The 57,671-nt window shown below is 41.4% G+C and carries 42 protein-coding genes, 7 tRNA genes and 1 other RNA gene (2 of these 50 running past the window's edge); 15 read left to right on the forward strand and 35 right to left on the reverse strand.

The window, feature by feature from the left end; all coding sequences use genetic code 11:
- Positions 1 to 307 carry the 5' portion of a hypothetical protein gene (locus tag AOG26_RS00455; RefSeq protein ID WP_160316760.1) on the reverse strand. The gene continues 260 nt to the left of window position 1, outside the view, so 307 of the gene's 567 nt are visible here — the first part of the coding sequence; the start codon lies at positions 305 to 307; its stop codon lies off the left edge, out of view.
- 346 nt (positions 308 to 653) lie between these two features.
- On the opposite strand from AOG26_RS00455, the gene AOG26_RS00460 reads away from it, so the two are divergent.
- Complete coding sequence (locus AOG26_RS00460) at positions 654 to 1,127, forward strand: YqhA family protein (RefSeq protein WP_054560737.1); 474 nt, start codon at positions 654 to 656, stop codon at positions 1,125 to 1,127.
- 179 nt (positions 1,128 to 1,306) lie between these two features.
- Here AOG26_RS00460 and AOG26_RS00465 read toward each other — a convergent pair whose 3' ends face one another.
- Together AOG26_RS00465 and AOG26_RS00470 are read right to left on the reverse strand one after the other, a co-directional pair.
- Entirely contained in the window at positions 1,307 to 2,461 is a 1,155-nt protein-coding gene (locus AOG26_RS00465; protein ID WP_054560738.1) for an iron-containing alcohol dehydrogenase, read from the reverse strand.
- Between the two features lie 43 nt (positions 2,462 to 2,504).
- Positions 2,505 to 3,338 (reverse strand): type 1 glutamine amidotransferase domain-containing protein, encoded by an 834-nt coding sequence (locus AOG26_RS00470; protein WP_054560739.1) that lies wholly within the window; start codon positions 3,336 to 3,338, stop codon positions 2,505 to 2,507.
- Between the two features lie 106 nt (positions 3,339 to 3,444).
- On the opposite strand from AOG26_RS00470, the gene AOG26_RS00475 reads away from it, so the two are divergent.
- A complete protein-coding gene (locus AOG26_RS00475; protein ID WP_054560740.1) occupies positions 3,445 to 4,344 on the forward strand; it encodes a LysR family transcriptional regulator in 900 nt (299 codons plus the stop codon).
- Here the strand turns inward: AOG26_RS00475 and AOG26_RS00480 are convergent.
- Positions 4,325 to 4,861 carry a cysteine hydrolase family protein gene (locus AOG26_RS00480; protein WP_054560741.1) on the reverse strand — a complete coding sequence of 179 codons (537 nt, stop codon included), beginning with the start codon at positions 4,859 to 4,861 and terminating at the stop codon, positions 4,325 to 4,327. The genes AOG26_RS00475 and AOG26_RS00480 overlap by 20 nt on opposite strands.
- A gap of 119 nt (positions 4,862 to 4,980) precedes the next feature.
- Here AOG26_RS00480 and AOG26_RS00485 point away from each other — a divergent pair, with 119 nt between their 5' ends.
- The gene (locus AOG26_RS00485; RefSeq protein ID WP_054560742.1) at positions 4,981 to 5,928 is read left to right on the forward strand and encodes a GlxA family transcriptional regulator; all 948 of its coding nucleotides are present in this window, start codon (positions 4,981 to 4,983) and stop codon (positions 5,926 to 5,928) included.
- Between the two features lie 43 nt (positions 5,929 to 5,971).
- Positions 5,972 to 6,280: a hypothetical protein gene (locus AOG26_RS00490; RefSeq protein WP_054560743.1), complete on the forward strand. Its 309-nt coding sequence runs from the start codon at positions 5,972 to 5,974 to the stop codon at positions 6,278 to 6,280.
- Between the two features lie 396 nt (positions 6,281 to 6,676).
- Here the strand turns inward: AOG26_RS00490 and AOG26_RS00495 are convergent, their stop codons facing one another.
- The 6 genes from AOG26_RS00495 to AOG26_RS00520 form a co-directional block, all read right to left on the reverse strand.
- The gene (locus AOG26_RS00495; protein WP_054560744.1) at positions 6,677 to 8,215 is read right to left on the reverse strand and encodes a glutamate synthase-related protein; all 1,539 of its coding nucleotides are present in this window, start codon (positions 8,213 to 8,215) and stop codon (positions 6,677 to 6,679) included.
- 757 nt (positions 8,216 to 8,972) lie between these two features.
- Positions 8,973 to 9,557 carry an acyl carrier protein phosphodiesterase gene (locus AOG26_RS00500; RefSeq protein WP_054560745.1) on the reverse strand — a complete coding sequence of 195 codons (585 nt, stop codon included), beginning with the start codon at positions 9,555 to 9,557 and terminating at the stop codon, positions 8,973 to 8,975.
- Positions 9,558 to 9,951: 394 nt separating this feature from the next.
- Entirely contained in the window at positions 9,952 to 10,674 is a 723-nt protein-coding gene (locus tag AOG26_RS00505; protein WP_054560746.1) for a hypothetical protein, read from the reverse strand.
- Positions 10,675 to 10,769: 95 nt separating this feature from the next.
- Positions 10,770 to 11,516, reverse strand: a complete 747-nt coding sequence (locus tag AOG26_RS00510) for a CPBP family glutamic-type intramembrane protease (protein ID WP_054560747.1) — start codon at positions 11,514 to 11,516, stop codon at positions 10,770 to 10,772.
- A gap of 379 nt (positions 11,517 to 11,895) precedes the next feature.
- Positions 11,896 to 12,978 carry a DUF4785 domain-containing protein gene (locus AOG26_RS00515; protein ID WP_054560748.1) on the reverse strand — a complete coding sequence of 361 codons (1,083 nt, stop codon included), beginning with the start codon at positions 12,976 to 12,978 and terminating at the stop codon, positions 11,896 to 11,898.
- A 9-nt stretch (positions 12,979 to 12,987) separates the two neighbouring features.
- A complete protein-coding gene (locus AOG26_RS00520; RefSeq protein ID WP_054560749.1) occupies positions 12,988 to 13,854 on the reverse strand; it encodes a hypothetical protein in 867 nt (288 codons plus the stop codon).
- A 563-nt stretch (positions 13,855 to 14,417) separates the two neighbouring features.
- Here AOG26_RS00520 and AOG26_RS00525 point away from each other — a divergent pair.
- Positions 14,418 to 15,107 (forward strand): alpha/beta fold hydrolase, encoded by a 690-nt coding sequence (locus AOG26_RS00525; protein ID WP_054560750.1) that lies wholly within the window; start codon positions 14,418 to 14,420, stop codon positions 15,105 to 15,107.
- Positions 15,108 to 15,574: 467 nt separating this feature from the next.
- Here the strand turns inward: AOG26_RS00525 and AOG26_RS00530 are convergent, their stop codons facing one another.
- Both AOG26_RS00530 and AOG26_RS00535 read right to left on the reverse strand, forming a co-directional pair.
- Complete coding sequence (locus AOG26_RS00530) at positions 15,575 to 17,332, reverse strand: HEAT repeat domain-containing protein (protein ID WP_054560751.1); 1,758 nt, start codon at positions 17,330 to 17,332, stop codon at positions 15,575 to 15,577.
- An 18-nt stretch (positions 17,333 to 17,350) separates the two neighbouring features.
- The gene (locus tag AOG26_RS00535) at positions 17,351 to 19,219 is read right to left on the reverse strand and encodes a hypothetical protein (protein ID WP_054560752.1); all 1,869 of its coding nucleotides are present in this window, start codon (positions 19,217 to 19,219) and stop codon (positions 17,351 to 17,353) included.
- Positions 19,220 to 19,841: 622 nt separating this feature from the next.
- Here AOG26_RS00535 and AOG26_RS21040 point away from each other — a divergent pair.
- Positions 19,842 to 19,979: a helix-turn-helix domain-containing transcriptional regulator gene (locus AOG26_RS21040; protein ID WP_327077785.1), complete on the forward strand. Its 138-nt coding sequence runs from the start codon at positions 19,842 to 19,844 to the stop codon at positions 19,977 to 19,979.
- A 180-nt stretch (positions 19,980 to 20,159) separates the two neighbouring features.
- Here AOG26_RS21040 and AOG26_RS00540 read toward each other — a convergent pair whose 3' ends face one another.
- From AOG26_RS00540 to AOG26_RS00560, 5 genes are all read right to left on the reverse strand, one after another.
- Positions 20,160 to 23,672, reverse strand: a complete 3,513-nt coding sequence (locus tag AOG26_RS00540; RefSeq protein WP_054560753.1) for a S8 family serine peptidase — start codon at positions 23,670 to 23,672, stop codon at positions 20,160 to 20,162.
- A gap of 737 nt (positions 23,673 to 24,409) precedes the next feature.
- Complete coding sequence (gene gcvP, locus AOG26_RS00545; protein WP_054560754.1) at positions 24,410 to 27,301, reverse strand: aminomethyl-transferring glycine dehydrogenase; 2,892 nt, start codon at positions 27,299 to 27,301, stop codon at positions 24,410 to 24,412.
- Between the two features lie 164 nt (positions 27,302 to 27,465).
- Positions 27,466 to 27,855 (reverse strand): glycine cleavage system protein GcvH, encoded by a 390-nt coding sequence (gcvH, locus tag AOG26_RS00550; protein WP_054551324.1) that lies wholly within the window; start codon positions 27,853 to 27,855, stop codon positions 27,466 to 27,468.
- A 51-nt stretch (positions 27,856 to 27,906) separates the two neighbouring features.
- Positions 27,907 to 28,989 carry a glycine cleavage system aminomethyltransferase GcvT gene (gcvT, locus tag AOG26_RS00555; RefSeq protein ID WP_054560755.1) on the reverse strand — a complete coding sequence of 361 codons (1,083 nt, stop codon included), beginning with the start codon at positions 28,987 to 28,989 and terminating at the stop codon, positions 27,907 to 27,909.
- A 180-nt stretch (positions 28,990 to 29,169) separates the two neighbouring features.
- A complete protein-coding gene (locus AOG26_RS00560) occupies positions 29,170 to 29,769 on the reverse strand; it encodes a hypothetical protein (protein WP_054560756.1) in 600 nt (199 codons plus the stop codon).
- 124 nt (positions 29,770 to 29,893) lie between these two features.
- Here AOG26_RS00560 and AOG26_RS00565 point away from each other — a divergent pair, with 124 nt between their 5' ends.
- Both AOG26_RS00565 and AOG26_RS00570 read left to right on the forward strand, forming a co-directional pair.
- The gene (locus AOG26_RS00565; protein WP_054560757.1) at positions 29,894 to 30,739 is read left to right on the forward strand and encodes a LysR family transcriptional regulator; all 846 of its coding nucleotides are present in this window, start codon (positions 29,894 to 29,896) and stop codon (positions 30,737 to 30,739) included.
- A gap of 552 nt (positions 30,740 to 31,291) precedes the next feature.
- Entirely contained in the window at positions 31,292 to 33,442 is a 2,151-nt protein-coding gene (locus AOG26_RS00570; RefSeq protein WP_054560758.1) for a TonB-dependent receptor family protein, read from the forward strand.
- Between the two features lie 556 nt (positions 33,443 to 33,998).
- On the opposite strand, the gene nagP is transcribed toward AOG26_RS00570, so the two are convergent.
- The 5 genes from nagP to AOG26_RS00595 all read right to left on the reverse strand — a co-directional run bounded on the left by nagP (position 33,999) and on the right by AOG26_RS00595 (position 39,774).
- A complete protein-coding gene (gene nagP / locus AOG26_RS00575) occupies positions 33,999 to 35,303 on the reverse strand; it encodes an N-acetylglucosamine MFS transporter NagP (RefSeq protein WP_054560759.1) in 1,305 nt (434 codons plus the stop codon).
- Positions 35,304 to 35,511: 208 nt separating this feature from the next.
- Positions 35,512 to 36,678, reverse strand: a complete 1,167-nt coding sequence (locus AOG26_RS00580) for an FAD-dependent monooxygenase (RefSeq protein ID WP_054560760.1) — start codon at positions 36,676 to 36,678, stop codon at positions 35,512 to 35,514.
- Complete coding sequence (gene ubiH, locus AOG26_RS00585) at positions 36,675 to 37,856, reverse strand: 2-octaprenyl-6-methoxyphenyl hydroxylase (RefSeq protein ID WP_054560761.1); 1,182 nt, start codon at positions 37,854 to 37,856, stop codon at positions 36,675 to 36,677. The genes AOG26_RS00580 and ubiH overlap by 4 nt, the downstream gene beginning before the upstream one ends.
- Positions 37,857 to 37,864: 8 nt before the next feature.
- Positions 37,865 to 39,190: a Xaa-Pro aminopeptidase gene (gene pepP / locus AOG26_RS00590; RefSeq protein ID WP_054560762.1), complete on the reverse strand. Its 1,326-nt coding sequence runs from the start codon at positions 39,188 to 39,190 to the stop codon at positions 37,865 to 37,867.
- A 20-nt stretch (positions 39,191 to 39,210) separates the two neighbouring features.
- Positions 39,211 to 39,774, reverse strand: coding sequence for a UPF0149 family protein (locus AOG26_RS00595; RefSeq protein ID WP_054560763.1), 564 nt, complete (start codon positions 39,772 to 39,774; stop codon positions 39,211 to 39,213).
- 194 nt (positions 39,775 to 39,968) lie between these two features.
- On the opposite strand from AOG26_RS00595, the gene ssrS reads away from it, so the two are divergent.
- Positions 39,969 to 40,152, forward strand: a non-coding RNA gene (ssrS, locus tag AOG26_RS20410) — 6S RNA.
- A gap of 704 nt (positions 40,153 to 40,856) precedes the next feature.
- On the opposite strand, the gene AOG26_RS00600 is transcribed toward ssrS, so the two are convergent.
- The 10 genes from AOG26_RS00600 to AOG26_RS00645 all read right to left on the reverse strand — a co-directional run bounded on the left by AOG26_RS00600 (position 40,857) and on the right by AOG26_RS00645 (position 47,921).
- Positions 40,857 to 43,937 (reverse strand): efflux RND transporter permease subunit, encoded by a 3,081-nt coding sequence (locus tag AOG26_RS00600; RefSeq protein WP_054560764.1) that lies wholly within the window; start codon positions 43,935 to 43,937, stop codon positions 40,857 to 40,859.
- On the reverse strand, positions 43,937 to 45,175 hold the full coding sequence (locus AOG26_RS00605; protein WP_054560765.1) for an efflux RND transporter periplasmic adaptor subunit: 1,239 nt from the start codon (positions 45,173 to 45,175) through the stop codon (positions 43,937 to 43,939). The genes AOG26_RS00600 and AOG26_RS00605 overlap by 1 nt, the downstream gene beginning before the upstream one ends.
- 2 nt (positions 45,176 to 45,177) lie before the next feature.
- The gene (locus AOG26_RS00610; RefSeq protein ID WP_054560766.1) at positions 45,178 to 46,584 is read right to left on the reverse strand and encodes an efflux transporter outer membrane subunit; all 1,407 of its coding nucleotides are present in this window, start codon (positions 46,582 to 46,584) and stop codon (positions 45,178 to 45,180) included.
- Between the two features lie 488 nt (positions 46,585 to 47,072).
- Positions 47,073 to 47,148: transfer RNA gene (locus AOG26_RS00615), tRNA-Phe, on the reverse strand.
- 8 nt (positions 47,149 to 47,156) lie between these two features.
- Positions 47,157 to 47,232 (reverse strand) — tRNA-Thr (locus tag AOG26_RS00620).
- 51 nt (positions 47,233 to 47,283) lie between these two features.
- Positions 47,284 to 47,359 (reverse strand) — tRNA-Phe (locus tag AOG26_RS00625).
- A 105-nt stretch (positions 47,360 to 47,464) separates the two neighbouring features.
- A tRNA-Thr gene (locus AOG26_RS00630) sits at positions 47,465 to 47,540 on the reverse strand.
- 57 nt (positions 47,541 to 47,597) lie between these two features.
- Positions 47,598 to 47,673: transfer RNA gene (locus tag AOG26_RS00635), tRNA-Phe, on the reverse strand.
- Between the two features lie 26 nt (positions 47,674 to 47,699).
- Positions 47,700 to 47,775, reverse strand: a tRNA-Thr gene (locus AOG26_RS00640).
- A gap of 70 nt (positions 47,776 to 47,845) precedes the next feature.
- A tRNA-Phe gene (locus AOG26_RS00645) sits at positions 47,846 to 47,921 on the reverse strand.
- 263 nt (positions 47,922 to 48,184) lie between these two features.
- On the opposite strand from AOG26_RS00645, the gene AOG26_RS00650 reads away from it, so the two are divergent.
- Entirely contained in the window at positions 48,185 to 50,950 is a 2,766-nt protein-coding gene (locus AOG26_RS00650) for a hybrid sensor histidine kinase/response regulator (protein WP_054560767.1), read from the forward strand.
- Between the two features lie 40 nt (positions 50,951 to 50,990).
- Here AOG26_RS00650 and AOG26_RS00655 read toward each other — a convergent pair whose 3' ends face one another.
- Both AOG26_RS00655 and mutY read right to left on the reverse strand, forming a co-directional pair.
- Positions 50,991 to 51,263: an oxidative damage protection protein gene (locus AOG26_RS00655; RefSeq protein WP_036970432.1), complete on the reverse strand. Its 273-nt coding sequence runs from the start codon at positions 51,261 to 51,263 to the stop codon at positions 50,991 to 50,993.
- 15 nt (positions 51,264 to 51,278) lie between these two features.
- Complete coding sequence (gene mutY, locus AOG26_RS00660; protein ID WP_442960157.1) at positions 51,279 to 52,355, reverse strand: A/G-specific adenine glycosylase; 1,077 nt, start codon at positions 52,353 to 52,355, stop codon at positions 51,279 to 51,281.
- Positions 52,356 to 52,573: 218 nt separating this feature from the next.
- Here mutY and trmB point away from each other — a divergent pair, with 218 nt between their 5' ends.
- The 5 genes from trmB (at position 52,574) to arcA (ending at position 57,429) form a co-directional block, all read left to right on the forward strand.
- Positions 52,574 to 53,299, forward strand: a complete 726-nt coding sequence (trmB, locus tag AOG26_RS00665) for a tRNA (guanosine(46)-N7)-methyltransferase TrmB (RefSeq protein ID WP_054560769.1) — start codon at positions 52,574 to 52,576, stop codon at positions 53,297 to 53,299.
- Between the two features lie 17 nt (positions 53,300 to 53,316).
- Entirely contained in the window at positions 53,317 to 54,345 is a 1,029-nt protein-coding gene (rsmC, locus tag AOG26_RS00670) for a 16S rRNA (guanine(1207)-N(2))-methyltransferase RsmC (protein WP_054560770.1), read from the forward strand.
- A 118-nt stretch (positions 54,346 to 54,463) separates the two neighbouring features.
- Positions 54,464 to 56,086: an ATP-binding protein gene (locus AOG26_RS00675; RefSeq protein WP_054560771.1), complete on the forward strand. Its 1,623-nt coding sequence runs from the start codon at positions 54,464 to 54,466 to the stop codon at positions 56,084 to 56,086.
- On the forward strand, positions 56,086 to 56,607 hold the full coding sequence (locus AOG26_RS00680; RefSeq protein ID WP_054560772.1) for a YfiR family protein: 522 nt from the start codon (positions 56,086 to 56,088) through the stop codon (positions 56,605 to 56,607). The genes AOG26_RS00675 and AOG26_RS00680 overlap by 1 nt, the downstream gene beginning before the upstream one ends.
- 105 nt (positions 56,608 to 56,712) lie before the next feature.
- Entirely contained in the window at positions 56,713 to 57,429 is a 717-nt protein-coding gene (gene arcA / locus AOG26_RS00685) for a two-component system response regulator ArcA (protein WP_054551295.1), read from the forward strand.
- 6 nt (positions 57,430 to 57,435) lie between these two features.
- Here the strand turns inward: arcA and arcB are convergent, their stop codons facing one another.
- Positions 57,436 to 57,671, reverse strand: the final stretch of a protein-coding gene (gene arcB, locus AOG26_RS00690) for an aerobic respiration two-component sensor histidine kinase ArcB (RefSeq protein WP_054560773.1). 2,092 nt of this gene lie beyond the right edge of the window; 236 of the gene's 2,328 nt are visible here — the last part of the coding sequence; its start codon lies off the right edge, out of view; the stop codon is at positions 57,436 to 57,438.

Below are 57,671 nucleotides of genomic sequence, written 5' to 3' on the forward strand. Positions count from 1 at the left end.
ACTTTCGTTTGCGTTTTAGATCCATCGTGTAGTGAAACAAAACCTCTGCGATTTCGTTTTTAGCAATGGTGAGAGTGTGATTTTGGTGCTCTTTAAAAGTCAATTTATCAATTTTGAGCTCATCCTTGCTTATGCTCATTGCCCATTTAGAACCAAAGCCATACTTCTTGTAAGTCATGATGCGCTTGGTAATAAACACGACCAAAAAACTTGTAAGACAAACTAAAAAAGCCAGCCATGGGTTAAAAGCATCTACTAAATAAAAACTAGATAGCGAAATTGCGCATACCATAAGCGCAAAAAACACTTCGGCCCACCCAGATAACGTCGCTAAGCCTGGGAGAGATTCTAGTTCTGTTATTGACTCTTCAGTTAGTGACGATTTTCCTTTAAAGGCAGCATATCGAAACCATTTTTTATCGTTTAAATCCAGTTCGAGTGAGTGCTTAGCCATCGAGCCCATAAAAATCCCTTTTGTATTAATGCTTAATAGAAGCAACCTTTTTGTTCCTTAAACTTATACACAACCAGAGCTCGCACGTAAATACTTAAAGAACTAATAAGTTAAGCCCCCTTAGCTAATGAACGTGCTGTATTTAATCAAAAACCAGCTAAGCTTCGTATAACAGAGAAATTTATATATGTGAGCTGATATGGAGCGCCTTTTTCAAAATAGCCGGTTTTTAGTCATCATCGCGATTATCACTACAGCAATTTCGTCATTACTTGTTTATATAACCTGTGTGAACATCGTTTTTAATGTTGTTAAAACGACTCTTATATCATTGCCTGACTCTGCTAAGGGAGGGAAAGAGATGATAGTCGAGCTTTTAAAAATTCTCGACTTATTACTGATTGGCATTACTCTTCAAGTTATTACCATCAGCCTGTACCGGCTATTCATTTCGCCTGCAACCACAAAGAGTAGCCAGTTTTTGGCCGCCTTTCATATCGAAGATTTTCATGACTTAAAAATTACCTTAGTGCAGGTAACATCTGTGATTTTGGTGATTCTGTTTTTAGAACACGCCGTTGAGTTTGGCGGCACAATAGAAACTCTCTACCTTGGTATTTCTATTGCGATTGTTGTTGCAGCTTCGACCTTTGCATGGCGCTCAATGAAATAGTGAACACTCACCTTCATTAGTTTATTTATTGGGGTAACGTAGTTGATATTGCTCTTTCATCGCGGCATTAAACCGCTCAAGTAAACCGCTCTTTTGGCTATCTTTAGCCAGTTCTAGCAAATCGATTTTCAAGCACTAAAAAGGCGTAACACTTCATGTTACGCCTTTAAATCTAAGCCCTAAAGTGCAAGCGCTAATATTTGCTTAACTTTCGCTAAATCAATATCACCGTGTTCACCTAGCGTAGTTAACTCATTCTTTTCTAAGTTTTTAACAACCGCATCGATTGCTTGTTCATCAAGGTCATAATCAGCAAGGCGCGTTTTCACAGCCATTGCTTCGAAGAAGTCTTGCACTGCTTTAATCGTTTTATCAATTTGCTCAGCTTCATCGTTATAATTAAAACCAAACACTCGTTCACCAAGCTGTTGTATTTTAATAGACTTCTGCTCTTTTTGAACATGCATTAGCGCAGGTAAAACAATCGCTAGTGTTTGTGCGTGATCAAGGTTATAAAGGGCTGTTAATTCATGACCAATCATATGCGTAGACCAATCTTGCGGTACACCCTGACCAATCAAGCCATTCAGTGCCATTGTAGCCGACCACATAACATTGGCTCTTACATCATAGTTTTGCGGTTCATTTAGTGCTTTAGGTCCTTCGCTGATCAAGGTTTGTAAAATACCTTCTGCAAAGCGGTCTTGTAATGGCGCGTTTACTGGGTAAGTTAAGTACTGCTCAATAACGTGTACAAACGCATCTACAACACCATTACTTACTTGGCGCTCTGGTAACGAAAAAGTATATTCAGGATCAAGTACTGCAAAAACAGGTTGCACACTCGGTGATGAAAAAGCACGTTTTTGCGACGTCTCTTTTTTAGTAACCACTGAGTTACCGTTACTCTCAGAGCCAGTTGCAGGTAAAGTTAAAACTGCACCAATAGGAAGCGGGTTACTAAACTCAGCACCTTTAACAAGGATATCCCACGGCTCACCTGCAAAGTTATAAGCTGCTGCAACAAACTTAGCGCCATCAATAACGCTGCCACCGCCAACAGCTAGAATAAAGTTAACATTCTGCTCTTTAGCAGTTGCCACAGCTTGCATCAGCGTTTCGTATGTTGGGTTAGGTTCAACACCACCAAACTCAATCACGTCAACATCGGCTAATGCACTCATTGCTTGGTCGTATACGCCATTTTTCTTTATTGAGCCACCACCAAAAAGTAATAGTACTTTAGCGTTTTCTGGTAAACGTGACGTGATCTCACTCATTTGACCTTTACCAAACAAAATTTCGGTTTGATTTTTATAAATAAAGTTCAACATTTAAATGCCCCTTAAATTAGGTTTAAATTGCTAATTAGCTAATTTACTTAGCTAACATTTCTAAAAGCTTTTCTGCTAATAATTTATCTGAAAACGGGTTTTGCCCCGTAATGAGTTCGCGGTCAACAACCACGTTTGGCTGCCACTCACTAGCGAATGCCATATTTCCACCGGCGTTTTCCATTGCCATAGCGGGATAAAACTTAAGCTTTTTACCTTCTAAACTGCTTTCAAAAACACGCTCTTCAGGGTCTGAAAAAATAGTCATTTTATAGCCATCATAAATCCAGTTATTGGCCGATGCCTTTTCGCCATCTTTTATCGCTTGATAATAAGAATTTGGCTGAACTTGTGCCGACAACAACGTAATTGGGCCATGGCAAATTGCCGCTGTTGGTTTACCTTGCTTATTAAAGTGACGCAAAATTTCACCCACTTCTGGGTTGTTTGCTAAATCAATTAAAGGCGCATGGCCGCCTGGGATAAACACAGCCTCATATTGGCTTAAGTCACCCGCTAAAATTTCGCTTAAACTTGCGGTATCTTTGATATCTGGTAGTGATGCTACAAAACGCTGAATGCTCTGCATTTTAGCTTCATTACCATCAAAGTAGTCGGTACTCACTGATTTTTTATCTACTTGAGGCGCATTACCTTTGGGTGTTGCAAGTACAAGCTCATAACCCGCATCGACTAATGCTTTCGCAGGCACACCAAACTCATTTAGGTAGTAGCCTGTTTCGATGCTCTGGCCGTCAGCTAAGTCCATGGTTGTTTCACTTGATAAAATAACCAATACTTCGCCTTCACCCGCCACTGCAAACATCGACGTAGTTGATGCAGCAACAAGCGTTAGTCGCTGTAATATCTTTTTCATAACTCATCCTTCAAGAAAGTACAGCCATCATAGTTGGTTTGCGGGGCGAGTAGAATTCGGATAAATTAAGAGGAGCAATCAGAATATTTATGGCTCGTACAGTTACATGTCTTATCTCACGCAATTAAAAACCTTTGTTGAAGTTTATCGTTGTAAAAATATTACGAAGGCAGCGGCTAATTTAGGCTTATCTCAGCCTTCGGTGACCTCACACATTCAATCAATGGAAGCTGTAGTTGGTAAATCTTTATTTGAGCGCAAAGCCCGTGGCGTTACCCCCACTGCAGCAGCACATGATCTAGCGCTACAGGTTTCTGGTCATATCGATATATTAGAGCAAAAGATCATGTCGATACGGGCACGTTCTGATGCCGCACATGGCACTGTTAATATTGCAGGACCTGCCGAATATATTAGTAGTGTATCGGGGCCACAAATTGCCAACTTACTGCAATCTGGCAATGTAAATCTTGTTCTGCATATTGGTAATAAAGTGAGAATTTTTGATGCCTTGCAATCAGGTACTGCAGATATTGCTATTGCCGCATCAGCGCCTGATCCAGCACTATTTGATAGCCTTGTGCTCGACAAAGAAAAGCTCATTTTGGTGATGAACCGTTTACATGGCCGAGAAATCAAAGACAGCGCCATTACCGCAGATTTACTCTCAAGCTACAATGTCGTTGCTTATGATGAAGAGCTGCCTTTGATAAGACAATACTTTGAAGCTGTATTCAACGCAAAATGCCACTCAAATGTCATTGCTATTTGCCCGGACATACGTGCTATTAGCAATATTATTCGCTCAGGCATTGGCTATTCTGTATTACCCGATTACCTATGTCGCGATCAGATAAAAGCCGGAGAGCTTGTGCAACTAGGGCCCGAAGGCCCAGAAAACATAATTTACTTAGTTTGGAACAAAGGGGCATTAAAGCACCCCCGTATTGCATTTGCCAAAGATGTTATTTCGGCCTTTGCAAATATTAACTACTTTGCAAACTAAGCAAGGCTTGCTTTGCGTCTAACAGTTTTACTCGTGGGGCAAGCGCATTTAGTGCGATTAAATGTAGCATTTCAGATACTGTGGTGCTCACATCCGTTATAACTGCCACATCGTACTCTTTAGCTTGCTCTGAGATAGCAGTATGAGTCACACAGTTTTGCGTCATCATGCCTGCGATCAAAAGTTTTTTAATACCATGTTGCTTTAATACATCTTCTAAATTGGTCTGATGAAAGCTGTCTGCATAGTGTTTTACAACCACAGGGGCTTCTGGTGCTGCTTTTAAAATATCAGGATGAATATCAACACCTTCTGTACCTTCATTAAAAAATGGCGCTAACCCCTGAGAAGGATCAGCAACATGCTGAATATGAATAGGTAAAACTCCGCGTTCTGTTGCTTGTTTGATCACATCTACTAGCTGATCTTTTACTTGTTTAGCCTGCCATAAAGGAAATGCACCATCTTCAAAATAATCATTCTGTAAGTCGATAATTAGTAATGCTGTGTTTGTCATTGTATGAGCCCTTTTTCATTTTATTGAACCCTAGTTTGCTGAATTTTTAACGTATCAAACAGTGACCCAAATACCATTTATCGATAATATTGGGCCAAAGTATTTAATAAGGCTTTACCATGAATGTTGCAGTATTCGCATTTCCTAATATCAGTCCATTTCATCTTGCAGTACCATGTATGGTGTTTGGTGAGGGCGCTCGCTCGGCAGGTATCAAAGAATTTAATTTAACAGTGTGCAGCGAATGTGAACAGGTAATGCCCTCAAGTGCGGGGTTTGATATTCAAGCGCACCACTCAATAACAAAATTTGATCAGGCAGATATTATAATTATTCCGTCTTGGCCATCCCCTGAAACAGCCCCCTCTAAAGAATTAGCAACCAGTTTGCTAAACGCTCATAGCCGTGGCGCTATTATTGTAGGGCTCTGTTTAGGAGCTTATGCGTTAGCACACATTGGGCTTTTAGATAATATTGAAGCAACCACCCACTGGGCATACAGCGATGACTTTAAAGCTCGCTTTGCAAAAGTGAAACTTAACAATCAAGTACTTTACCTTGAACATGACCAGCTCTATACATCGGCAGGAACAGCAGCAGCTATTGATTGCTGCTTATATTTGGTTCGCAAATTTTTAGGAAGCGAGCAAACTAATGCTATTGCCAGAATGATGGTAACGGCTCCGTATCGCACTGGTGGGCAGACACAATTTATTGCCCTCCCCGTCCCTGAAAGTGTTGCTGATGAGCGTTTAGCAAGCTTACTTGAACAGATGCAAGAAAACTTAGCCAGCAACCATACGATTGATACACTCGCAGAGCAAATGCATATGAGCCGGCGCACCTTTACCCGCCACTTTCAATCGCTTACAGGTCAGAGCGTTGGGCAGTGGCTGTTAAATCAACGTTTAAACCACGCACAGCGACTTCTTGAGTCAACTGATTTACCACTAGAACATTTAGCCGAGCAATGCGGCTTTGGCTCATCTGTTACTTTACGTCATCATTTTCGCTCTCAGTTTGGTTTATCACCGCGAGACTGGCGTAATGCATTCCGCCAAGCATGAAGCTTAGGTATAATTAGTTTTTCGACTCGATTTTGGTTTTTAAATGAAAAAGCTTTCTAAAGTACAATTAAAACAGCAAGCCCTTGTATTAAATGTTGCCGACGCCCTTGAAGAGCAAGGTCGTGCAGAACTTGAAGGCATGTTGCAATGCTGGTTTGATGTGGAATACCACTTATTCCCAGGCTCATTGCTTTTATGTTTTCAATTTGAAAACCAGCAAACACTCGATGCAGCGACCCCAGAGCTATTAAAATGGCAAAAACGCCTAAGTGGCGCAATGCTGAAAAAAGGCGTGATTTTAAAAGACATGCGCAGGCATTTAGTGTTTACCCTAAAAGGCCCAGACGATTAAATGGAATGAGTTGTGAGTTAGCAAGTTAGCAAGTTAGCAAGTTAGCAAGTTAGCAAGTTAAAAACACTAGAGTACCTACCACTAGTGTCAAGTAACTCGCTAACTCGTTGAGTTTTTAATCTGACTTCTAACGACTGATATCTAATAGCTCCATCTTTGTTCAGCGTTAAAACGCCTCCTACAACTCGCATCTCGTCCCTCGAAACTCGTATCTTTCCCCTTTACTCTTTCCCCTAGCAACTCACTAACTTGAGTATTTTTATTTGATAACGCGGGGTAAACCCGCTGCTACCAATTCTGCGCTAAAACGCCTCCTACAACTCGCATCTCGTCCCTCGGAACTCGTACCTTTCCCCTTTACTCTTTCTAACTCGCTAACTTTCCTCTAGAAACTAGCTAACTTATTCCAACACCTGCGTACTTAACGCCAGATAACAACGCCATATCTTTGTGCCATGTTGCTAGATCATTAGCATTAAACTTAGCTAAAGAGTCATGACCACATGCTCTTGCCATTACCGACATTAACTCAGTTGAAGCTTCAAAAAAGTTCTTTAATTGATTTGCCGACTTTTCAATATTTAGGCGCTGACGTAAATCTTGCTTTTGTGTGGCAATCCCTGCAGGGCAGTTATTGGTGTTACACATACGCGCAGCAACACAGCCGATTGCTTGCATTGCACTATTTGAAATCGCCACCCCATCAGCACCAAGCGCAAGTGCTTTTACAAAATCAATTGGCAAGCGTAAGCCGCCAGTGATGATCAAAGTAACATCACTTGCACCTTGTTCATCTAAGTACTTTCTTGCCCTGGCAAGTGCAGGAATAGTCGGTACGCTAATATGATCCCTAAAAATCTCAGGGGCTGCGCCTGTACCGCCTCCACGACCATCAAGAATGATGTAATCGGCACTCGCATCGAGCGCAAATTGAATATCTTCCTCAATATGATTAGCACTCAGTTTAAAACCGATTGGAATACCGCCCGTTACCTCGCGTACTCTATCAGCAAACTTTTTGAAATCGGCCGCACTGTGTAAGTCTTTAAATGTTGGTGGTGAAATCGCCGAAGTACCCGTTTCAATTCCTCTAACCTCAGAGATTTTGCCAACATTCTTATTGCCCGGCAAATGCCCACCAGTACCCGTTTTTGCGCCTTGTCCACCTTTAAAGTGAAAGGCCTGAACGTTCTTTAATTTATCTTCGCTATAACCAAAGCCTGCACTTGCTAACTCATAAAAGTACCGTGAATTGGCTTGCTGCTCTTCAGGAAGCATACCGCCTTCACCCGAACAAATACCTGTGCCAGCAAGTTCTGCTCCTTTCGCTAAAGATACTTTAGCTTCTTCAGATAAAGCCCCAAAACTCATATCAGAAACAAATAATGGAATAGCCAGCTTTAATGGCTTTTTCGCTCGCGGGCCAATCACAAGCTCAGTATTAACAGCAACATCTTCCATTAAAGGTTGCGTTGCCATTTGCGCCACCATTAGCTGTAAATCATCCCATTTAGGTAATTGATATCGTGGCACGCCCATCGACACCATAGGGCCATGGTGCCCAAGCTTAGATAATCCTTCACGTGCTAATTGATGGATAAGCTCAACGGTGGGTTCCTCTTTGGTTGCTGTAGCAACTGGCAAATCAGAGGCTTGAATTTGCACGCCTGGCCCTTCTTGACCAACTTGGCTTTTATCAAATTGTTTGTGACTGCCATCACAAAACGGCGCATTGGCAGTGTGCTTACATTGGCATAAATAGGCATCGCCCGACTCTTCTGCTGTAAATGCTTTGGGTTTGAAATCGGTTCCGGCATGTGAGCCATCACAAAATGGCTGGTTTTTAGAACGCCCACAGGCACAAAAATAGTATTCTTGCCCCTGCTCTAAGGTGACTTTTTTCGGCGAAACGGCTGCAATTATGGGTTTGCTCATTATTGTTCCCTCACGGTTGCTACATTACATTGCTATGTTCAAGGTACTGCGATTGAGGTAAGTATTAATTCAAGGCTTACTTGCTTTACAAAGGGTAGTTCAGCTCAGTTAAATAACGAGCTTTTAAGCGCCTAGAAGTTCACTTAGCTATCACTAATCGACTATATAACCGCAACAAGCAGCCAAGATATCAGCCATTTCGTATTTTAATGTAAGAGGTAAATCGGTTTGTAAGCCACAGTGCGGGGGATTTTCACTAAGAGGATAAGAGGCGCTGCGCTTAAGAGGAATTATTAAAAGCAAACTTCACAGATATAACCCATTGTAGATCGTTATTTATGGCGAAAAGCAACCGTTAACACTCACGGGCTGAAGCCCGACTTACAAATTACCTCTTTGATAATAACCATCGCGCGAAATAAATTTCACGCCTACGGGCAAGTTTCAGCTTGTTTATTGGGTTTTAAATCTGATAGCTGATGGCTATATATGGCGCACAATCATCTAAAACTTATAGCTTAAAGCTCTTTTGATTTAATCTGATTTCTAACGACTGATATCTAATATCTCTATTTTTGTTCTGCGTTAAAACGCCTCCTACATCTCGTATCTCGTCCCTCGAAACTCGTATCTTTCCTCTTTACCCCTTTACTCTTTCCCCTTTACTCTTTCCCCTTTACTCTTTCCCCTTGTAACTCGCTAACTTGTTGGGTTTCACTCCGTTCTAGCCAACCTACCGGCTGATGTCTGAAAGCTTTTACTTTTCCACCCCCTTTTGCTTCACATGCTCAACCAGCTCGGGAAAAAACGCTAAAAACACTGCGTCTAACTGTTGGTAGTGGCGGGCTATATCGTCAGCGGCTCCTGCAAAGTTATTAGCAAAGCGAATACGCTGGGCGATGTTATCAAGAGCAAGGCCGACCCCATCGAGTGTTTCATATTCTTTAAACCAATCATTGTTGGTCATACTGATCACAACTTGCTGCATGCGTGAAGGCATCATGGCTTGGCGTGCATTTAAAAGACCATAACTGTGCTGTTTGAAATCAGCCAATGGTTGGTCATTAAAGCGCTGCCAATGCTGAATAAGAAAGTGATCGAACGCTACATCAATGGCGACACTTGCAAAGCGTTTACGCGCTGGTGAAAAGTACTGCTTAGCCTCTTTTACAAGGGGATGAGAGTCAGTAAACCTATCAACCAGATAATGATTCTCAAGGCCATTTTTAACCGCGCCAGGTAACTGCCCTGAATACCGACGCCCACCAAAATCCCCTAGCAGATTACCAAAGTGTGAATCAGCCGTCGGTTGTGCTAAGTAAAGGTGAGCCAAGTAGTTCAATGCATTCTCTAAATTAAGTCATTTTATGCATTGTAAAAGAATACAGGTGAAAGGGTCTAGGGGCACGAGGTGCAAGTTAGCGAGTTAGCGAGTTAGCGAGTTAGCGAGTTAGCAAGATTGTAGCCGCTATTTTATATCGCGTAATCAAATGCCTGGTAAGCGTTATGCTTGCATGGCCCGTTTTAAATAGATCATCGCGCGAAATAAATTTCACGCCTACAGTACTAGGTGCTAACATCATAGCGTTGGTTTTGGGTTGGAATATCGGCGTTAAAACGCCTCCTACAACTCGAATCTCGCTAACTTTTTCGTCTGATAGCTGATGGCTCCAAACGTTGAGTTTCACTCCGCTCTAACCAACCTACCAGCTATTAGCCATAAAAATAACTCACCTTTATGACTTTAAATTAAATGCCAACATTACAAGAGCCGAAATGATCGCAGAAAGAGAAATTAACCGCATAATCAAAATAACTATATTACCTGCACCGCCTGAAGTTGTACCTCTGAATAGTAGTGGGTATTCGTAGAGTTTTAAAAGATACAGCACATCAAAAAGACCTACTCGCATACTATCTAGCGTAACAACATCGCCACTTTTTTGATGAATTTCACAAGCGTGTAAATTGGCCGTTTTTTCGTTCACAATATGGCCAGTTCTGCCATGCAAAGTATAATTAAAAATGATTTCTTGGATATCGTCCTTAGCGATTTGCAAAACTTTTGAAGCTTTGCCCTCTATTGCTTGCCTATCTATTTCGAGTGAATCTTTAGATATACTCATAACCCACTTACGACCAAATCCAAATTTGTTATAAATCACAATTCGCTTGATAACAAATACACAGAGATAACAACTCACACAAGTTACAAAAGCAGGTATCGGCTGCATCGTTTCTTGAAGCACTAGGCTCATTACAGCAATAGCGATAGTCATAAAGAAAAATAAAAATTCAGCTCCGCCCGACAGCACAGCTAGGCCCGGTAGCGACGTTAGTTTTGTATTAGAATCAGCCTGCAATACTGGCTTTTTATAGAAAGTTGAATACCTAAACCAAACTCGGTCGCTCAGGTTTAAATCTAGGGAGTGCTTCGAAAGTGGCTGATTATAATCCATTATTTAAGTTTCCATTTTTAAAACACAATTTTGCCATTACTTTCCCATTAAGCCAACCTGTCTACTTAATGGTACATTTCTCATACCTTCAAGCACTAAACTAACTGCCCAACAAAGTTAACCATATTGTGCGCTACAATTGGAAACACAAGGCTACCAGTCCGCTCTCTTAACCACAGCAAAATAAATCCATAACTCCCAGTTAATACGATTCTGAATACAGACAAATGCCACTCACCATCGATATACATAATCCCATGAACTAGACCAAATAATAAAACTAAAAGTAACCCAGCAATGTTTATTGGCGAGCCAAAAAAGTTGATGCGCGATGAAACAACAGCCAATGAAAAACAAAATAGTAAAACACCTCTAAACATTGGCTCTTCATCGAGTCCTGGGATAAAAGCTTGATAGAGTAGCGTTTCAAAATCGTAATTTGGTCCATCGCCTAGGCTAAGCGTTACAATAATCTGCAACACAACAAACAGGGTTAAAACAACGAGTGCAGGCTTAATAGAGCTTTTATTTTGCCTAAAAGTAAAACCAGCATCCCTGATTTTAAAGTCATTTTTAAATGCTGCTAATAAAGCCAAAACCAAAGCCCAAAGAGAAATAGCGACTATTTTCCCTGACCAATTCCATTTGAGATCTGTAAAGATTAAATCTAGGGAAATGAGTTCTTTACCTTTAAATAAAGCTAAGAAATAGCAAAATAGAATTAACAGAGTAGCAAGCAACCAAGTTAGGTTTATAGTTACTTTATTGAATACTTTTAAAATTAAAACGAGGAATAGAACAACGCCTAAATTGGCAAGCATTCCAAAATACATATCTGGCATAACCGTCCTTGGTGAGCATGCAGCCCAAACTTTATTATTGTTTAATTTCTATAATAAACACAAAAACAACCTATTAAACAGATATTTGTTTGAGTTCAAATTCACATTGAGCATATTTTTATTTTCAAAGTATATTGAACCACAGAGTACATAGAGGCGCTTCGCGCTACGCAGAGAAAAACTGTAAATTACGCGGGGTAAACCCGCAGCTACCTGTTCAGCGTTAAAACACCTCGTATCTCGTCCCTCGAAACTCGCTCACTTGGGTATTTAAAATCTGATAGCTGACGACTGAAAGCTGATAGCTCCTTCCCCCTAGCAACTCACTAACTTGTTGGGCTTCGCTTCGCTCCACCCAACATACAATTAGAGCTATCCTTTACTCCCCCGCAAACTTTAACATTCGCGTTTGGTCGGTAAGCTCAATATCCACCAGCTCGAACGGAGCTTTGGCTGCTTGAGTGACCGCAAAAGGCATGGTGAAACTGCCGTAACTATCAATCTGTTTTGCTACTTCAACCGTTGCCAGTTTGATGCGCTCACCTTTATCACCTTTGCCTGTTAAGGTTGCACGAATAGCATAGCGGCCTGAGTCGGTCACTTGCACTGGCACCTTGGCTTGGTATTTATTATTGCCAAGCGCAGTGACTTTGGCTTTATCCATACTGATGGTTTGTGAGCTATGTACAAATGGCATTTTTATAGAGCGTTTTACCGTTTGGCCATTCACTTTAGTGTCTATACTGGCCTCAAGCTCATAGTAACCATTTGCGGCACCCAAAGTTTCAAGCGGGTAATTAAATAGAGCTTCACCATTTTCGTAACGTACATCTAGCTTTTCGCCATCAGGGCTTGAAAGCGTTAACTTCACATCACTATCTTTAAAACGCTTTTTACCCATACTAAGCTGCATAGCAACACGTTGTTGCTGATCTTTCACTTTAAACTGCGATTTAGCATGTAAAGCATTGCTCGAGCCTTTTTCAATCACGTGCAGCAAGTAGGTGTCATTATCGTTAAGCGCTTGGCTTGTTCTTAACATTGCTTTGCCATTTACCTGACCTAGCTTTAAGCCAACACTACCATCGCTAAATCCTGCATTTTCCATTTGCTCACGTGCAACCATGGCTTGCATTGGCATTTGTCTAAAGTTGTCATCTCGCACCGACAGCTTATCTAGCTGTAAACCATGAGGCTTAAATACTTCGCCACTATCAAAGCGTGCTTTTGGTGCAATGCGAATAAAGTTATCAGCTTGGTTTACAAAGACAGGCACACCGCGCTTAAGCTCTTTACCCGAAACTTTCTGCCAATATTCAACACTGTCTTTTTCAAGTGTTTGTAGTTGAGCGCTTGATGCTGGTTGAACTTGAGGAAACTGATAAACCGTTTGCTCATTAGCTTTCGCTGCTGTGCTTACAAGCACTATTGCAGCTGCAATTGTGGTTAACTTATTAATCATAGCGAGCTCCTAAATTCGGTTTTTAAGCATGTTTGGCAAGCCAAAACAGTTACGTCGACTTTGCTGATGACTCAAAGGCTCACCACCTTGGGTTCGTGATTTATCAGTAAACCACACCACCCCAGCTAACGACTGAGAACTGCAATTTAAAAAGCCATCTGAGCAGCTATCTAACCAGTTTTGCGTTACTTCAAGGCCCACTTGATTTTGATAACCGCCACAATAGCTGTCGCTATCCCATACTGCTGATTCAACATCACTGCCTACTACGGTTTCGAATCGAGATGGTAAGCTTGGGCGGTTCGGTGTGCCATACAGCCACTGTGCGTTATACGATTCCATCCAAGATACTTGCTGTTGTTTTACTGCATCGCTGCCGTAACCTAAAAGCCAACCCAAGCTTTGCTCGAACGAATTACCCGCAATAACCGCATCAGCCAACGGCGTGCCACCACTTGAAGGAGCCAGAGCAATAGTACGCGTGACTTTGCTAATAATATTTGGATAACGGCTATCCCATGTTGGGTTAGATAAAATCCAACGCACCACATTGCCACCGTTAGAGTGAGTGATCAGAGTTAAATCAGTGATGTTTTTATTATTGATAAATGTAGTGAGCTGCCCTGCTAAACAGCCAGATGCCGCGTCTGCCCACATGTATTGATCAAAGTCACAATTAATGACCGTGTAATTACTACTGTTTGGTAAACCTTGACGAACAGTGTCGACAAAACTGCCTGTCCAATAGTCATTATACGCATCGCTTTGCTGGCCTGTACCGTGCACAAATGCGACTCCTTGCGCAGCAAAAGCACTGTGGCTGATACCCGCTGCCAACATTAAAGCTGGCACTAGTGAGAGTGTTTTTATTTTCATGTGTGTTCCTGTTGATTGTCATTTTATCTATCAGGTTGGAGGAGTGACCTCCGACCAAAAACATAGACCAAACAGGTACGAAAGCAAGAATAAATTTACATTAATTTAACTTTTGTGTGTTTTTTAAGTACAAATTATTAGATTTTAGGAGAAAAAGTGGGGCGAGGTGCGAGGTCCGAGATGCGAGATGCGAGGTCCGAGATGCGAGATGCGAGGTCCGAGATGCGAGATGCGAGGTCCGAGATGCGAGATGCGAGATGCGAGATGCGAGATGCGAGATGCGAGATGCGAGATGCGAGGTGCTAGGTGCTAGGTGCTAGGTGCGAGTAAACTTTCCCCCTTTACTCTTTCTAACTCGCTAACTTTTCAATCTGATAGCTGACGGCTGAAAGCTGATAGGGCTTTTGTTCATCGCGCGAAATAAATTTCACGCCTACAGTGCTAGAAAAATATAACGATATACATTGCACAATGCGAAATAGTATCGCTGCACGAAAGTACTATATCCAGCCCTGTTTAAATTTCATACGTTGTAAATTAAATGTTAAACAGGAGAACACACAATGAAACGCCTATTGACGATGATTGCGCTTTGCGCAGGTATGAGCACAACTGCTTTTGCAGCATGTAAAGATAACGTTGTACTGGTACATGGTAATACCGCCTCCCCTTCGAGTTGGAATAACACAATCAACGAATTAAAACGAAAAGGGTATGTCGACAGTGAGATTTTCACCCCAGATTGGGGCTCTAAATCTTGCGCGAGTTGCAACGATCATAACGGCAGTGAAGAAACGCCCGTACGTAACGCTATTCTTACTGCAATCAACCAATCTTGCACAGGTAAGATTGATATAATCGGCCATTCAATGGGGGTTACACTCGCAGCCCAGCAAATTTATAAGCTAGGCATGGCATCAGATGTTGATACCTTTGTCGGTGTTGCAGGTGCCGCGCGCGGCCTGCTTAGTTGTGGTGTTTACCCATACAATGTGTGGAATAACACATGTGGTTACTATGGCTTATCGGTTGGCAGCCCATTATTAAATAGTATTTATGGAGAAGCATTAGGCGACAAAGTGTATTCAATAAAAAGCTACTCTGATCAAATCGTCTGCTCAACTGGCACTTGTTATGTGTACGGCATTCACAGCAGCCGATTATGGAATGAAAATGCCACCTACACCTACGTACTCGGCCACTTTGGTTTGCAAACTGACACGTATGAAAAACAAGTGAGTTTGATTCAGTAGCTGCAAGTTAGCGAGATTTTAGCAGCGATTTTATATCGCGTAGGAATGGTTATAGGTTATAGGTGCTAGGTGCTAGGTGCTAGGTGCTAGGTGCTAGGTGCTAGGTGCTAGGTGCTAGGTGCTAGGTGCTAACAGCGTAGTGTTAGTTGCGCCTCCCCTATGACTTTTTTCGGCGTTAAAACGCCTCCTACAATTCGCATCTCGCAAACTTTCCCCTTTACTCTTTCTAACTCGCTAACTTATCAATCTGATAGATCTTATGCTCATCGCGCGAAATAAATTTCACGCCTACGGATGAGCATTTCAATTTAACTATGCGCAGGCACAATCCAATCTAACTTCTGACGACTGGTATCTCTTTTTTCGGCGTTAAAACGCCTCCTACACCTCGTATCTCGTTCCTCGAAACTCGTACCTTTCCCCTTGTAACTCGTAACTCGTATCTCGCAACTCGCTAACTTATGCTTTTACGAACCATATAGCGCTTTCATCAATTGGCGCAGGTTCTTTTGATTAGTTTCCGTCTTAACCAGTGCTTTTAAACGGCTTTTCACCTCTGGTTTTGACTTCGCTTGTTGACTTAACGCCGATATAGCGGCGCTGCGAATATCTCTTGGGTTACTAGCGTCAGCAAAGGCGTAAATACTATCTACTTGTTCTGCGTCTAACTCATTATTACCCATTGCCTTTAAAATCGCCCCTTGCGTTTTACTATCAGTTTCTTGATTTAGTTGATTACTCAAGTAATTCAAACTGGTTTTACTTGGCATTTTTGCCAGTGCCTCTGCCGCATTTAGGCGTAACCTTGGACTGTCGCCAGCTAAATAATCACCAATAAGCTGTTGATGATCATAGTCTCCACTATTACCCAGTGCGGTGATTAGGGCTGATGCTTTTTGCTCCGTTGCACTTGAACTTAATGAATCAGCTAACTTTTGTGTTAACTGAGTTGAAAACTCACTGCCCTGCTGATTTTTTGCAATCGCCCCCATTACCATTAAAGCACTATGAGCCAGCTTTGAATTTTCTTCATCAAGACCATATGACATGGAATACTCAAAAATCGCCTCAACCTGCATGTCGGTTAACGGTTTTTCACTGTATTTTAGTGCCATTAAACTTCTAAAGCGCTGATTTGGAGAAAATAAATCAGGCTCAACAAATACCTCTGTCAGTAATTGTTTTGAATTAACTGAGTCATGCTTACCTAGGTACATAAACAATTTACTTTCTAAGGGATCTGCAATTGATTTAGTTGAAATAAGCTCTTTTAAGCTCAGCAAATACTGATCATTGTCATAAAGAAATTGCAAAAGCGTTTTTCGGTCTCCCTCTAGCCAATCCATACTTTTTAAAGCAGTGATAAACGCTTCAGTATTTTTTGATGGTTGAGGCGGCGCTTTAGGGTAAACCCAATCTGTGCTTAAATTTTCCCATTGATTAGGGTCTTCGGGTAATTGTAGTAACCTTGCATCATCAGGTATCGATTGATTTGAGCGATTTAAACTTAGTGTTTGCAGTACCTCAATATTCATACTTCCATCACTACTACTGACTTGAATATGACTATTTCCAAGGGTTTTTGTTAACCAGCACTTATCGTTTTCAAAAGTAAACTCATCACTAATAATGTTCGCCGCTTCCAACTGCATTAGCTTTTTCGCAGCGTTAGTACTTTGCCTAGTGTCGGTTGGCTCTAAATAACTGAGTTTATTTCGCTTTAGTTTGTTATCAGCTAACACTGTGTAGAGTGATTTGTACTGACCAATATCATCTCGCTCTTTAACCCAATATTTATCCCCTTGTAAGTTTTCAGGGGGTTTTGCAAGGTGAAAAGCACGGTATAAAGCAATCAGCTTTTGTTGATCGCCCACTTTTAATTTAGCGTTAAACCGATAATCTAAAACTTCACCTGAGTTATTGCTAATTTTCACAGCAAAAGGCACAGAATACTCATTGCTGGTACTCACTGTTTTATTCAACTTTGCTTGAGCTTGGTACAGCTCAAAACCCAACCAGTGAAATTTCTCTGCAACTAACAAAGGCCGGTAAATTAACCGCCCTTGTAAGTCAAACTGGCTTTTTGAGGGGATATTCATCGAAACAATATTCGTATCAGCTTTTGATTGAAGTTCACCCCAAACAGTACAATGAGGCACTGCATAAGCGGCCGAAGCATAGCCTAATAAAGTGCCAAATAATAAACTCAGTTTAATTAAATGCATTATACCTATGCCTTCATACTAATAATTTAAGGTTGCTGATTCGTCTAAAATTGTCCAGCTTTTATCGTACAAAGTGCTGGTATCGTAGATAGTTTGAGTTTTGGTTTTTGTCTTAATCTTGCAACACCACTTGTATTTAGGGTATTTCACATAAACATAAAATTCACCGGAAATAGCCTCAATATCATTTGTTACATCAATTCCTAAGGTGATTTTAGAATCAGTGATAGCTTTAGCTAAATCCGCATAAAGTGTGGCATTAAATGTATCTGCGATAATTAAGAAATCGATACCAACACCGCCACTTGCAACGCCCAAATTTATTTCTGCGGTAGCATAAGCGTCCATGCTGGCAGTAACAATATCTCCCCCTAAGTCAATTCGGCTATTGCTGTAAGCTAAACCAACACCTAAATCCAAGCTACCAGTGACACCTGCCTCCACTGTCACCGGAACAATCACAATGGTGAACGTCGTTTCAACCACTTTTTGCTCTTCGCTCCAGCTATATCCTAAAGACTTGTCTAAGGCCGTTAACGTGTCGCCCTCGTCAATTAAAGTGTCACCCAGCACACTAAAGTTTGCTGCATAAGAAATCTCACCATCACTTACATTTGCACTCGCTTCAGCGCTGGCACTAACCAAACTCGCTGATTTATCAAATAGGTAAAGATCTAAATCTGCTTCAACTAGCCCCTCGGCTGAACCACCATTACTAGAAGAAACATTCATATAGCTATAAAAAGAAGGGCTGATTGCCACAGCATCGCTGTCACCATAAGTAGCACTCCAACTGCCAACTTTGGCCAACGTTGTTGCTGTAGCAGCAGTAGTCTGCATCGCTGATACCGAAGCTATTGTTGTTTTATTACTATTTAGCTCTACCGATTCTGCAGTACTCACTTCATCATGATAAAGCGCATAAGGTACTTCAACGGTAATACTATTATTTTCGCTATGAGCTTCAATTTCATCAGAGTTGTCGTGGAAGGTAAATGTCATGCTAAAACTGTTTTCACCACCATCGTGATCAAAATCATCGTGTATCGCTTTTAGCAATACGCCATTTACTGCAACATCCCAAGGAAAGTAATGAGATTGCTCATGATCAGGAAACTTAATACGCATAGTCTCCATATAAGCTTGCGCTTGCTCATTCCATAAGTGAGCATGATAAGTCGTTTCGCCGATCGTTATTGTTGCACTGATGTCAGCCTCGTTGACTGAATTACCAAATTTGGTGGCATTAATAAAGCCAATTAAATCAGGTACTTTTTGCGTTGGTTCACCAGTACCTGTGGTATCTCTTTTACCCGGGCCAGGAAAAATAGCAAAGCCGTCGCCCACTTTAAGTTTATCTAAAACAAAATCATGGTAATGACCATCGCTAATGGTGACTGAGCTATAGGTGCTTTCGTCACCAGACTCAATGCCACGGGATTTATTATCTGTAACATCAACTTCGTTTGAGATCACACCGCTTGTGTCAACAAAAGCGGCAATAATAAATTCACCCGATACGAGATCTTCATTTGGCAAAATTAATGTTGCCGTATGATTTTGCTCGCCTTCTTGTAACTGCTCGATATAAAACTCACCCAAATCGTAGCCATCAGGCTCATCTTCAGTTTCGAGTTCAGCGACTTTACTTTTTTCAATTAAAATAAATGAAACACCAACATGTTCATTCGTTAATAAGGTTGTTTCGGTACTGAAATCAACAGTGATCTGTTGCCCTGGTTGATAAACATCATCAGAGACTGGGGTCATAGATTTCAACGCTACATTAGCAACAGCTTCTTGTTCGGTAGAGTCATCATCAGAACACCCAACTATTGAAAGTAGGGATAAAGCCAACACAGCACTAATCCTTTTAGACTGATTCATATTACGATTCCTAATTATTGATTGTAATTTCGACAAACTATTAATTAATAAAACTCATACTTCTACTCAAAGTCCGACCGACTTATTTGCGAAACGGTTAAGCTTTAACCCACCCAAATTGGGGTACAAAAGGTTCATATTTCAAAGGGTAAATCACAATAATGGATGAATTATGGAGGGATAAAAATTTTTAATAGGTGCGAGGGACGAGATGCAAAGTGCGAGATGTAGGAGGCGTTTTAACGCCGAACATGTAGCAGCGATTTTATATCGCGTAGGAATGGTGCTAGGTGCTAGGTGCTAGGTGCTAGGTGCTAGGTGGCTAGGTGCTAGGTGCTAGGTGCTAGGTGCTAGGTGCTAGGTGCTAGGTGCTAGGTGCTAGGTGCTAGGTGCTAGGTGCTAGGTGCTAACAGCATAGTGTTGGTTCTGGATTGATAAAGGGGTTAGGCAAAAAGAAAGACCTGACCCTTTGGTTTGACCCCTTGGTTCTTACATTTGACTATATGGAAACACAGGAAGAAATAAATTACTTTCTAAGAGATTGTCTAGCAAACTCTGGGAAGTCCAGATGATCCTAATACGTTTATTGAAGTAATTGGCTTTCTTGTGAAAAAAACACGGAGTGAGCTATATTGCGAGATTAACAGGCTTGAACCGTGAAAGTATTTATAAAATAAATGGTAAAACAAAACCCCGCTGGGAAACTATTTTTAAGCTAATGAAAGCTTTAAATCTACCACTTACAATGAAATTAATTTGATTAAGGGTGCACTAAACAGAGTGGAGTCAGATTTCTCGGATAGCGCAAGAAAAGTCCAGAGAGAGGGCAGCGGCAGCCCCTCTTTGGCTGCCGTCGCCAGCGACAAAACCTTAAATAAGGTTTTTAATGTGGTAGCTCAAGAAAACAACGTTGCCTGCTTGAGCGATACTTTCTAATGGGTTAATGGGTTAGGCTCTTGGCTCCTTTGGTTTTTATCCTTACCAAATAAAGGGAAAAGAACATTATTAGATAAAAATATTCAATTACTCCTCCTGAACTGCTCTCGCTCATCAATTGTTCAGATGGTTCAACATTATTTTTTATTAAAACTTTAAACTCTAGCTCTGAAGAATTACTTTCACTGTCTGTTGCCACAATTTTCAAGCTATATTCCCCTTCAGCTAAAGAGCCTGCACTCAATGACATAAAGTGATTATCCATAATTGAATAATTCAGGTCTGTTGATATTTGAAAGCTCAATAACTCTTCATCCATATCATAGAAAAAGTCTAATAAATGTATTTCAACTTCCTCAACTTTATTAAGCTGTATAGTAATTGGTTCTTTAATAATTTCAGGGGAATGATTAACATAATGAAGCTCAATACTAACAACATGCTCCACAAGTTCACCACCATAGCTAAGTAACAACTTTAAATTACTCGGCGCCGAATAAAATTCAGATTTCATAATTTTTCCAGTCAAAATATTAGATTGAATGGAAAAAAACTTAGACTCCTCAGGTATAGAGATATTTACATCTTCTCCATTATTATTTGTCAGATATTCATTAAGATTTAATATGATTTTTTCACTAGTATTCAAAGTAACCTTTTCAAGGTTCAACGAAGGTTTATTATTAAGTTCCTCTGTAATCAGAAGATTGAGTGTTTTCGTTAAACTTACTTCTCCATCTGTTACTAATACATCTACTTTTATAGTCTCACCTACCACCCAACTTTTTTGATAATCGACAGTTAATTGGCCTAGGACATTTAATCTAAAATAACTTTCATGATTCGCCAATCGATAAAGTAAAACGTCATTATCAGCATCACTAAATAACTCTCCAATATTATAAATATTTTGTTCCTGATTAATAAGAATTGTATTTTCATTCTGAACTGGTGCAGTATTAACTCCATCATCATCTTTTAATACATAACTACTGTTAGTTTTATCATCAAATGGCATGCTAATTTTATAATTTGAGCCTATTTCCATGCCGACAGTAGTTATTGCTGATTTCAAATTTTCTGATAAGTTCCTATAGCTATATACAATAGTAGAACCTTGCTCAAAAATTAAAGTTTGAACTTCACCATGCGTATCCTCTAACTGATCATATTGATCATAACGGGAAGTAAAAATAACAACTCTATTGTTATCTTCTCCAGTAACTAATCTTTGAGTGCTTATGGGTAAGGTAGTCAATTCTAGTTTTTGTAGGTCAAATTCTGAAGGGATTAGAGTAACTTCTTCTTCCCAAGGGTTACTGATACCATTGTAAACATATTTATAATCATATTCTTGTGGAGTACTTTCCTCATCAAGAATGTTGTGAGTTCTATTGACGGAAAACTGTGGTTCTGTTTTATTTTTCTCTCCTGAAATATTTGCATGTTCTTTAACTTTACCTTCATATAAAACAGTCGGCTTCATATTATTCTCAGAAGTAAATGAGCTAAAAATAGAAAGAGCATTATTTAGGTCAGCCCATCTATTTTGAATTGTTCTAACACTTGCATTGATCCCTTCTTTAAGACCACCTATTTTTATTTTGAAAGGGAAATCATCAAACGTATAGGCATTGATATCTTCCTTATCTAACCAAAAATCTCCTAACTCTGTATGGATTTTATAAGGGTTTACAGAGTAAACAGCTATCGTTTTATCAGATCCTACTGAAAGTTCATGCATTCCTACATCATCAAAAGTAATACTTGCTATGTTATAGCCATCATTTTCATACTTATCCAAGCCAAGACCATCATCTTTTGCAATATACTCTTTATTTTGAGTGAGATCTTTTATCGTCATGTCCCCAAGAGACACTGAGCAATTTATATTAATACCTTTAATTATTAGCTCTTTTCCTTTTACCCTAGTAATAAATTGCTCTGTTTGAGGGTATAACCTTTTTGTTACCTGCTGATTTTTACAATCTAAAAGCCCTTGATGATTTCCGATAATGCTTAACCTTTTATTATTTAAAGAGCTATGTTCTGCGCTTTGTAGATCAACCCCTGATGAAATGATAAGATTTCGAATAGAAGGCATTGATAAGTTTTTAGCTGACTTTAGTAATGCTGCAGCTCCCGCTACTTGTGCTACCGCCATAAAGTTACCTGATGAAATCCTATAATCATCTTTTTCAACTGTTTGACTTTTTTTAGTTATTTTAATGTTATCAACATACAAGTTGTTGTCATGTAAATCGCTCACATATGTTACTAATTTAAATTTAACATCACTAAAATCTACATCCGAATTCTCTAATGAAAATAGCCTTGAGTATTCATACCATTCAACACTCCTATGATATGTATTACTAACTGGCAACCAAGAACCATCCTTGCCCATTACTTCTAAGTGTATGTATTTTTTAGAGTTATTAAGTAAATCAAATGAAATTACAAACTCCTTTTCCTCTGTTCTACTGAAGTCTAATGAAGGAAGAATTAGTGCAGCTTGATTATCAATAAACCCCCATGAATCATTACCAGTAGTAAAATGTTCTGTCATCACTTCCACTTTATGTAGATTTTCTAAAGGGACATCTTTTGGTTCAAATATAAAGTCAGCGTTAAGTGGCTCATAACGCTTTTTATAAGACGTAGAAAAAATATAATCGGATGCAGCGAAAGTACTAATACTATTACCACCTGACATATTTAAATAACCATTTAAATAAATACCTGATACAAGTATCGTATTAGACATTAGTAAGCTTTGTGGGAGACTAAAAGTAAAATCAGTATCACCATCAATAGGGTAATCATAGCCATATCTCGCTGGCGCTATAACTAATATATCATTAGCTTCTAGCTTCTTTATAGCGTTATGTGTCAATTGGGTAGCGTACAGTACATTATGATCTAACTGCCCGATTTTCAAACCAGTCGATGTCCAGTCATAAACAACCGAAGCAATATTTAAGTTAAGCTGATTTTTTAAACCTATTATATAGTCAATACACTTTATATAGTCTCTAGTGTAAACATCAGGGGAAACCTTACATCCTATAATTTTGTTATTTGATGATAGGCCATTGATACCGATATTGTTTTTAGTCCCAGCTATAACTCCTGCCATAGCTGTACCAAACCCATATTCATCAATCAAATCACCATTTAAAAGGCTTGGATTAATTCCATGTATGTCATCGATATATCCATTATTGTCATCATCGATGCCATTTGACGGTATCTCGTTTTCATTTACCCACATAGATCCACTTAAGTCTTCGTGGTTTACGTCTATACCAGAAGATAAAATAACTGTTACTACTTCGTTACTTTCATCTATCCCTTCTAAAAGATATTTATCATAGCCAATTCCCCCTACTTCAGTATCATTTAATGCACCACCATATAGATACCATTGATTCAGATAATAATCAGGAGAGCTTGCATAACTATAAAAATTAATAAATAAACTTATTATAAAAAATAAACCAACTTTTATTCCCACTTTCTAATACCGATTACTATAAAAAGAATACATTACCCAATTTCTTTACAAAAATCGAGTAATGTATTTCTTTGAAACATTTTATAAACACTTTAATTTTGCCAAGACTAACTCCCAATCTCACGTTTAACACCTCCCTCCCCCCGTCATCACGCCCTGAAAATAAGCGATTGAAGAGGAATATTGCACATGGATGCGCGATTTAGCGAAACTAGGCCATAGATGACCTATCTTCGCCGTTTACGTTCATATTAATCGTGTTTTGAGGAAGCCGCATGATGCACGGGTGGCGCAGGGAGAGTCCAGAGAGGGGTCAGCGGCATCTCCTCTTGGCTGCCGTCCCGAGCGCGACAAAACCTTGAATAAGATTTTTTATTTATAAAAAAATCGCGGCTAAAGCCTGCCCCTACAAAATAACATTGCGCGTGAAATAAATTTCACGCCTACGGTATCGTGCTTAGCTTTGGCTATGCACAGGCACAATCTAACTTATAGCTTAAAGCTCTTTTTCTCTTTTCCCTTTCCCCTCGAAACTCGCTAGCTTGAGTATTTTTAATCTAGCTTCTGACGACTAATATCTAATAGCTCTTTTTTCGGCGTTAAAACGCCTCCTACAACTCGCATCTCGTCCCTCGAAACTCGCAACTTTCCCCTTTCCCCTCGCTAACTTTCTCCAAAACACAAAAAAGCCGTTACATTGCTGCAACGGCTTTTTGGCATTTGAATATAATCAAACCTTAGTCACGGTATGTCTCCACCGCTGGGCATGAACAAACTAGGTTACGGTCGCCGTATACGTCATCGATACGGGTTACTGTAGGCCAGAATTTGTCTTTTGCTACGCTTGGTACTGGGAATGCTGCGTAGAAACGGTCGTATGCACGATCCCACTCATTGCCTAGTACGTCTGCTTGTGTGTGCGGTGCAAACACTAGCGGGTTGTTTTCAATTGACCATTCGCCAGATGCGATACGGTCGATTTCTGACTTGATTGACACCATTGCTTCGATGAAACGGTCGATCTCAACTTTAGACTCAGACTCAGTTGGCTCAATCATTAGTGTGCCAGCTACTGGGAATGACATAGTTGGTGAATGGAAACCGTAGTCTTGTAGACGTTTAGCTACGTCCATTTCAGTGATGCCTGTTTGCTCTTTAAGTGGGCGTAGGTCAACAATACATTCGTGCGCAACGCGGTTGTTACGGCCACGGTATAAAATTGGGAAGTGCTCGCTTAGCTTCTCAGATAAGTAGTTAGCGTTCACGATAGCCATTTCTGTTGCTTGTTTTAAGCCTTCAGAGCCCATCATGGCAATGTATGCCCACGAGATTGGTAAAATAGCTGCTGAGCCGTAAGGGGCAGCAGAAACCGCACCGTTACCGATGTTTGTGCCAGCAACATTAATTACGCTGTGGTTAGGCATAAATGGCGCTAGGTGAGATTTAACACCGATAGGGCCAACACCTGGACCACCACCACCGTGTGGAATACAGAATGTTTTGTGTAGGTTAAGGTGCGATACGTCAGAACCAATTGAACCTGGGCTTGTAACACCTACTTGCGCGTTCATGTTTGCGCCATCCATGTACACTTGACCGCCGTGCTCATGCACGATGTCACAGATTTCACGAATTGTTTCTTCGTAAACACCGTGTGTAGATGGGTAAGTGATCATGATACAAGATAGGTTTTCAGATACCTCTTCGGCTTTCGCTTTAAGGTCTGCCATATCAACGTTACCGTTTTTATCACAGTCAACAACCACAATTTTCATGCTTGCCATTTGTGCAGACGCTGGGTTTGTACCGTGCGCTGAACTTGGGATCAAACATACGTTACGGTGACCTTCACCACGTGACTCGTGGTATTTACGAATCGCGATTAAGCCTGCGTATTCACCTTGTGCACCTGAGTTAGGTTGTAGTGAAACTGCATCGTAACCTGTGATGTTTACTAACCAATCATGTAGTTCTGTCATCATGATTTGGTAACCCGCAGCCTGATCAAGTGGGCAGAATGGGTGTAAGTTTGCAAACTCAGGCCAAGTGATTGGGATCATCTCAGCTGTCGCATTAAGTTTCATAGTACATGAACCTAATGAGATCATTGAGTGGTTAAGCGCTAAGTCTTTGTTCTCTAAACGCTTGATGTAACGCAACATTTCAGTCTCGCTGTGGTACGAGTTGAAGTTAGGGTGCGTTAAAATTTCGTCATCGCGTACTAGGCTTGCAGGAATTGAGTTGCTGCCATTTACTTCGATTTCGTTTGCAAGTGCGTCAACGCTTAGGCCGTGGCCTTCACCTAAGATGATGTCGAATAACTCAGCTACGTCTGCACGGGTTGTTGTTTCTGATACAGAAATTGAGTATTCACCTGCGCGGTTAGACGCAAAGTTAACGCCGTGCTCTACTGCACGTGCAACGATTTCGTCTTTGTTATCTGCAACAACAGTCAGTGTATCGAACCATGTGTCGTGCTTAAGGTTTACACCTTTCGCTTTTAAGCCTGCCGCTAAGATGTCTGCAAAACGGTGGATACGCTCAGCGATAGTTTTAAGGCCTTGTGGACCATGGTAAACCGCGTAGAACGCTGCCATGTTCGCTAGTAGTACTTGCGCAGTACAGATGTTTGAATTGGCTTTTTCACGTCGAATGTGTTGTTCACGTGTTTGCATTGCCATACGTAATGCGTCGTTACCTAAGCGGTCTTTAGAAACACCGATAATACGACCTGGTAGTGAACGCTTGTACTTGTCACGTGTTGCGAAGAATGCAGCGTGTGGACCACCGTAACCCATAGGTACACCAAAACGCTGTGCTGAACCAAGTACTACGTCTGCACCTAGTTTACCTGGTGCTTTAAGCATTAATAAGCTCATGATGTCTGCAGCAACACAGGCAATCGCTTTTTTGTCTTGTACTTGTGCGATTAGGTCAGTTACGTCAGTGATTTCACCGGTTGTTGATGGGTATTGGAATAATGCACCAAAAATCTCATGATTAGCCGCTTCGCTTGCAGGACCAACAACCACTTCAAAACCAAACTGGTCTGCACGTGTAGCAACAACGTCGATTGTTTGCGTGTGTACGTCATCAGCAATGAAGAAGATGTTTGCTTTTTTAGCTTTAGCAACACGCTTTGCAAGGCCCATTGCTTCTGCAGCAGCCGTTGACTCGTCAAGTAATGACGCGCTTGCTAAATCAAGACCAGTTAGGTCTAGGGTCATAGTCTGGAAGTTTAATAATGATTCTAAACGACCTTGTGCAATCTCTGGTTGGTATGGTGTATACGCAGTGTACCAGCCTGGGTTCTCAAGTACGTTACGTAAAATTACGTGTGGTACGTGAGTTGGGTGGTAGCCTTGACCGATGTATGATTTGAACACTTTGTTTTTGCTTGCTACTGATTTTAAGTAGCTTAGTGTTTCAACTTCAGTGCGGCTTTCGCCAATTGATAAACCTTGCTCTAAGCGAATGCTTGCAGGTACCGTTTGACCGATCAGCTCTTCAACACTCGATACTCCAAGAGCGCTCAGCATGTCGCTTACTTGCGCTGGGCTTGGCCCAATGTGACGGCGAATAAAATCTTGCTTTTGCTCTAATTGTTCAAGAGATTTGGCGTTTGACATTTGTCCAGATTCCTATGATCCAAAAAAAAGTGGTTACTGCCAATGGGTAACTGGCAATAACTTAAAAACAGGTTGATTCAGTAACTTACAGCGTATGGAAAAGTAAGCTATAAAATCATAAAAGCCCCACTTATGAGGGGCTTTTAGTCGGCGTGACTAATTAATTAGTCTTCGTCGATTGTGTTAGCGTAGCCTTCAGCGTCTAACAGGTTATCAAGCTCTGATGTGTCAGATGCTTTGATACGGAATAACCAACCGTCAGTGTACGGGTCGTTATTTACTGTTTCAGGCGAATCTTCAAGCTCTTCGTTGATTGCAACGATTTCACCGCCGATTGGTGCGTAGATGTCTGATGCTGCTTTTACAGACTCAGCTACTGCGCAGTCTTCACCCGCGTCAACTTCATCACCTACTTCTGGTAATTCAACGAATACCATGTCGCCAAGAAGTTCTTGTGCGTGCTCAGTGATACCTACAGTAAACGTACCGTCACCTTCGTCGCGAACCCACTCGTGTGAAGTAGCATATTTTAATTCGCTTGGGATATTGCTCATCTTTTTGTTCCTTTGGTTTATATTGGGTGATAACACCAAATTTTTTATAGTTTAGATAACTGATTTGCCGTTACGTACAAAGCAAGGTTTAACAACCTTAACGTTAACCAGTTTTTTACGCATCTCTACTTGGGCTGTTTCGCCAGTTGAACGCGGAACGCGTGCTAGCGCAACACTGTGACCAAGGGTTGGTGAGAATGTACCAGAGGTAATCACCCCTTCACCACCTTCAACGATGACTTTTAAACCGCTACGCAATACGCCTTTTTCTTCAAGCACTAAACCAACTAGTTTGTCTGTGCTCTTGTCAGCGCGTTGCTGTTCTAATACTTCACGACCGATAAACTTACGATCTTCTGGCTCCCATGCGATTGTCCACGCCATGTTTGCAGCAAGTGGAGAAACACTTTCGTCCATATCTAGGCCGTAAAGGTTCATACCCGCTTCAAGACGTAACGTATCACGTGCACCTAGACCTGCTGGCGCTACGCCTGCGTCTAGAAGTTGTTGCCATAAATCAGCAGCTTGATCGTTAGGTACTACGATTTCATAACCATCTTCGCCAGTATAGCCTGTTGTCGCAATAAATAAATCACCTGCTTGCACACCAAAGAAAGGCTTCATACCTTCAACAGCAGCTTGTTGCTCTGCGTTAAGTACTGTTGCTGTTTTAGCACGTGCGTTAGGGCCTTGAACGGCAATCATTGCAAACTCAGGACGCTCAGTAACCGTTACGGCGAAATCAGCCGAAACTTTAGCTAAATGCGCTAAATCTTTTTCACGTGTTGCTGAGTTAACTACTAAACGGTAGTTCGTTTCTGAGAAGAAGTAGATGATTAGATCGTCGATTACGCCGCCTTCTTCGTTAAGCATACCTGTGTAAAGTGCTTTACCTGGTACAGTTAACTTAGCAACGTCGTTTGCAACTAGCTTACGTAAGAACGCTTGCGCTTGCTCGCCTTGAATATCGACAATAGTCATGTGAGATACGTCAAACATACCTGCATCTGTGCGAACCGCATTATGCTCTTCGATTTGTGAGCCGTAGTTGATTGGCATTTCCCAGCCGTGGAAATCAACCATTTTTGCGCCAGCTTCAAGGTGCTTAGCATGTAAAACTGTTTTAGAAGTCATAATATTCCTTCACTTTTAAATTAACCCACAAGTTGTGGGGCGTGGCCTCAATTTAATGAGGGGGAATAACATGGGCGGCGATTATACATTAGTTGCACAGTTGTCACACCCAAATTGCGATTTTGTAACTAAAAAACAGCTAAACACCCAAGTGCGTAGCTGTTTTAAAAATTTTATCTTTTAAGCAACGTTGGCTAAGGCTAAATCAAAGCCGAGCTGCTGCAAGTGCGTTTGCCATTTATCAAGCTCTGCTTGGCGCGCCACCAGCTGAAATTGCTGTGTTGCTTGGTTATCTATGGCGGTAATAAATACCTCACCACTTTGTGCACCATAACAGCTGCGCATGTCTGATAAACGAAGCCCCGGCGTTAGCTTAAAGCTGTCGACCAAGGCATCAAACGCTTGCTCACCACTTAGGGTTAGCGCGCTTAAGTCGTCACGCATTACATAATCAATGTCGTAACGTAGTTGTTGCTCATTAATAAGCGACTGTAATTGCACGCTGGCATCTTTACCTAGCACAAAACGAAATGCAGTTTCGTTAAAGTAATACAGGGCATAAGCGTAGCTGCTTGTTAGGTCATCGTCTAATGAACTGCGTAAGCCTAAACCGCTGGCGGTTAGCTTATTAATATCAAGACCTAAAATAGCCGTTAAAAATGGGATTGCTTCAGTGCCACTAAAATCCATAATGGCAGTATCGCTATTTGCTTGTAGCACGTTGTCTGCTGGGGTCTCAGCTTGGCTGTGGCGAGCAAACATTATTGGCGTAAAAGTCATATGTGACACCTATCAATCGTTAATGCTTGAAGTATATTGCGCCGTGCTGGCAACAACAAATTGTAATTATTTATCAATTGATAAATAATGCTTATATACATAGCCCTATAAATAGAATTTTTTAATGAAAAACATTTCTACCGATAGTTTACGTACTTTAGTCACTGTTGTTGAAGTTGGCGGATTTGCCAAAGCAGGTGAATTATTGGGGCTATCGCAACCAGCTGTGAGCTTACAAATAAAGCGCCTTGAAGATATGCTGGGCCATAAGCTGTTTAAAAAGCAAGGCCAGCGCCAAGTGCTTAATCAATACGGCGAATTGCTTATGCCATTAGCGAAGCAAATGCTGCAACAAAACGATGCCATTTTGCAGCAGTTCACCAGCGAAAACGTGACCGGTAAAGTGCGCTTGGGGATCCCCAGTGAATTTGCCGCACGTATTTTACCTTCAATTATTGGTGACTTTGTGGCCCTCTACCCTGACGTATCGCTCGAAGTGCGCTCTCGTTTGAGTAAACATTTGTTGTCGGTTTCGCGCCAAGACCAATTCGATTTAGTACTGGCATTAAACGAAGAGCTAGAATCTGCCAAGTTCCCTATTTTTATGCAAGACCAACTAGTATGGGTGGGTGATTTAAACCTTGCACAGAACGATGTGGTCACGCTTGTAACCGCCCCTGAGGGATGTATTTATCGCCGCCGCGCAATCGAAGCACTACAAAGTGCGGGTATTAAATACCGCATTGCTTACAGTAATGCCGACTTAACAGGCCTAACTGCGGCATTAAAAGAAGGCTTAGGCATTACAGTGCTTGCAAAAAGCACCGTACCGAATGAGCTTAACTACCAACTACAAACCAAAGATCTCCCCGAGCTTGGTCAAATCGGTATTAGTTTAATCAAACGCACCGACGACCCCGGTACCGCCGTAGACAAACTCGCCGAATTCATCGCCCTACGTTTAACGTAGGTTTGAGTTAGCGAGTTTCGAGTTTCGAGTTTCGAGTTTCGAGTTTCGAGTTTCGAGTTTTCAAAATTGTAGCAGCGATTTTATATCGCGTATGCTAGGTGCTAGGTGCTAGGTGCTAGGTGCTAGGTGCTAGGTGCTAGGTGCTAGGTGCTAGGTGCTAGGTGCTAGGTGCTAACAGCATAGTGTTGGTTTTGAATTGGTAAAGGGAGCTCCCTACCAAATCGACTTTTTTCGGCGTTAAAACGCCTCCTACAACTCGCATTTCGCATCTCCTCCCTCGAAACTCGTACCTTTCCCCTTTACTCTTTCTAACTCGCTAACTTTCAATCTGATAGCTGACGGCTGAAAGCTGATGGCTCCACCCTGTTAAGTTTTACTTAACACTACTCAAAACCCCAGACTGGTATTACAATACTACTATATTCATTATATTTGATTTATTTCATAAACTTACAGTTCAGACCTGTTTTATTACAAATAGGATTGATTCGCATTTTTTTACATGTTTTAATTGCGCCGGTTAAAAAAATCTAAACATATACAGGACACACAATGACACCTAAGTTTATTGTTTCTACGCTTTCGACTGCAGTCGCTTTATCTTTAAGCGCTAATGCTTTTGCAAAAGATGTAACTAAAGAAGAGAAAAGCTTCGAGCAAATCACTGTAATTGGCTCTGCATCTGCAATTAACGATATTCCTGGCTCTGCTACTTTTATTGATGAGCAAGAACTAGAAAAGTTTGAATATACTGATATCTCTCGTGTTTTAAGTGCTGTACCGGGTGTATATGTACAAGAAGAAGACGGCTACGGCCTTCGTCCTAACATCGGTATGCGTGGTACGGGTACGGGTCGTAACGACAAAATCTCCGTAATGGAAGATGGTGTACTTGTAGCACCAGCACCTTACTCAGCGCCTTCTGCTTACTACTTCCCTACTATGGGTCGTATGGAGTCAATCGAAGTACTTAAAGGTGCAGCTTCTGTTAAGTATGGCCCACGTACAACAGGCGGTGTTTTAAACTTAGTTTCTCGTAGCTTACCAACTGAAGGGTCTAAAGGTTTACTTAATGCTGAACTTGGTAGCGATGGCTTCTACAAAGGTCATGCTTACTTCGGTAAAAAGAAAAACAATGCTGCGGGCCTTGTAGAAGTATTCACTTACGGCGCAGATGGCTTTAAAGATTTACCAGTTGGTAGCGACAACACTGGCTTCGAAAAGAATGATTTCTTATTAAAGTTTGGTTTTGACTTTGGTGATAACGAAGCACACAGCCTAGAAATGAAGTTAAAGTACTCAGACGAGCGCTCTGACGAAACTTACATGGGCTTAACTGACGCTGATTACAAAGAAAACCCTTACCGTCGTTATGCTGCATCGCAAAACGATGAAATGAACACACAACACAATGCATACCAAATCAACTATGCATACCGCTTTGGTAAAGGTTACGAGCTACTTGCTACAGCTTACCTGAACGATTTCCACCGTAACTGGTATAAAGCAAGCAAAGTAAGCAGCAGCTACCTTGAGCAATACAGCGAGTTTGAAGCAAACCCAACGAGCGAAGGTATTGAAGGTGTTGGCGTAAAAGCGAATAACCGTGATTACCAAGCGAAAGGCTTACAAACTGAATTCCATATCCCTGCGGGCAACCACTACATCACAGTTGGTGCACGTTACCACGAAGATGAAATGGATCGTTTCCAATGGGAAGACAAGTACACGCTTAACCAAGACCTATCAATGACGCTTACAGAAAAAGGCGTTCCAGGTTCAAACAGCAACCGTTTAGATAGCGCTGAAGCAACTACCCTATTCATTCAAGATGAGTGGTCACTTGATGCATTAGTCATTAGTGCAGGTCTTCGCTACGAAGACATCACAATCAAACGTGTTGAATGGGCTAAGTCTGATCCAAACCGTGAAAATGGTTTAACAAAAGATATCAGCAACGACACTGAAATCTTAGTACCATCACTAGGTGCTACTTACACTGTAAGCGATAACCTAACGCTTCTTGCTGGTATTCAAAAAGGTTACGCACCAGCAGCCCCAGGTAATGCGGATCAAGAAGAAGAAGAGAGTGTTAACATTGAGCTAGGTGGTCGTTACGATTACGCTGGCATTCAAGGTGAAGTAATTTACTTTAACTCTGACTACACAAACATGCACGGTAACTGTACTGCGGCTGTAGGTTGTAGCGATGACAATATTGGCGACCAATACAACTACGGTGAAGTATCTGTGTCTGGTTTTGAGCTAAGCGCAGGTAAAGTATTTGCTACTAACGCAGCTTCATTCCCAGTTCGCTTAACTTACACTTACACTGATTCTGAGTTCGACAATGCGTTTGAATCGGATCTTTGGGGTAGCGTAGAAAAAGGCGATGCAATGCCATACGTACCTGAAAACCAATTAGCGCTTTCAGTGGGTGCTGAGTTCTCAAGCTTCGTATTCGATACGCAAATGCGTTATGTGTCTGATGCACACGCAGACTTAACAGACTCAGGTCGCAATGCAATCGACAGCCGCGTTGTATGGGATTTAGCAGCTAAATACCTAATCGACGACAAACAAAAAGTATACCTAACAGTAGATAACCTGTTTGACAAAACCTACGTTGCAAACCGTGCAAACGGCGGTATTCAACCAGGTAAACCACGTACCCTACAACTAGGTTACAGCTACTCGTTCTAATAAAACGACTAAGCGAAATATCAAAAGCCGTGTGATGAAAATCCCACGGCTTTTTTGTGGATGAGAGTTGCGAGTTGCGAGTTGCGAGTTGCGAGTTGCGAGTTGCGAGTTGCGAGTTGCGAGTTTTCAAAATTGTAGCTGCGATTTTATATCGCGTAGTAAATGAAATATGTAGTCGTTCTGCTTACATGACACGTTTTAAATAGATCATCGCGCGAAATAAATTTCACGCCTACGGTGCTAGGTGCTAGGTGCTAGGTGCTAGGTGCTAGGTGCTAGGTGCTAGGTGCTAGGTGCTAGGTGCTAGGTGCTAGGTGCTAACAGCATAGTGTTTTTTTGGGTTGGAATACCTCCCCCTTTGACTTTTTTCGGCGTTAAAACGCCTCCTACAACTCGCATCTCGCAAACTTTCCCCTTTACTCTTTACCCTTGTAACTCGCTAACTTTGAATCTGATAGCTGACGGCTGAAAGCTGATAGCTTTAGTTTAAGATCAAAAAAGCCGCGGTGATGGGCGTACCGCGGCTTTGCCTAACTTGAAAAATTAGTTTGCTGGGTTATTTCCAGCTTCTCATCTTATGGCCTTTTAAGGCGTAGAATAAAATGAATACATAACTTGGGATCATCACAATGTAAGCGCCTTGTGCACCAAGGCCTGCTACGTTTCCTAAACCGATTAATAATGGGCCTAGTGCACCACCAGCAATACCCATGATCAATAACCCTGATGCAGTGCCTGTTAAGCGACCTAAGCCAGCTAAAGCTAGTGGCCAAATTGCAGGCCAAACCATGGCATTAGCAAAGCCTAATAACGCAATGCATAACAATGGGTCTGGTAATTGTGGGCCACCAAATGGCACTAATAATAGATTTGAAATAATAAACGAGTCATTGCTACCAAGTACCACTAACATCACGGTGATAATACCAGCAATACCCGACATTAATAACGCTGTTTGTTGGCTCATAAAGCGTGGAATAGTCAAAATACCAATCGCGTAACCAATCAACATACACGCCATAGTGTAAGAGGTCATAACTGAGTAGTCGGCAACGCCAATTTGTAAAGCGTACGAGCCAATGGTATCTGCTGCAATAACTTCAACAGCAACGTATAAAGCAATACCCACTACACCTAAAACTAAGTGAGGGTGTGCTAGGGTTTCTTTAATTTCACCTTTACCGTTTGATGTTTCGTCTTCATCAAACACTAAATCAGGTAATGGTGCAAATTTCGCAAAGGCGGCAAATAACATGATTAAAGCAGCAATCAACACATAAGGCATGATAAGGCTATTTGCCATAATGTCTTTTTGCTCTTGTGATAATTTACCTGCACCATCAACAACACCGCTTACTACTACAGCTGCAAAAATCACCGGCACGATAACACCCGCAAATTTGTTTAATAAGCCCATGATACACACGCGCACAGCGGCTGATTTTTCAGAGCCCATTTTCACCACGTATGGGTTAACAGCGGTTTGTAGCACGGTTTGTCCAACACCTATCATTAACTGTGCGAACAAGAAAATTTCGATCATTTGCAGTTTCGCAGCCGGAATATACATCAGCGCCGATAAAGCCATAATCGCACAGCCAATCGCCATACCATTCTTATAACCAACGCGTTTGATCAGCATCGCCGATGGGATACCGGCAACTGTTACCGCAATATAAAAAGAAGAGATGATAAACGAAGCTTGTAACGGCGAAAGCTCAAGCATTTGCTGCAAAAATGGTGTAATTGCACCATTAAGCCACGTTATACACCCTAAGATAAAAAACATTGAGCCAGCCAATACCATTGGCAGCCAGATGCTTTGTTTTGTGTTGTTGTCACACTCAACCGTTGCTTCCATAATTGTTCTCTTAGTTTAATTATTTTTATTTGGTTGGAATCTAGTATACAACTCAACAGAGCTGTTTAATTTCCATACCAATCACAAAAATTTAATCATACACTAACAAAAATGACAGCGCTATCATTTTGCGTTCATATAAGTGCAAAAAAGCCGCAGCTAATTGCTTAGCTGCGGCTTAAACTAAATAGTAACAACTAGTTAGGTGTTATTTACCAATTGCTTCTTTTGCAAACAAATGTTTAATGGGGCCAAGGCTGTCTACAAGGCTTAAACCAACACCACGTACAAGCTTTTTCAGTGGATTAGCGCCCGCAAATAGCTCTTTTAAGCCTTGCATCATGGCAATATGTTTTTGTGCATCAAGCTTACGAGTACGTTCATAATCACGCAGCGTGCGTGCACTTGCAAACTCGCCTTGCTCATTACTTAATAGCTCAATTAAATAAGCAGCGTCTTTTAGGCCAAGGTTCATACCTAAACCAGCTAATGGATGAATGGTATGCGCTGCATCGCCCATTAATACTACTTTGCCCGACACCCACTGCTGGGCATAACGCATCTTAAGTGGAAACGCCATGCGCTCACTTTGCACTTCACATAAACCACATTGGCCATCAAGGGCTGCCATAACCGCTTTATTAAAGTTGCTATCATCAAGCGCTAAAAGTGTGTCGCAATGCTCAGGGCTTGTTGACCAAACAATTGAGTGCGTATGGTTATCTGGCAAGGGTAAAAACGCCAGCGGCCCGGTTGGTAAAAACACTTGGCGTGCTGTGTTGTTATGCTCATCAGCGGTTTTAACCGTGGCAACAATGGCGTGATGGTCATAATCTTTGAAGGTAATTGGCATGTTGAACTGCTTGCGAATAGCCGAGTTAGCCCCATCAGCCGCTACTAATAATTTAGCAATCACAGGCTCGCCGCTTTCAAGAGTAATAAACACATCAGAGTCAGTTTGATGAATTTGCTGATAGCGGGTTTCGAACAGTAAAGTAGCATTACTTTGCTTTTCAAGTTCGCTAATTAAAGCGTAGCGAATAATATCGTTTTCGACGATATGACCCAGCTGCGGCAAATCGAGATCGTTATGATCAAAATGAATTTTACCAAAGCTGTCTTGATCACGTACATCCATCGACGTATACGGTGTAGCACGTTGTTTAATGATCTCTGACCATACATTTAAAGACTCGAATAAGCCCTGACTAGCTAAGCTCAATGCGCTCACGCGAAGTGCGTAATCATCACCCGGTAAGGTTTGATTTTTACTCGCATCAATCACCACAACGCTGATATCTGCTTTTGCTAAACCAAGTGCTAGCGTAAGGCCAACACAGCCACCACCGACAATACAAACTTGTGCTTGTTTCATATCCGTTTACCTTGCTTAACCTGACCCATAAGCTGTTTTGCCAGCGGGGTTTTTAACGAGGAGAATAAATCCATTGAGAAAAGGCCAATGCTGCGACCAAGCGCGAGCAATCGTGATGAGTTAGAGAACAAACGCACTAGGCTGTCTGTGAGTGTCATCACGGTAGTAATATCTTTACTGCGAGTTTGGCTGTAATTACGCGTAAAAGCGTAATCACCAAGGTCGCTTCGGTTTGCCATATCACACAATAATTGCACATCACGTAGGCCTAAATTAAAGCCCTGCCCTGCGATTGGGTGAATAGCATGCCCTGCATTACCAATTAATACCGTACGGTGGCTGCTCAGTGATTCTGCTTTACCGTACACAAGCGGATAACTTGCGCGCATACCCACTTTACTAAATGCGCCGCCGCAGTAACCAAATGCTTTTTGTAACGCAGCTAAAAAGGCATCGTCTTCAAGCGCCATAGTGTGCTCAATTTGCTCAGGCTCCATGCACCACACCAGTGAATATCGGTTATTACTCATTGGCAACAGTGCCATTGGGCCGTGCTCAGTAAAACGCTCAAAGGCATGATTATGATGACCGCCAGCCACTTCGATGTTGGCAATAATCGCCGCTTGCTGATATGCGCGGGTATTAAATTCAATATTAGCCAGTTTACGGCTTTGCGAATGAGCGCCATCAGCAATCACCACAAGCTTTGCGCTTAACTGCTCGCCCGAGCTCAGCGTGATGTTGGCAAAATCGCTTTGGTATTCAAGCTTGGCAACCGTATTAGGGCAAAACAAACTAACATCAGTACGCGTAAGTTGCTGATGAAGGCTGCGCCCAAATGGGTTCACTTCGACCACATAACCAAGGGCATCATGACCATATTCTTGGCAATCAATATGCGTTTTACCAAAATGACCACGATCAGACACAGTGACTTTTTTAATCGCTGCCGCAAATGGTGCTTGGCAATCAAACGCATTGATTGATTTTAAGTACTGAACAGACTGCTGAGCCAGCGCAATGCTTCTATCATCAAAGCTTGGATGATAGTTTGCGCTCACTTCATTTGCTTCAATTACAGCGATTGATAACTGCTTATTGCTCTGTTTTAGGCCTAGGGCACAACTTGCACCTGCCATTCCACCGCCGATAATGACAACATCAAACTGCTTTGCCACGCTTGCTCCTAGCCTTTGTTTGCTTGCATCACTGCTTCAATGTCACTAATGGTTTTAGGAACCGAAATGGTCAGGTTTTCATGGCCATCTTTAGTGACAAGTAAGTTATCTTCGATACGAATACCGATGCCTTTATATTGCTCTGGTGCTTTTGCATCTTCGCTAATATATAAACCCGGTTCGATTGTGAGCACCATGCCCGGCTCAAATACGCGCTCTTTTTCATCAAGCTTATATTCGCCAACATCGTGTACGTCTAACCCTAACCAATGACCAAGGCCATGCATGTAAAATGCTTTGCACGCTTGGTTTGCCATTAGCTCATCAAGCTCACCGGTTAAAATGCCTAAATCAATAAGCCCTTGCGTTAATACCGTTGAGGCCAGTTCATTCGCTTTCGATAAACTACCGCCTGGCTTTACTTGGCTGAATGCTGCTTCTTGAGCTGCTAATACAATGTTGTAAAGCGCTGCTTGAGGTTCGCTAAACTTGCCATTGATTGGGAAAGTACGTGTGATATCTGCCGCATAACCTTCAAGTTCACAGCCAGAATCAATTAACACTAAATCGCCATCTTTTAGCTCAGCGTCATTTTGTGTGTAGTGCAAAATGTTAGCGTTATCGCCACTGCCGACTATCGTGCCATAAGCAGGATGACGGGCACCATTCATTGCATAATGGTGATGAAGCTCTGCTTCTAATTGGTATTCAGTTGCGCCTGGTTTGGCAAACTGCATCGCGCGAATATGGCCTTGTGCACTAATTTCACAAGCTGTACGCATAATGTTTAATTCTGCGTCAGATTTAAACAAACGCATTTCATGCACTAAACCACGAATATCTTTAATGGTATGCGGTGCTTTATAGCCTTTTTTAGGTGCGCCGCGAAGTGTGTTTAATAAGTCCCAAACCTTTGCATCGAAATTTGCGTAAGTGCCTTGTGCATAAAATAAAATCTGCTGGCCGTTCACCAAATCTAATAATTGTTCATCTAGTTCACTAAGTGGGCAAGTTGCGTCGAATAAGTACTCTGATTTAGCTTTTTCGAAGCCAATTCTACGGCCATGCCAAATTTCAGCTAGTTTATCTTTATTACGGCAAATAAGCGTACTTGGTGTATCGCTTGACGGGCAAAGCACTAAAACTGCATCTGGTTCGTTAAACCCTGTTAGGTAGAAAAAGTCACTGTCTTGGCGAAATGCATATTCAGTATCACGGCTACGTGTTACTTCTCCAGCCGCAGGAATAATAGCCACGCTATTTTTATCCATCATAGCAAGCAAGCGCTCGCGGCGGGCTTTAAATTCAGCTTTATCTATTGCAATAGACGACATGCTAAACCTCTGTAATTTGATTAGTGAAGGGTCTTCTTAGGGTTTTTATCTGCAGGCTCTTTGCCTAATTCAGCAAAACATAAAAGCGCAGAAACACGCACATACTCAATCACTTCGTGGAGTGCTTGGCTGTCTTCTTCGGTCTCTTCAAACATGGTGTCTAGGCGGGTAATTTCACTAAAATCGCTGATCACTTCTTTCACGTCAGCAGATAACTTGCCGTAATCTTTTTGTTTTAAACCAAAACCAAGCATAAAACCCGATACCCAAGATACTAAGCCATTGGCTAAATCGATCAGTGTTTCGTCGTCGCTTGGTAAGAATAGGTCAAACTGAAATTCTTCATCGCTAAAGCTGGCAACAACATGAGAATACACATCAGCAAAAAATGCTTTTAAATCTTTATTGAAGGCTAAGCCATCATTGAATACATCGCTTAATAAACCTAAGTATTCGTCGGCTTCGATATTGATGCCACAGGCTAATAAACCACTGATCACACCATGGGCTTCGGCTGGTGCGACAAAAATTTCATTCTTTTCTAATAACAATTGGGCTTGTTGGTAATCAGGTAACGTGCTCATAACTTTTTCTTTGTTCGGCTAAGTAACGCCATGCTACCACTCGATAAATCGCAACTCCAATTAATTGTATGATTGAGGTCAAAAAGCAATCTGAAAAGTAAATAAGCAGTTAAAGGTGGGGAAAAACTACCCGAACGATCCGCTTTTTTTACTTCTATGGTTTAAGGATTGAAACTTGTCTTATATACTGAAGGTGTTCCCTAGGGTGCAGGAGCTTGGTTAAGTCCCTGAGCCGATAAATTTTATGTTAGGGTTTCTGTTCGTTTACTATTGTGCAAGCTCGGCATGTACCGAGAAGCCTACGGTAGACCGCAGATCCCCGCCCTGAAACCTCAAGGTTTCAGGACTGACACCGGGCACCGCATACTTGGGGAACACCATCAAACTATCAGCTATCAGCTATCAGCTATCAGCTATCAGCTATCAGCTATCAGCTATCAGCTATCAGCTATCAGCTATCAGCTATCAGCTATCAGCTATCAGCTATCGAAAATCTTCCATGTAGTTTTTCTTTTATACAAGAGCTTATTATTCTTATTCGCGCGAAATAAATTTCACGCCTACGGTACTATTTAGTTTCAAGTTTCAAGTTTCAAGTTATCAATACTTTCCTTATATTTCCCTTTTACAAGAAATTTTAGTTTTCGGCGTTGAAACGCCTCCTACATCTCGGCAGTCGTTAACTTTACTCTTCCCCCTTGCTAACTTGTTTGTTTTTCTGATAGCTGAAAGCTGATAGCTCCTGTATGTTGGGTTTCGCTCTGCTCTAACCAACCTACGAGCTAATGAGTCAAGCACTGTAGGTCGTCATTTATGGCGACACATAATCGCTAACATTGACGGGCTAAAGCCCGACCTACGTCTTACCCGTTATTTAAGAAATATCGCGCGAAATAAATTTCACGCCTACAGTACCGGGTTTAGCCATAGCAATGTGCGGGCACAATCTAACTTTACTCTTTCCCCTTGCTAACTCGTTAACTTATTTGTTTTTCTGATAGCTGAGGGCTGAAAGCTGAAAGCTCCTGTGCGTTGGGTTTCACTTCACTCTACCCAACACACATGCTTTTAACCTATCGCCCCTACTTAAACCACCCTTGAAAACGCTCCATTAATAGATAATTAACTGGCACTAATAGCAAGGTGATAAGCGTTGCGAAGATAATCCCAAAACCAAGGCTTACTGCCATTGGAATAAGGAATTGTGCTTGCGTTGCTTTTTCAAATAACAGCGGCATTAAGCCAATAAAGGTGGTTAAACTGGTTAGCATAACAGGGCGAAAACGTGCCGCACCGGCAAGCTTAACGGTTTCAAGTAAATCACCGCCCTCTTCACGTTTCTTATTGATAAAATCAACCAGTACCAAAGAGTCATTCACTACAACACCTATCAGGGCTAACATGCCAAGTAAGCTCATAATGGTTAACTCCATGCCCATTACCCAGTGGCCCATTACCGCACCTATCATGCCAAACGGAATAACACTCATCACAATTAATGGCTGTAAGTATGATTTAAACGGTATCGCTAATAACGCATAAATAATAAAGAATACAAACACGAGGCCCCAAGCCAATGAACCAAATGACTCTCGCTGCTCTTTGGCTTCACCTTCGAGAGAGTAATCAACCCCTGGGTATTGCACCATGAGCTCATCTAAGTAGGTTTTTAAATCTGCTTGCAGTACCGTCATATTGGTATTTGATTTTTCAACATCGGCTGTCACATTCAACGTGCGATAGCGATCAATACGATAAATAGACGATGGACTTTGCCCCGGTACTAAGGTCGCCACATGCGACAATGGCACTGTGCCACCCGTTGGGGTTTTAATTAAAATATCGGTTAAATCAGCAACTGAGCGGCGCTCTTCAATTGGCAAACGCACCATTACACGCACATCATCACGACCACGTTGAATACGTTGAACTTGCGCACCAAAGAAGGAATTACGCACTTGCTGTGATACATCAACACGGTTTAAACCAAGCGCTAAACCTTGCTCTGTTAGCTCAATTTGCAGCTCGTCTTTACCATCTGACATGCTATCAGCAATTTCGTACACAGTTGGGTAAGTTGCTAAACGCTCTTTTACCTTTTCTGCCACAGCTTCAAGGGTGTCGATTGAGCTGCCACTTAGCTGCACATCAATAGGATCTGAACTGCGACCAAATTCAGCACGGAAAGTCACACTCTCTGCGCCCGGTATAATACCAATAAGGTCACGCCATTCACTGGCAAGCTCTCGAGAGCCGATATCTGATTCACGTTTTTCGGCTGGTGTGATTTCAAAGCGCACACTACCTGTATTTGACGAACCACCACGGCCACCCGTGGTTGCCAAAATATTTAAAATCACGCTTTGACCATCTTCATCGCGATACTTGTCTTGTAGCTCTTTGGCCTTCTCTGACATATCGATGATGTACTTGTTGGTCACTTCAAACGGTGTTCCAGCAGGGAATGTTAGCTCTGCGCGAACGGTTTCACTTGGTATACGTGGGAAGAATATAAACTTCGTCCAACCGCTGGTGATCAGGGTCAAAATGATGAAGAAAACCCCTACGAACAAGCTGACAGTTGCTAATTTATTCTTTAGTGCAACATTTAGTAGCGGCTGATAGTACTTCATAATGGCGTGTTCAAAGCCATCGGCAAAACGCTGCTGAAACTGCTGCAGTTTTGACGGATTACTTTTTTCACTTCGTAGTTTTAAGTACTTTAAGTGAGCCGGCAGAACAAATTTAGACTCTATTAAAGAGAACAGTAATACCGGAATAACGACAACAGGAATTTGCGCAAATAAGGCACCACGGTTACCTTCGATAAAGGCTAATGGTAAAAATGCAGCAACCGTTGTAAGTACACCAAAGGTAACGGGTGTCGCAACTTCTTGCGTACCACGAATAGCAGCTTGCTCACCACTTTCGGCTGTTTTTAGGTGGGTGTAGACATTTTCACCGGTCACAATGGCATCATCAACAACAATACCAAGTACCAAAATAAAACCAAATAAACTCATTACATTAAGCGTAATACCAAAAATTGGCATTGCTAAAAACGCGCCCATGAATGACACAGGGATACCAATAAACACCCAAAACGCAATGGCAGGACGCAAGAACAAGGTAAGTAATGCAAGAACTAAAATACCACCTTGAATAGCATTGGTTGTCAGTGTAGCAATACGGCTTTTCACGATTTCAGAGTCGTCATCCCAAAAGCTTAACTCAAACCCTTCAGGTAGCTGGCTTTGATGCTCGGTAATGTAATTTTTTACCGCATCAGCAACTTCAATCGCACTTTGCGGACCAATACGGTACACATCAATAAACGCCGCTTGCTTACCATTGAATCGCGTGCGAACTGGGGTTTCTTCGAAGTCATCAGTAATACGAGCAATGTCACCTAGGCGAATAATGGTACCATCAGCTTGGTACTTCACCACAACTTGGGCAAACTCATCTTTACGATAGGCTTGGCCTTTTGAGCGAATGAGTACATCACCCCCTTGTGTTTTTAAGTTACCTGCAGAAACATCGGTACTTGAATTACTAATTGCTGAAGAAATGTCCGATAAGCGTAAATCATATTGGCGTAATGTATCTTGGCTTACTTCAATAGCAATTTCGTAATCACGCACCCCACTTAGCTCTACCTGAGTGATTTCTGGCAAGCGTAATAAGTCATCACGTACCTGCTCGGCGTATTCTAAAGTTTCTTTTTCGCCGTATTCACTCGACACGGTTACCGCTATTACTTCACGAGTGCGCTGTGCAAGGGCTACAACTGGTTTTTCGGCATCAACCGGAAAAGTGTTAATGGCATCAACCCGGCTTTTTATATCGGCTAATAGCTCCCGTGGGTCATAGCCGGTATCTACTTCAATTGATACCGAGGCAGAGCCTTCTGATGAGCGGCTAGTAATACGCTTGATCCCTTCGAGATCTTGCACCGCTTCTTCAATACGGATAGCGACACCTTTTTCAACATCTTCAGGTGTTGAGCCACGTAAGGTCACGCTAACACTGATACGGTCTGCTTCAAATGAAGGGAACACTTCGAGTGGTATTTGCGTCGAAACGCTAAATAGCCCCGCTAATAAAATGCTGATCAGCAATAAGTTTGCTGCAACATGATTCTTTGTAAACCAAGCGATCATTATTGCGCTCCTTGCTCTTTAGGCGGCTCTTGATTGCTTGGGCGCTGTGCTTTACCACGCGTAGCTTGATATGCTTCACTACCCATAACGGTAACTTGTGTACCTGAGCTAACTTGTCCAAGCGGAGTAATCACTAAGTGTTCTCCTGCTGATAAGCCTTCGGCAACCATAGCTTGAGTCGCGTTTTGCCAAGCCAGTGAGATGTTTTTACGACGTAATACACCTTGTTCTTCAATATAAACGTACGTGCCTTGGTAAATTGCGCTGTTTGGGATCACAATGGCATTTTCAACCGCTTTGCCGGTAATTTGCGCTTTGATGTACTGACCAATTTTAATTGGATACTGATTCGCAGAAGTGGCTTTGTAAGGGTCATTAATTTGTGCAACCACGTAAAGCTGCTGCGCGCTTTCATCAATGGCCCCTTCGGTGCGAATAACTTGACCTTGCCATTGCTGTTTACCAACAAGATCTGAGCTAAATTTAACGAGTGAACCTGCGCTATTTTTAGCACCATCACGAAATTGTTCTGGTAAGTTAATGAACGGCAGATCTTTATTTTTGATTGGTAAGCGAATTTCAACACGGTCAATCGCATAAATGCTGGCAAGTTCCATGTTATTACTCACCACTTGGCCTAAATCTACGCTGCGGCTTAAAACTCGCCCCGCGTATGGAGCAGTGATTTTTGTACGCTCTAAATCAAGTTTGGCTTTTTCAAGCGTCGCTTGGGCAGACAATACACTTGCCTCGGCTGCTGCAAGTTGTGGCTTACGCAATACCAGGCTACTTGCTTGTTCACCCTTGCCTAAGCGCTCCCAATCAGTAATAGCTTGACGACCACGAGCTTGCTCTTCAAGTAAGCTTTGCTCAGCGGTTAATAACGTCGCTTGTGCTGATTTTACTTCGGCGCGGTGATCTCTATCATCTAGTTGCAACAACACATCGCCTTTTTCGAAAAAGCCACCTTCACGAAATTGCTCACTAATTTCGATAATTTGCCCTGAAGCCTGCGCGACTAGCATACTTTGCGTACGTGGCTTTACGGTGCCAAAACTATCAATCATCACCTGATAGGTTTCTGGTGTTAGGGTCTTAACTGCCACATTTACTTTTGCTTTTGGCGGTGAAGAAAAGCGGTTTGCTTGAGGCGGGTTGCCTTTAATAAACATGACAAGCAGTACCGTCACAACAATTACTACCAATGGAATTAAAATTTTACGTGTCTTGCTATTCATGATTATTGCTCTGCTACTTCGCTGTTTGCTTCACTAAAATCACCACCAAGGGCAATATGTAAGTTGATTCTATTAATAATTAACTGGTTTTTAATTTCGATTACCGAGCTTTGCGCATTAAACGAACGGTCTTGTGCATCGAGTACCGTGGTGTAGGTAACCAAGCCACTTTGATATTGTTCAAACGCTAATGCCTCTGCGGTAATGGCATTTTCTTGCGCTTCTATGGTTTTTTCATAGCGTACTTTAAGCGCTTGCTCTTGGCTGATGGCTGTTTCAACATCGTTAAAGGCATCATAAAGTGTGGCAAGATACGCCTGTTCTTGGCGCTTAACGCTTAGTCTTGCTTGTTCTTCATTGGCTTTTAAGCGACCCCCTTCAAAAATTGGCATCGAAATACTACCAATCAGCGACCACGCTAAGCTTGAAGGCGAAAATAAGTCGCTCACTCTATCTGTGCTATCACTCATTGATGCAGAAAGATTTAAGCTCGGAAAACGCTGTTTGTGCGCGTAAGCAAGCCCAGCATCGGTGCTAAGTAATTGATACCAGCTTGCCATTAACTCAGGTTTGCGAGTGATAAGCTCTGAAGGTAAACCTAGTGGAATAGCACTATCGAGTAGTGGTAAATCTGCGCTAACGCTTAACGCGCCAGTTGGGTATTGGCCTGTTAAACGCTCTAAATCGCGAATCGATTTAGTTAACGTTGCTTGCTGCGCCGCAATGTTCGAGCGCTCGGTATTTAGCTCATTACGAGCAAGATAAACATCAAGTGCTTCATTTAGACCTTGGCGATAACCTGACTCAATAATATCTAAATTTTTCTCAGCGTTTTGCTCACGCTGCTTATATAGCTCAAGTAATTTGTGGTTAGTAATAACATCAAACCAACCCGCTACCACATCAGCGACTAATTGTTGCTTGCTTTGTGCAAAGGTGGCTTTTTCAGCTAGGTACTCAAGGTTTGCTTGTCGTTCTGAGGCCGACAATTTTCCCCATAAATCAACTTCGTAGCTTAATTCTAATGATGCAGAACTAGCATTGTTATAACTAACAGGGCGGTTATCTTTACTACGGCTCGCACGTGTTGATAAATCAAGGCTTGGCCATAAATCAGCCCCAGCAGCAATAAGCTGCTGCTCTTTAATCGCGACATCATAGCCCGCTTGTAAAATCGCTTGGTTATGGGCTAATGCTTGCTCAACTAAAGTAAAAACTTGAGGGTCGTGTAATTGCTGCAACCAGTTATCTTCAACAGCAAGCGCCTTGTCGCCAGAAGGGAGTTGCTGCCATGCACTTGGTACAGTATCAAGCTCAGCAACTCGTTCATTGTGAGTCGGCTGGCTCGCACATGCACTTAGCAAAATTACACTTAAAGCCAATAAACTCGGCTTATATTGCCAATTCATTCTAAAAACCTGAAAAACATCTATTTATGAGTGTAATTCAAGCACCACGTTAAGTTTTGCTCAACTGACTTTACATAACATTACACTGCCTTACATTTGGGGACGATGAACGGTAGGAAAATGGAGGTAAGTTGCAAACAATCAGCTATCAGCTATCAGCTATCAGCTATCAGCTATCAGCTATCAGCTATCAGCTATCAGCTATCGAAAATCTTCCATGTAGTTATTCTCTTATACAAGAACTTATTATTCTTATTCGCGCGAAATAAATTTCACGCCTACGGTACCGGGTTTAGCCATAGCAATGTGCGGGCACAATCTAACTTTACTCTTTCCCATTGCTAACTCGCTAACTTATGTATTTAAAATCTGATAGCTGACGGCTGAAAGCTGATAGCTCTTTAAATTTCACGCCTAGGGGGATGTAAAATCGTGATTTGGAGGTGACAGAAACAAAAAAGCCTCGCGATTGCGAGGCTTTGAATCAATGGTGCCCAGAGGCGGAATCGAACCACCGACACGAGGATTTTCAATCCTCTGCTCTACCGACTGAGCTATCTGGGCAAAATAAATGGTGCCGACTATCCGAGTTGAACGGATGACCTACTGATTACAAGTCAGTTGCTCTACCAACTGAGCTAAGTCGGCACACTAAACCTGTGTGCGTTTAGCACTTAATCACATTGTGATTATAAATAATGGTGCCCAGAGGCGGAATCGAACCACCGACACGAGGATTTTCAATCCTCTGCTCTACCGACTGAGCTATCTGGGCAATATTTAGTTTTATGCAGAATATCAACAAGGATTTTCAATGCAATTCCCGATGGCTCTACCGACTGAGCTATCTGGGCATTTTAAACTTTCGTTTAAGAATAAATGGTGCCGACTATCCGAGTTGAACGGATGACCTACTGATTACAAGTCAGTTGCTCTACCAACTGAGCTAAGTCGGCACACTAAAATCGCGTGCGTTGTGCACTATAATCACTTTAAAAGAGATTATCAAATAATGGTGCCCAGAGGCGGAATCGAACCACCGACACGAGGATTTTCAATCCTCTGCTCTACCGACTGAGCTATCTGGGCATTTTAAACTTTCGTTTAAAAATAAATGGTGCCGACTATCCGAGTTGAACGGATGACCTACTGATTACAAGTCAGTTGCTCTACCAACTGAGCTAAGTCGGCACACTAAATCTGTGTGCTATGCACGATACTGATGTTTAAAGCATAAATTAAACACCAATATATTAAATAATGGTGCCCAGAGGCGGAATCGAACCACCGACACGAGGATTTTCAATCCTCTGCTCTACCGACTGAGCTATCTGGGCGTGCGGCGTATTAAACGGGTTTTGCCTTCTCAAGTCAACTTTTTTTTGAGGATTCTAACTGTTTGCACAGTTTTCAATCAAGATTGCTGTTTTTAATAGTTTTTAGCTTATTTAATCTACAAACTTTGTGCTTTTTGGTTGACCCTCATCATAAAAGGGTTACCTATGTTAAAAACGTGGTGAATTTTTCTTCATAGATGGTAGGATTGTCCAATAATCAAGAATATGCTTAATGATGCTGTATAATTTGTTGGACTAAAGCCATGCCAAGTAAATCAAATTCACCTGTAAAAGGCCTACTACCGCTTTTTATAATCACGAATCTTGTCATCACCCTACTTGCGGTTGTTGCTTACTCTTTTTATCCAACAAGTGAAGTAACTCAGCAAGATAGCAAACCAACTATCACAGCGCAGCAATTATCAAATCAGCTTTCAGCACCTCTAATCAGCGCATTAACTATGCCTGGCCAAGATAAAGTAAAAGAGGTTCTCGATTTAAGTCACCTGCTTAATGATGGCTTTGATTACTATTTATATCGATATGAATTCAACGGCGATGTATCGCTTGTATACGCCAGTAATAAGAAGCTAATCGAAGCCAGTAAAGTTAATCAAAAGCTAGAACAAAACACCCTTATTCATACGGTGTTAGAGTTTAATGATCAACCAGTTGGTGAACTAGTTATAAAGCAACACCCGATTGCTGAACCCATTGCGCAGTCTGCAAGTCTTGCATATGGTTTAGCCGCGTTGACTTTAGTAGCACTGGCTATTTTATCTTTTGCCTTAAGTATCTTTATTAATAAGCGTTTTACTAAAAGTAGTGAGTCATTAAGCAGTGAGTTAATGGCCATCACAGACAATGCTGACTACCAAGCCCAAGTAAATGAAAACCTTGATTTTGGTTTGGATTCAGTAGCAAAAAATATCAATTTATTACTTAATAAAGTTCAATCAGCAATAACAGAAAACAAAGCTGCTCAGGCAGATTTACAGAAACTACAAAGTGGTCTAGAAAACGAAGTACAAAACCGTACTCTAGCTCTTGAGCAAGCAACTCTCAAAGCCGAACAGGCAAACGAGACCAAAACGACTTTCTTAGCAACCATGAGCCATGAAATTCGCACCCCTATGAATGGGGTTATCGGTACCATTGACTTACTTCGCCAAACTGAGCTTGATGGTGCGCAGCACAGATTAAGTACAATTATTCGTGATTCTGCATTTTCTTTATTAGGCATATTAGATGACATTCTCGATTTCTCGAAAATCGAAGCAGGTAAACTGAATATCGATAATATTCCTTTCTCAGTGTCAGACACCATTGAAGAAGTCGCTCGTGTTTTATCATCGGTGGCCAAAAAGCGTGACCTTGAATTAGAGCTGGCAATTGCGCCAGATATCCCTACAAATTTGATTGGTGATACGGTGCGTGTTCGCCAAGTACTTTATAACCTATGCAGTAATGCAATTAAGTTTACTAGTACTGATGATAAACATAAAGGCCACGTTAAAATCTCGGTAGAGGTGGCTCAAAACACCACTGATCACTACACCCTGCGTTTTAGCGTATTAGACAACGGCAAGGGTATGACGCAAGCACAGCTTCGCGAAATCTTTAACCCATTCATTCAAGCTGAAGGCTCAATCACCCGTGAATACGGTGGTACTGGTTTAGGCTTATCGATTTGTAAAAGCTTAACTGAGCTAATGCTAGGTACCATCTCTGTAACAAGTGATTTAGGTATTGGTAGTGAGTTTGTTGTCGAGTTACCTTTTAGTACACAAGGTAAAGTTGAATATGCTCACAAGCAGGTAATGAAAGACCAACGTGTTGTAGTTGTAACCAATCATGATGGCCGAAAAAAACTACTTACTCGTTATCTATCATTTATGGGGGCAACACCTGTTATTGCTGATAGCAGCGACAAAATCGAAGCTGAACAAGATAAAAAAGATATTATTTGGATCCTCGATGGTATCGAAACCATGGAAGATATTAACTATATCTTACGTCGCTTGCTATACACCTTAGAAGACAATAAACAGCAAGTAATTGTGTTAAGTAAACTAGATGAAGCCGCTGTTAATCATAAAAATATCTTCTATCTAAATGCTGCACCGCTGTGTAAGTCTAACTTTATGATGTCGCTACTAGTGGCGGCAGGTTTACATAAGCCAAAACAAATTGCTTCGGCTAAGTCATTTAACGACTATTTAAGTGTTGATAAAGCCCGCGAAGAGAACAAACTTGTATTGCTTGTTGAAGACAACGTATTAAATCAGCAAGTGTTAACTGATCAGCTCCATCTATTAGGTTATGGTGTTGAAGTAGCTGAAAATGGTGAAAAAGGCCTTGAAGCATGGCGTGAAGGTAAACACTCAATTATCTTGACCGATTTACACATGCCGAAAATGTCAGGCTACGATATGGTTGAAAAAATTCGTCATGAAGCATCGCAGCTTGAAGATATTAACGCGCAACCTTATGTGATTGCTATCACCGCCAATGCCCTTAAAGGCGAAAAAGAACGCTGTTTAAGCATAGGGATGAATGATTACATCACCAAGCCTGTTGAGCTAAATGTGCTCGAGGCCACTTTGCACAAATGTGCATACAAAACGAATCCTGAAGCCACTAAACTTGAAGTTAAAAGACCAACAGCGCCTATTGATATGGCGATGCTTGCTAACTATGTAAACAATGATGAAGCAAAGAAACTACGCTTTTTCAAAATGTATTTAGAGCAAAGTAATCAACTCAGTAAAGAAATCAACAGTGGTGTTATTGAGCAAGACTTAGAGAAAATAATTTCAGCCTGTCATCAGCTCAAGTCAATCTCAAAAACGATTGGTGCAATGAAAGTTGCAGAACTAGCTGCCGAATTTGAAAAACGCTGCAAAGAAGATGAACTGTCAAGCGATGATTTAATTGAACTGCGCGATAGTTATGAAATTGAATACTCCAAAGTAGCTCAATTCTTAAAAGAGCAAATACAAAGAGCTGAGCAAGAAGCAACACATTAAAAAAGGGCCTATTGGCCCTTTTTACTTTTAATTTCTTCGTTTATTTTTCTGGAGGACGGTAGCCTTCAATTTCCACGTCTTTACCTTCAAATAAGAAACCTACCATTTGCTCTTCTAAAAAAGCACGGTGCTCTGGGTCCATCATGTTCAGATGTTTTTCGTTGATCAACATCGTTTGCTTATGTTGCCATTGGCCCCATGCTTCTTTACTGATGTTGTTGAAAATCTTTTCACCTAGTTCACCTGGGTATAGTTGGAAGCCTAAGCCTTCAGCTTCTTTTTGTAACTTTTGACAAAATACTGTGCGTGCCATAATTGCTCTCTACTCTTATTGCGTGATGCTATTGTAATCTATTGCGCTTAATTGTTTAACCAGCTTTTTCGTTGGGGCTGCAAGGCCAACCTCAACTGACTCATCAAGCGGATACCAAACTAGTTGCCGCTCATTAATAAGATCTGGAATACTCGGCAAGGTTAAAACATGTGGGTTGATGGTTAGCTCAAAATGCGAAAATACATGGGTAAAGGCTTCAAGTACCTGCGTGTTGTTTGATAAACCATGCTGAGCTAAAAATGTTTCTAGCTCAGATAATTCGCTAAACTCAAAAAAACCAAATAAACCACCCCATATCCCTGAATTTGGACGCTTTTCCATAAGCACTTTATTATCGCAGGCTAGTATAAGCTGATGACATGACTTTTTCGGCACAGCTTTTTTCGGCTTTGAATGCGGGAACTCTTTAACTTTACCTTCTTTAAAAGCAAGGCATTTACTATTTAAAGGGCAAAGCTCACAGTCAAACTTACTTCGCGAACAAAGGCTTGCACCTAAATCCATCATGGCCTGATTAAACTCAGTGACCGACTCTTTAGGCGTTAATTGCGATGATAATGACCAAAGCTGATTTTCGACCTTTTTCACCCCATACCAGCCTTCAATCATAAAAAAGCGTGCCAGTACTCGTTTAACATTACCATCTAAAATTGGATGATGTTGGCCAAGTGATAAAGACAAAATTGCCCCAGCAGTTGAACGACCAATACCCGGCAAGTCCATCACTTCTTCAAGCGTGGTTGGAAATTTACCTTGGTATTTATCACGAACAATTTTTGCCGTTTTATGTAAGTTGCGCGCACGGGCGTAATAGCCAAGCCCAGTCCAATGGTGAAGCACCTGATCTTCATCCGCATTAGCAAGCGCAATGATGTCAGGAAAGCTTTGCATAAACTTTTCAAAGTAAGGAATAACAGTTACTACTTGGGTCTGCTGTAGCATGACCTCAGAGATCCATACCTTATAAGGGGTTTTATTTAGCTGCCATGGCAGAGTTTTACGACCGTGAAGGTGGTACCAGTCAACCACTTGGTTTGCAAACCAGGTTGACTCCTTATTGCTTAAATTCAAAATAACATCTTTACTTGCTGAAGCTCATTTCGGCCAAGTCTATTGCAGTTAGTTAGGCCAAGCAAGCCGAAGAGGCTCTGCTCTATCTAAATAGCTCGTACATGATCGCAATATTAATCTCGAAAGATAAACAGGCCCTGACTATTGTACTCAAGGCGCAGGTCAGGGATAATACGCAACCTTTTTCTATAGTCAGTATTTTAATCAGGCCAAAATATATGAGTGACTCAAGTAACCCAAACCTCGAGCAAGCAAAGCAAGAGGGTAAATACATCCGCACGATTCGTAGTTTCGTTAAGCGCGAAGGTCGCCTAACAAAAGGCCAAGCGGCAGCCATCGAGAAGTGTTGGCCAACTATGGGCCTTGAGCACAAAAATGGCATGCTAAACCTAGCAGAAGTGTTTGGTAACGATAACGATGTGGTACTAGAAATCGGTTTTGGTATGGGCAAATCGCTAGTTGAAATGGCTAAAAACGCACCAGAACTTAACTTCATTGGTATTGAAGTTCACCGCCCAGGTGTAGGTGCTTGTTTAATGGATGCCGATGAAGCTGGTGTAACAAACTTACGCGTATTCGAGCATGATGCGGTTGAAGTGCTTGCTGACTGTATTGCCGATGAAAGCTTATCTAAGCTGCAATTATTCTTCCCTGATCCATGGCATAAAAAACGTCACCATAAGCGTCGTATCGTACAACCAGAGTTTGCACAAAAATTACGTAGCAAATTAAAAATTGGCGGTGTTTTCCATATGGCCACTGACTGGGAAAATTATGCAGAGCATATGCTAGAAGTAATGCAAGTGGCTGAAGGCTACAAAAACCAATCAGAAACTAACGATTACGTTCCTCGCCCAGATTCACGTCCACTGACAAAATTTGAGCAGCGCGGTCACCGTTTAGGTCACGGCGTATGGGATCTAATGTTCGAGCGTACTAAGTAATAAAAGGTAAAAGCAGCATGAGTAAGTTAACCAACCCAAGTTTACTATTGCTTCGTAATGAAGACGAACTTGTTGGGCAATCGATTTTAGTGGTTAACTTTGAGCAAGATGGCTTTTTACGCGAACTTAAAGCGCTAAATCCCGACGCAAAAATTACTGCGTTCAGTTATAACCATGCAAATGCTATGTATGCCAGCAAAATAGCCGGTATACATGCAGTGGTTGATCACACTATTCCAAATAATAACTACGATTTAGTTATCTACTATTATCCAAAAGCAAAGCCAGAAGCACAAATGTGCCTTGATAACATTCGTGCTGTTTGTCATCAAGATGCGCAACTATTTGTAGTAGGTGAAAATAAAAGCGGTGTTAAATCAGCAGAGAAACAACTTAAAGACCACTGTGGTTTTAGTAACAAAATCGATAGTGCCAAGCACTGTATTCTGTATTTATTCTCTGAGCTTACGCTAAACGATAACTTTGCTATCAGCCGTTACCACAAACAATTCCAAGTAAAAGCCGGCGATATTGAATTTACTGCGATCAGTGTTCCAGGCGTATTTAACCACGGTGCGCTTGATGTAGGCACTGCGGTACTTCTGAATAATGCGCCAACTGTTAGCAAGGGTAAAGTACTCGACTTTGCTTGTGGCGCTGGCATTATTGCTACTTACTTAGGTTTAAAGCAGCCTGAGCTTGAATTTGTATGTAGCGATGTAAGTGCTCTTGCAACTTACGCCACTGAGCAAACGCTTGCGTTAAATGACCTCAAAGGCCAAGCAATTTTGAGTGATGGCTTAACTGATATTAATGGTAAATTTGACCTAATCATCAGTAATCCACCGTTCCATACGGGGATTGCCACAGATTACACCATTGCCGAAGCATTTCTTAGCTCAGCAAAGCAACACTTGAGCAAGCAAGGTAAATTGACCATAGTTGCAAACAGCTTCTTAAAATACCCACCGATTTTAGAAGCACAATTTGGCCAATACAGCACAGATTTCAAAAATACTAAATTTGCCGTTTACTCAGCTAAATAAAAGTTGAGTAAATAGCTTATTCGTAGCAAAAATATTTTTTAAAATATTTAGTTACTTTCAAATGTCTTTGCTAGACTAAACTCTTACTAATAACAAAAATTCTGGCCTTCTATAGCGCATGCCGATATTTTCGACACAAACAAGTATTCGTAAAGCGTTGACCAATGCGGTAATGCTAGTCACTGCGTTATGCTTGTCTTTGTCTATTTCTATTTCGACCTATCTAGACGTAAAAGAGCAAAAAGCGCTGATTGTCGATAAGATCTCTATTTTATCGAAGATAATTGCCTACAACGCCCAAGTCACCGTGTTATTTGACGATAACGAGACCGAATCTGAGCGCTTAAAGTCATTTGAATCTGTGCCGCTTATTAAAAACATCCATATTTATTCAATCGATGAGTTATCAAATGAGCCAGTATTTTTTAGTAGCTTTAATGCCAACCGAACCCCACCAGTACCCATTAAGGTTGGCAGCATAGATAGCCTGTTAGAGCCACGCTTCACAGATAAAGATATAGAGCTAATAACGCCTATCGTATACGAAGGCGACACTATAGGTTACGTGTATATTCGCGGCGGCTTAGACAGGTTAAACCAATATATCAATCGTAAAATTATCATTGATATTTTACTCACCTTGTTCGTTTTAGTTCTGGTGTACTTTGTTGCTAGACGTATTCAAAAACGCATTGCAAACCCTATTGATGAGCTAAGTAACCTACTGCAAGACGTGTCGAAAAACCATAACTATGATACTCGCGCACAAAAAACCAATATTGATGAAATAAACCAGCTAGCGGGCAGCTTAAATATTATGCTCTCGCGCACTCAAAAACAAATTGAGCGCCACGAAAAAGACAAACAAGAAATAAAACAACTTAACCAAAGCCTTGAAGAAAAAGTAAATCAACGAACAATCGCATTACGTGAGGCTAACCAAGAGCTGCTCAATACCCTTGAGCGTATGCACCAATACCAAAACCAAATCGTCGAAAATGAGAAAATGGCGTCACTGGGGCAAATGGTTGCAGGTGTTGCTCATGAGGTTAACACACCTATTGGGTTAGGTATTACAGGCTCAACGCTGTTACGTGATAAGCTGGCAGAAATTCACGCGCAGTTTGAACAAAAAACTTTAACTTCAGCACACTTAAAACGCTTTATTAATGACGGCATTGAAAACCTCGATCTTATCTATCGCAATCTTAACCGTGCAGCAGAGCTCGTATCTAGCTTTAAGAAAGTGGCTGTTAATCAAGATGTAGAAGTCAGCACCAAAATCAATTTAAATGATTTATTAAATGATGTGGTGATGTCGATGCGCTCAGAGATTCAATATCGTAATCCTAAAATTACGATTAACTGTAGCAATGACGTTAGTATTGAAACCAAATCGGGGCCTTTACAACAAGTACTACAACAGCTGCTAAGCAACTCTGTTATACATGCATTTAGCGATAACCAAGATAATGAAATCACCTTTAATGTTGATCGCAACGAAAGTAGCTTGAGTATTCACTACTTCGATAATGGTATTGGCGTTGAGAAATCAATTCGCAAACGTATTTTCGACCCATTTGTAACTACTAAACGTGGTGAAGGTGGCAGTGGTTTGGGCATGCACCTAGTTTATAACTTAGTGACTCAAGCACTTGGTGGTAGCATCGTATACGATGAACTAGCTGACGAAGGGGCTCACTTTATTATTACTCTGCCATTGCAAGAAGGTGCAGCGTAATGAGATTAGTAAGTTGTATCTTATTAGCTTTGCTTGTTGTATGCCCTGCATTTGCCAAATCACCAGACCAAGTTAAATCAGCCTTTTTGTATCAAATTGCTAAGTTCACGAAGTTTAATGACCAAGTGAACCCTCCTCCTATTTCATTCTGTTTTTATGACTTAGATAAAGGTCCAGGGGCGTTCCTTAAAGACAGAAATGAACTGCAAATTAACAAAAAACCAATTAACGTTATATTAGTGAAAAAAACCCAGCAAATTTCTGAACTTTCTCAAGTTTGTGATATCACATACATTGATGAAACATTAGAAAATGATATACTTCCACTTTGGACCGATACAATTTCATTGGATACTTTAACTATAGGTGAAAGTATCAGCTTTTTAGAAAATGGCGGTATAGCCTCTCTGGTTCAAGAAGGAAATAAAATCCGACTGTATATCAATAAGCAGCACGTATTGCAGCATAACTTTAAAGTGCAATCTCGATTGTTAGCTATGGCTAAGTTTTATCCAAATTGATTTTACTTGTTAACAATTGGATCTAATCCTATAATCTCTAGTATTCGGTTTTGCTTGATAATACCGAATTTTTGTAAATAAAATTTCCGAAAAGGTTAATATACAATGCAAACGCCAGTCATTCTGATCGTAGAGGATGAAGACGTAACTCGACTAAACCTCGTTAGTTTATTTGAAGCTGAAGGTTACAAAGTTATTGAAGCCATTGATGGCGATGATATGCATGACAAGCTTACAAATAATGATGATGTGAACCTTGTAGTTATGGACATCAACCTACCAGGTAAAAACGGGCTAATCTTAGCGCGTGAATTACGTCAAAAACGTAACGTTGGTTTAATTTTCTTAACAGGTCGTGACAACGACGTTGATCGCATTTTAGGTCTTGAGATTGGTGCTGATGATTACATCACAAAACCATTCAACCCTCGCGAATTAACTATTCGTGCTCGTAACCTTATTTCGCGCACAGCTCTAGGTGGCGAAGAAGCGAATATCGAAACAAATGGTGTTATCACATTTAACGGTTGGGAACTTGATGAAAACAGCCGTTGTTTAACATCTCCAAGCGGCGACGCTAAACGTTTACCTAAAGGTGAATACCGCGCGCTACGCTTAATGCTTGACTCACCGGGCCGTATCTTCAGCCGTGAGCAATTAATCAAGCACATGACTGGCCGTGAGCTTCGCGCTAACGACCGTACTGTAGACGTAACAATTCGTCGTATCAGAAAACACTTTGAAAGCGATAACAGCACATCTGAGCTGATCAGCACCATCCATGGTGAAGGCTATCGCTTCATTGGTAAAATCGACAGCTAATTAGAATTAATCTTCTAACTGTTGTAAGAATAATTGGAGGGCGTCACGCCCTTCATTTATTTTCACTGCGAGTTCATCAAGCCACTGTTGTAACTCTTCACTACTTTCTTCAAGCGCGCCATGTTCCATCTTCTTAGCATGTAACTGCACATCGTTTAAACCTACAGAGCCAGCTGCACCTTTTAATTTATGTGCCACCGATTTGTACTCTTCTCTATCATCTGCCGCTAACGCATCTGCCA

The sequence above is a fragment of the Pseudoalteromonas sp. UCD-33C genome (assembly GCF_001306895.1).
Taxonomy (GTDB): Bacteria; Pseudomonadota; Gammaproteobacteria; order Enterobacterales; family Alteromonadaceae; genus Pseudoalteromonas.

Bases quoted from the DNA above. Each gene is read 5' to 3' on its own strand.
- AOG26_RS00605 (WP_054560765.1), bottom strand. From the start codon at position 45,175: ATGAATAGCAAGACACGTAAAATTTTAATTCCATTGGTAGTAATTGTT.
- AOG26_RS00610 (WP_054560766.1), bottom strand. From the start codon at position 46,584: ATGAATTGGCAATATAAGCCGAGTTTATTGGCTTTAAGTGTAATTTTG.
- AOG26_RS00505 (WP_054560746.1), bottom strand. From the start codon at position 10,674: ATGGATTATAATCAGCCACTTTCGAAGCACTCCCTAGATTTAAACCTG.
- AOG26_RS00475 (WP_054560740.1), top strand. From the start codon at position 3,445: ATGTCTTATCTCACGCAATTAAAAACCTTTGTTGAAGTTTATCGTTGT.
- gcvP (WP_054560754.1), bottom strand. From the start codon at position 27,301: ATGTCAAACGCCAAATCTCTTGAACAATTAGAGCAAAAGCAAGATTTT.
- AOG26_RS00650 (WP_054560767.1), top strand. From the start codon at position 48,185: ATGCCAAGTAAATCAAATTCACCTGTAAAAGGCCTACTACCGCTTTTT.
- AOG26_RS00510 (WP_054560747.1), bottom strand. From the start codon at position 11,516: ATGCCAGATATGTATTTTGGAATGCTTGCCAATTTAGGCGTTGTTCTA.
- AOG26_RS00525 (WP_054560750.1), top strand. From the start codon at position 14,418: ATGAAACGCCTATTGACGATGATTGCGCTTTGCGCAGGTATGAGCACA.
- AOG26_RS00470 (WP_054560739.1), bottom strand. From the start codon at position 3,338: ATGAAAAAGATATTACAGCGACTAACGCTTGTTGCTGCATCAACTACG.
- AOG26_RS00495 (WP_054560744.1), bottom strand. From the start codon at position 8,215: ATGAGCAAACCCATAATTGCAGCCGTTTCGCCGAAAAAAGTCACCTTA.
- arcA (WP_054551295.1), top strand. From the start codon at position 56,713: ATGCAAACGCCAGTCATTCTGATCGTAGAGGATGAAGACGTAACTCGA.
- AOG26_RS00565 (WP_054560757.1), top strand. From the start codon at position 29,894: ATGAAAAACATTTCTACCGATAGTTTACGTACTTTAGTCACTGTTGTT.
- AOG26_RS00600 (WP_054560764.1), bottom strand. From the start codon at position 43,937: ATGATCGCTTGGTTTACAAAGAATCATGTTGCAGCAAACTTATTGCTG.
- AOG26_RS00485 (WP_054560742.1), top strand. From the start codon at position 4,981: ATGAATGTTGCAGTATTCGCATTTCCTAATATCAGTCCATTTCATCTT.
- AOG26_RS00530 (WP_054560751.1), bottom strand. From the start codon at position 17,332: ATGCATTTAATTAAACTGAGTTTATTATTTGGCACTTTATTAGGCTAT.
- AOG26_RS00460 (WP_054560737.1), top strand. From the start codon at position 654: ATGGAGCGCCTTTTTCAAAATAGCCGGTTTTTAGTCATCATCGCGATT.
- rsmC (WP_054560770.1), top strand. From the start codon at position 53,317: ATGAGTAAGTTAACCAACCCAAGTTTACTATTGCTTCGTAATGAAGAC.
- AOG26_RS00570 (WP_054560758.1), top strand. From the start codon at position 31,292: ATGACACCTAAGTTTATTGTTTCTACGCTTTCGACTGCAGTCGCTTTA.
- AOG26_RS00515 (WP_054560748.1), bottom strand. From the start codon at position 12,978: ATGATTAATAAGTTAACCACAATTGCAGCTGCAATAGTGCTTGTAAGC.
- AOG26_RS00480 (WP_054560741.1), bottom strand. From the start codon at position 4,861: ATGACAAACACAGCATTACTAATTATCGACTTACAGAATGATTATTTT.
- AOG26_RS00560 (WP_054560756.1), bottom strand. From the start codon at position 29,769: ATGACTTTTACGCCAATAATGTTTGCTCGCCACAGCCAAGCTGAGACC.
- gcvT (WP_054560755.1), bottom strand. From the start codon at position 28,989: ATGACTTCTAAAACAGTTTTACATGCTAAGCACCTTGAAGCTGGCGCA.
- AOG26_RS00655 (WP_036970432.1), bottom strand. From the start codon at position 51,263: ATGGCACGCACAGTATTTTGTCAAAAGTTACAAAAAGAAGCTGAAGGC.
- AOG26_RS00465 (WP_054560738.1), bottom strand. From the start codon at position 2,461: ATGTTGAACTTTATTTATAAAAATCAAACCGAAATTTTGTTTGGTAAA.
- AOG26_RS00675 (WP_054560771.1), top strand. From the start codon at position 54,464: ATGCCGATATTTTCGACACAAACAAGTATTCGTAAAGCGTTGACCAAT.
- pepP (WP_054560762.1), bottom strand. From the start codon at position 39,190: ATGTCGTCTATTGCAATAGATAAAGCTGAATTTAAAGCCCGCCGCGAG.
- trmB (WP_054560769.1), top strand. From the start codon at position 52,574: ATGAGTGACTCAAGTAACCCAAACCTCGAGCAAGCAAAGCAAGAGGGT.
- AOG26_RS00580 (WP_054560760.1), bottom strand. From the start codon at position 36,678: ATGAAACAAGCACAAGTTTGTATTGTCGGTGGTGGCTGTGTTGGCCTT.
- AOG26_RS00520 (WP_054560749.1), bottom strand. From the start codon at position 13,854: ATGAAAATAAAAACACTCTCACTAGTGCCAGCTTTAATGTTGGCAGCG.
- nagP (WP_054560759.1), bottom strand. From the start codon at position 35,303: ATGGAAGCAACGGTTGAGTGTGACAACAACACAAAACAAAGCATCTGG.
- AOG26_RS00680 (WP_054560772.1), top strand. From the start codon at position 56,086: ATGAGATTAGTAAGTTGTATCTTATTAGCTTTGCTTGTTGTATGCCCT.
- AOG26_RS00535 (WP_054560752.1), bottom strand. From the start codon at position 19,219: ATGAATCAGTCTAAAAGGATTAGTGCTGTGTTGGCTTTATCCCTACTT.
- AOG26_RS00595 (WP_054560763.1), bottom strand. From the start codon at position 39,774: ATGAGCACGTTACCTGATTACCAACAAGCCCAATTGTTATTAGAAAAG.
- AOG26_RS00490 (WP_054560743.1), top strand. From the start codon at position 5,972: ATGAAAAAGCTTTCTAAAGTACAATTAAAACAGCAAGCCCTTGTATTA.
- gcvH (WP_054551324.1), bottom strand. From the start codon at position 27,855: ATGAGCAATATCCCAAGCGAATTAAAATATGCTACTTCACACGAGTGG.